This window comes from Streptomyces sp. A0642 (genome assembly GCF_004795105.1).
In the GTDB taxonomy this organism is placed as follows: domain Bacteria; phylum Actinomycetota; class Actinomycetes; order Streptomycetales; family Streptomycetaceae; genus Streptomyces.
Genome location: NZ_SSBL01000001.1, coordinates 575,078 through 631,583 on the forward strand (window position 1 = coordinate 575,078; position 56,506 = coordinate 631,583).

General features: G+C 73.1%; 51 protein-coding genes (2 of these 51 cut by a window edge). 32 read left to right on the plus strand and 19 right to left on the minus strand.

All coding sequences use genetic code 11. The features are described 5' to 3' along the window. Nucleotides 1–574, minus strand: the 5' portion of a protein-coding gene (locus E6R60_RS02395) for a MerR family transcriptional regulator (RefSeq protein WP_136324657.1). The gene continues 371 nt to the left of window position 1, outside the view; only the first 574 of its 945 coding nucleotides appear in the window; the start codon lies at nt 572–574; its stop codon lies off the left edge, out of view. Between the two features lie 96 nt (nt 575–670). Between E6R60_RS02395 and E6R60_RS02400 the strand changes: the two genes are divergently transcribed. The 13 genes from E6R60_RS02400 (at nt 671) to E6R60_RS02460 (ending at nt 9,485) form a co-directional block, all read left to right on the plus strand. Beyond that, nucleotides 671–2,197, plus strand: coding sequence for an alpha/beta fold hydrolase (locus tag E6R60_RS02400; protein WP_136324658.1), 1,527 nt, complete (start codon nt 671–673; stop codon nt 2,195–2,197). Between the two features lie 180 nt (nt 2,198–2,377). Then, the gene (locus E6R60_RS02405) at nt 2,378–2,677 is read left to right on the plus strand and encodes a gas vesicle protein (protein ID WP_136324659.1); all 300 of its coding nucleotides are present in this window, start codon (nt 2,378–2,380) and stop codon (nt 2,675–2,677) included. A gap of 59 nt (nt 2,678–2,736) precedes the next feature. After that, on the plus strand, nt 2,737–3,171 hold the full coding sequence (locus E6R60_RS02410) for a gas vesicle structural protein GvpA (RefSeq protein WP_136324660.1): 435 nt from the start codon (nt 2,737–2,739) through the stop codon (nt 3,169–3,171). 2 nt (nt 3,172–3,173) lie between these two features. Beyond that, entirely contained in the window at nt 3,174–3,884 is a 711-nt protein-coding gene (locus E6R60_RS02415; protein ID WP_136324661.1) for a GvpL/GvpF family gas vesicle protein, read from the plus strand. A gap of 48 nt (nt 3,885–3,932) precedes the next feature. Further along, nucleotides 3,933–4,190: a gas vesicle protein GvpG gene (locus tag E6R60_RS02420; protein WP_136324662.1), complete on the plus strand. Its 258-nt coding sequence runs from the start codon at nt 3,933–3,935 to the stop codon at nt 4,188–4,190. Nucleotides 4,191–4,240: 50 nt separating this feature from the next. After that, nucleotides 4,241–4,828 carry a hypothetical protein gene (locus E6R60_RS02425; protein WP_136324663.1) on the plus strand — a complete coding sequence of 196 codons (588 nt, stop codon included), beginning with the start codon at nt 4,241–4,243 and terminating at the stop codon, nt 4,826–4,828. Then, nucleotides 4,821–6,008 (plus strand): SRPBCC family protein, encoded by a 1,188-nt coding sequence (locus E6R60_RS02430; protein WP_136324664.1) that lies wholly within the window; start codon nt 4,821–4,823, stop codon nt 6,006–6,008. The genes E6R60_RS02425 and E6R60_RS02430 overlap by 8 nt, the downstream gene beginning before the upstream one ends. Nucleotides 6,009–6,061: 53 nt before the next feature. Further along, entirely contained in the window at nt 6,062–6,523 is a 462-nt protein-coding gene (locus tag E6R60_RS02435) for a gas vesicle protein (RefSeq protein ID WP_136324665.1), read from the plus strand. Next, nucleotides 6,520–7,368: a GvpL/GvpF family gas vesicle protein gene (locus E6R60_RS02440; RefSeq protein WP_136324666.1), complete on the plus strand. Its 849-nt coding sequence runs from the start codon at nt 6,520–6,522 to the stop codon at nt 7,366–7,368. The genes E6R60_RS02435 and E6R60_RS02440 overlap by 4 nt, the downstream gene beginning before the upstream one ends. Beyond that, nucleotides 7,365–7,577 carry a gas vesicle protein gene (locus E6R60_RS02445; protein WP_136324667.1) on the plus strand — a complete coding sequence of 71 codons (213 nt, stop codon included), beginning with the start codon at nt 7,365–7,367 and terminating at the stop codon, nt 7,575–7,577. Before E6R60_RS02440 ends, E6R60_RS02445 begins: the two co-directional genes overlap by 4 nt. 72 nt (nt 7,578–7,649) lie before the next feature. Beyond that, nucleotides 7,650–8,057: a gas vesicle protein K gene (locus tag E6R60_RS02450; protein WP_136324668.1), complete on the plus strand. Its 408-nt coding sequence runs from the start codon at nt 7,650–7,652 to the stop codon at nt 8,055–8,057. 50 nt (nt 8,058–8,107) lie between these two features. Continuing rightward, entirely contained in the window at nt 8,108–8,554 is a 447-nt protein-coding gene (locus E6R60_RS02455; RefSeq protein WP_136324669.1) for a hypothetical protein, read from the plus strand. Nucleotides 8,555–8,717: 163 nt separating this feature from the next. After that, a complete protein-coding gene (locus E6R60_RS02460; RefSeq protein WP_136324670.1) occupies nt 8,718–9,485 on the plus strand; it encodes a 2-phosphosulfolactate phosphatase in 768 nt (255 codons plus the stop codon). Here E6R60_RS02460 and E6R60_RS02465 read toward each other — a convergent pair. Together E6R60_RS02465 and E6R60_RS02470 are read right to left on the minus strand one after the other, a co-directional pair. Continuing rightward, nucleotides 9,475–10,842, minus strand: a complete 1,368-nt coding sequence (locus E6R60_RS02465) for a diaminopimelate decarboxylase (RefSeq protein WP_240802361.1) — start codon at nt 10,840–10,842, stop codon at nt 9,475–9,477. The two genes, E6R60_RS02460 and E6R60_RS02465, sit on opposite strands and share 11 nt — an antisense overlap. A gap of 199 nt (nt 10,843–11,041) precedes the next feature. Beyond that, entirely contained in the window at nt 11,042–12,688 is a 1,647-nt protein-coding gene (locus E6R60_RS02470; RefSeq protein WP_136324672.1) for a helix-turn-helix domain-containing protein, read from the minus strand. 159 nt (nt 12,689–12,847) lie between these two features. Between E6R60_RS02470 and E6R60_RS02475 the strand changes: the two genes are divergently transcribed. Continuing rightward, nucleotides 12,848–13,813, plus strand: coding sequence for an ROK family protein (locus tag E6R60_RS02475; RefSeq protein ID WP_136324673.1), 966 nt, complete (start codon nt 12,848–12,850; stop codon nt 13,811–13,813). Nucleotides 13,814–13,859: 46 nt separating this feature from the next. Continuing rightward, complete coding sequence (gene manA, locus E6R60_RS02480) at nt 13,860–15,044, plus strand: mannose-6-phosphate isomerase, class I (RefSeq protein ID WP_136324674.1); 1,185 nt, start codon at nt 13,860–13,862, stop codon at nt 15,042–15,044. Nucleotides 15,045–15,760: 716 nt separating this feature from the next. Here manA and E6R60_RS02485 read toward each other — a convergent pair. The 3 genes from E6R60_RS02485 to E6R60_RS02495 all read right to left on the minus strand — a co-directional run bounded on the left by E6R60_RS02485 (nt 15,761) and on the right by E6R60_RS02495 (nt 19,057). After that, nucleotides 15,761–16,678 (minus strand): carbohydrate ABC transporter permease, encoded by a 918-nt coding sequence (locus E6R60_RS02485; protein WP_240802362.1) that lies wholly within the window; start codon nt 16,676–16,678, stop codon nt 15,761–15,763. Beyond that, the gene (locus E6R60_RS02490; protein WP_136324675.1) at nt 16,675–17,646 is read right to left on the minus strand and encodes a sugar ABC transporter permease; all 972 of its coding nucleotides are present in this window, start codon (nt 17,644–17,646) and stop codon (nt 16,675–16,677) included. The genes E6R60_RS02485 and E6R60_RS02490 overlap by 4 nt, the downstream gene beginning before the upstream one ends. 91 nt (nt 17,647–17,737) lie before the next feature. Beyond that, nucleotides 17,738–19,057, minus strand: coding sequence for an ABC transporter substrate-binding protein (locus tag E6R60_RS02495; RefSeq protein WP_136324676.1), 1,320 nt, complete (start codon nt 19,055–19,057; stop codon nt 17,738–17,740). A 267-nt stretch (nt 19,058–19,324) separates the two neighbouring features. Between E6R60_RS02495 and E6R60_RS02500 the strand changes: the two genes are divergently transcribed. The 3 genes from E6R60_RS02500 to E6R60_RS02510 all read left to right on the plus strand — a co-directional run bounded on the left by E6R60_RS02500 (nt 19,325) and on the right by E6R60_RS02510 (nt 25,167). Further along, on the plus strand, nt 19,325–21,724 hold the full coding sequence (locus tag E6R60_RS02500; RefSeq protein WP_136324677.1) for a glycoside hydrolase family 2 protein: 2,400 nt from the start codon (nt 19,325–19,327) through the stop codon (nt 21,722–21,724). Next, the gene (locus E6R60_RS02505) at nt 21,721–22,749 is read left to right on the plus strand and encodes a LacI family DNA-binding transcriptional regulator (RefSeq protein ID WP_136324678.1); all 1,029 of its coding nucleotides are present in this window, start codon (nt 21,721–21,723) and stop codon (nt 22,747–22,749) included. The genes E6R60_RS02500 and E6R60_RS02505 overlap by 4 nt, the downstream gene beginning before the upstream one ends. Before the next feature lie 300 nt (nt 22,750–23,049). After that, the gene (locus E6R60_RS02510) at nt 23,050–25,167 is read left to right on the plus strand and encodes a phospholipase C, phosphocholine-specific (protein ID WP_136324679.1); all 2,118 of its coding nucleotides are present in this window, start codon (nt 23,050–23,052) and stop codon (nt 25,165–25,167) included. A gap of 251 nt (nt 25,168–25,418) precedes the next feature. On the opposite strand, the gene E6R60_RS02515 is transcribed toward E6R60_RS02510, so the two are convergent. Further along, the gene (locus E6R60_RS02515) at nt 25,419–25,775 is read right to left on the minus strand and encodes a DUF6204 family protein (protein WP_136324680.1); all 357 of its coding nucleotides are present in this window, start codon (nt 25,773–25,775) and stop codon (nt 25,419–25,421) included. A 71-nt stretch (nt 25,776–25,846) separates the two neighbouring features. Here E6R60_RS02515 and E6R60_RS02520 point away from each other — a divergent pair, with 71 nt between their 5' ends. Further along, nucleotides 25,847–26,737, plus strand: coding sequence for an arginase family protein (locus tag E6R60_RS02520; protein WP_136324681.1), 891 nt, complete (start codon nt 25,847–25,849; stop codon nt 26,735–26,737). Nucleotides 26,738–26,885: 148 nt separating this feature from the next. Further along, the gene (locus tag E6R60_RS02525) at nt 26,886–28,862 is read left to right on the plus strand and encodes a DUF5107 domain-containing protein (RefSeq protein ID WP_136324682.1); all 1,977 of its coding nucleotides are present in this window, start codon (nt 26,886–26,888) and stop codon (nt 28,860–28,862) included. 154 nt (nt 28,863–29,016) lie between these two features. Here E6R60_RS02525 and E6R60_RS02530 read toward each other — a convergent pair whose 3' ends face one another. The 3 genes from E6R60_RS02530 to E6R60_RS02540 form a co-directional block, all read right to left on the minus strand. After that, complete coding sequence (locus E6R60_RS02530; protein WP_136324683.1) at nt 29,017–29,370, minus strand: VOC family protein; 354 nt, start codon at nt 29,368–29,370, stop codon at nt 29,017–29,019. Between the two features lie 147 nt (nt 29,371–29,517). Then, entirely contained in the window at nt 29,518–30,327 is an 810-nt protein-coding gene (locus E6R60_RS02535) for a methyltransferase domain-containing protein (protein WP_136324684.1), read from the minus strand. 197 nt (nt 30,328–30,524) lie between these two features. After that, entirely contained in the window at nt 30,525–32,030 is a 1,506-nt protein-coding gene (locus tag E6R60_RS02540; RefSeq protein WP_136324685.1) for a bifunctional phosphatase PAP2/diacylglycerol kinase family protein, read from the minus strand. Between the two features lie 269 nt (nt 32,031–32,299). On the opposite strand from E6R60_RS02540, the gene E6R60_RS02545 reads away from it, so the two are divergent. Both E6R60_RS02545 and E6R60_RS02550 read left to right on the plus strand, forming a co-directional pair. Beyond that, a complete protein-coding gene (locus E6R60_RS02545; protein ID WP_136324686.1) occupies nt 32,300–33,073 on the plus strand; it encodes an IclR family transcriptional regulator in 774 nt (257 codons plus the stop codon). Further along, on the plus strand, nt 33,070–33,921 hold the full coding sequence (locus E6R60_RS02550) for an SMP-30/gluconolactonase/LRE family protein (RefSeq protein WP_136324687.1): 852 nt from the start codon (nt 33,070–33,072) through the stop codon (nt 33,919–33,921). Before E6R60_RS02545 ends, E6R60_RS02550 begins: the two co-directional genes overlap by 4 nt. Nucleotides 33,922–34,086: 165 nt before the next feature. Here the strand turns inward: E6R60_RS02550 and E6R60_RS02555 are convergent, their stop codons facing one another. From E6R60_RS02555 to E6R60_RS02565, 3 genes are all read right to left on the minus strand, one after another. Then, nucleotides 34,087–35,070, minus strand: a complete 984-nt coding sequence (locus E6R60_RS02555) for a hypothetical protein (RefSeq protein ID WP_136324688.1) — start codon at nt 35,068–35,070, stop codon at nt 34,087–34,089. Nucleotides 35,071–35,244: 174 nt separating this feature from the next. Further along, nucleotides 35,245–36,273, minus strand: coding sequence for an alcohol dehydrogenase catalytic domain-containing protein (locus E6R60_RS02560; RefSeq protein WP_136324689.1), 1,029 nt, complete (start codon nt 36,271–36,273; stop codon nt 35,245–35,247). After that, a complete protein-coding gene (locus tag E6R60_RS02565; protein ID WP_136324690.1) occupies nt 36,270–37,424 on the minus strand; it encodes a mandelate racemase/muconate lactonizing enzyme family protein in 1,155 nt (384 codons plus the stop codon). Before E6R60_RS02565 ends, E6R60_RS02560 begins: the two co-directional genes overlap by 4 nt. A gap of 280 nt (nt 37,425–37,704) precedes the next feature. Between E6R60_RS02565 and E6R60_RS02570 the strand changes: the two genes are divergently transcribed. Both E6R60_RS02570 and E6R60_RS02575 read left to right on the plus strand, forming a co-directional pair. Beyond that, nucleotides 37,705–38,955 carry an aminotransferase class I/II-fold pyridoxal phosphate-dependent enzyme gene (locus E6R60_RS02570; protein WP_136324691.1) on the plus strand — a complete coding sequence of 417 codons (1,251 nt, stop codon included), beginning with the start codon at nt 37,705–37,707 and terminating at the stop codon, nt 38,953–38,955. A gap of 38 nt (nt 38,956–38,993) precedes the next feature. Then, nucleotides 38,994–40,058 carry an MBL fold metallo-hydrolase gene (locus E6R60_RS02575; protein WP_136324692.1) on the plus strand — a complete coding sequence of 355 codons (1,065 nt, stop codon included), beginning with the start codon at nt 38,994–38,996 and terminating at the stop codon, nt 40,056–40,058. Nucleotides 40,059–40,073: 15 nt separating this feature from the next. Here the strand turns inward: E6R60_RS02575 and E6R60_RS02580 are convergent, their stop codons facing one another. After that, a complete protein-coding gene (locus E6R60_RS02580; protein ID WP_136324907.1) occupies nt 40,074–40,700 on the minus strand; it encodes a VTT domain-containing protein in 627 nt (208 codons plus the stop codon). After that, nucleotides 40,700–41,482, minus strand: a complete 783-nt coding sequence (locus E6R60_RS02585; RefSeq protein WP_206309292.1) for an MBL fold metallo-hydrolase — start codon at nt 41,480–41,482, stop codon at nt 40,700–40,702. Before E6R60_RS02585 ends, E6R60_RS02580 begins: the two co-directional genes overlap by 1 nt. 203 nt (nt 41,483–41,685) lie before the next feature. Between E6R60_RS02585 and E6R60_RS02590 the strand changes: the two genes are divergently transcribed. The 5 genes from E6R60_RS02590 to secD all read left to right on the plus strand — a co-directional run bounded on the left by E6R60_RS02590 (nt 41,686) and on the right by secD (nt 50,892). After that, nucleotides 41,686–42,090, plus strand: a complete 405-nt coding sequence (locus E6R60_RS02590) for a hypothetical protein (RefSeq protein ID WP_136324693.1) — start codon at nt 41,686–41,688, stop codon at nt 42,088–42,090. A 145-nt stretch (nt 42,091–42,235) separates the two neighbouring features. Then, on the plus strand, nt 42,236–44,425 hold the full coding sequence (locus E6R60_RS02595; protein WP_136324908.1) for a phage holin family protein: 2,190 nt from the start codon (nt 42,236–42,238) through the stop codon (nt 44,423–44,425). A 68-nt stretch (nt 44,426–44,493) separates the two neighbouring features. After that, complete coding sequence (gene ligA / locus E6R60_RS02600; RefSeq protein WP_136324694.1) at nt 44,494–46,587, plus strand: NAD-dependent DNA ligase LigA; 2,094 nt, start codon at nt 44,494–44,496, stop codon at nt 46,585–46,587. 391 nt (nt 46,588–46,978) lie between these two features. After that, nucleotides 46,979–47,815 carry a rod shape-determining protein gene (locus E6R60_RS02605; protein ID WP_136324695.1) on the plus strand — a complete coding sequence of 279 codons (837 nt, stop codon included), beginning with the start codon at nt 46,979–46,981 and terminating at the stop codon, nt 47,813–47,815. 803 nt (nt 47,816–48,618) lie between these two features. After that, nucleotides 48,619–50,892, plus strand: coding sequence for a protein translocase subunit SecD (gene secD / locus E6R60_RS02610; RefSeq protein ID WP_136324696.1), 2,274 nt, complete (start codon nt 48,619–48,621; stop codon nt 50,890–50,892). A gap of 107 nt (nt 50,893–50,999) precedes the next feature. Here secD and E6R60_RS02615 read toward each other — a convergent pair whose 3' ends face one another. Further along, a complete protein-coding gene (locus tag E6R60_RS02615) occupies nt 51,000–51,809 on the minus strand; it encodes a helix-turn-helix transcriptional regulator (RefSeq protein ID WP_136324697.1) in 810 nt (269 codons plus the stop codon). A gap of 61 nt (nt 51,810–51,870) precedes the next feature. Between E6R60_RS02615 and E6R60_RS02620 the strand changes: the two genes are divergently transcribed. Next, on the plus strand, nt 51,871–52,176 hold the full coding sequence (locus E6R60_RS02620; protein ID WP_136324698.1) for a 4a-hydroxytetrahydrobiopterin dehydratase: 306 nt from the start codon (nt 51,871–51,873) through the stop codon (nt 52,174–52,176). A 108-nt stretch (nt 52,177–52,284) separates the two neighbouring features. Here E6R60_RS02620 and E6R60_RS02625 read toward each other — a convergent pair whose 3' ends face one another. Beyond that, complete coding sequence (locus E6R60_RS02625) at nt 52,285–53,247, minus strand: LysR family transcriptional regulator (protein ID WP_136324699.1); 963 nt, start codon at nt 53,245–53,247, stop codon at nt 52,285–52,287. A gap of 88 nt (nt 53,248–53,335) precedes the next feature. On the opposite strand from E6R60_RS02625, the gene E6R60_RS02630 reads away from it, so the two are divergent. Next, entirely contained in the window at nt 53,336–54,076 is a 741-nt protein-coding gene (locus tag E6R60_RS02630) for a class I SAM-dependent methyltransferase (protein ID WP_136324700.1), read from the plus strand. 201 nt (nt 54,077–54,277) lie between these two features. Here the strand turns inward: E6R60_RS02630 and E6R60_RS02635 are convergent, their stop codons facing one another. Next, complete coding sequence (locus tag E6R60_RS02635; protein ID WP_136324701.1) at nt 54,278–55,144, minus strand: NmrA family transcriptional regulator; 867 nt, start codon at nt 55,142–55,144, stop codon at nt 54,278–54,280. An 80-nt stretch (nt 55,145–55,224) separates the two neighbouring features. On the opposite strand from E6R60_RS02635, the gene E6R60_RS02640 reads away from it, so the two are divergent. After that, nucleotides 55,225–56,211: an AraC family transcriptional regulator gene (locus E6R60_RS02640; protein WP_136324702.1), complete on the plus strand. Its 987-nt coding sequence runs from the start codon at nt 55,225–55,227 to the stop codon at nt 56,209–56,211. A gap of 57 nt (nt 56,212–56,268) precedes the next feature. Here E6R60_RS02640 and E6R60_RS02645 read toward each other — a convergent pair whose 3' ends face one another. After that, nucleotides 56,269–56,506: the final stretch of an RICIN domain-containing protein gene (locus E6R60_RS02645; RefSeq protein ID WP_136324703.1), read on the minus strand. The gene runs 269 nt beyond the window's last position; only the last 238 of its 507 coding nucleotides appear in the window; its start codon lies off the right edge, out of view; its stop codon occupies nt 56,269–56,271.

The window sequence follows — 56,506 nt, forward strand, 5'->3', positions numbered from 1 at the left end:
ACGGACGGGTGACGAGTGCGTTCAGCCGGGCGAAGGCCAGCACCTGGGCCGGGTCCGGGTCGTCGGGGGGCCGGGCCACCGCCACCTCCAGGAACGCGGTCCTCGCCCGGGCCGGCATCCGCGGCGGCAGCCAGGCCCGCCAGAAGCGGGCCATCGGGGCCGTGCTCGGCGGGGCGGCCACCGCCCCGATCAGGCGCAACCGGTCGGCCCGCTCCCCGGGCGGGCACTCCAGCACCAGCCGCATCCCCGCCTCGCGCCAGCGCAGGGCTGTCAGCTGCGAGCCGAGATCCCGCAATTGCCCGGCGACGGCGTCCTCCAGTGCCCCCTGTGCCCCGTCCGCCTCCTCGTCGAGCACGCGCCGCACCTCGCGCACCGGCAGCCCGAGGGTGCGAAGGGAGCGGAGGAGACGCAGCCGGTCGAGGGCGTCCGGGCCGTAACGGCGGTGCCCGCCCGCGCTGCGGGAGGCCTCCGGCAGCAGGCCGTTGTCGGAGTAGAAGCGGACGGCCTTGACGGTGACGCCCGCGCGCTCGGCGAGCTCGCCGATGCTGCACAGGCCGTCGGGCGGCGTGAACACTTGAACCTCCCTCTGAGGGAGCTTCTACGGTACCGGCGACGGCGGCCGGGATGATCGGGACCGGTCCGCCGACGACGGATCGCAGAGGAGAGGCTCATGACCGAATTCATCCTGGTGTCAGGCATGTTCACCGGCCCCCACGTGTGGGAGGAAACCGCTGCCCGCCTGGCCTCCGCGGGCGCCGGTGTGCGCACGGCGGCCCTCACCGGTCTCGGCGGGCGGCGGGGCGAGGGGACGGCGGGCATCGACCTGGAGACGCACATCGGAGATGTGCTCGCGCTGATCGACGCGGTGGGCGCCGAGTCCGGCCCGGACCGGGAGATCGTGCTCGTGGGGCACGGCTACGGGGTCCACGCGGTGCTGGGCGCCGCCGACCGTCGCCCGGAGCGCATCGGCCGGATCGTCTGCGTGGACACGGGGCCGGGCCAGGACGGAGCGCCCGCGCTGGCCGCCGTTCCCGACCGGTCCGTGCGCGAGGAGGTGGCCGGGCGGGCCGGTGCGGAGAGGGACGGCGGGGGTCTGGCCGCCCCGGCCCGCGAGGAGTGGCAGCGCTGGGGGAGCACCGCGGGCATCCCCGAAGCGGCGCTGGACCGCCTGACCGCCCTCGCCTCGCCGCAGCCCCTCGGCACCCTGCTCCAGCCGCTGCGGCTGACCGGCAGGGCGGCGTCGCTGCCCGTGACCGGGGTGCTGTGCACGGCCAACGGCTCGACGATCGAGATGGTCCAGCGGCGGGTGGACCTCGGCGACCCCGCCTTCCAGCCGCTGGCCGCACCTCAGGTGTCCTTCTTCGAACTGCCCACCGGCCACTGGCCGATGCTGTCCCTGCCGGCCGAGCTGGCCGAGGACCTGCTGCGGGCGGCGGCGGGCGAAGGACACCGGCTGGTCCCACCCGGCTCCTCCGAACCGCCCGCGCACCTGCGGCCGTTCCTGCTGGACCTCCCCCAACTGCCGTGCGAGCGGACCGGGAACGTCGACCTGTACGTGCCCGACGCCGACGGTCCCCGGCCTGCCGTGGTGTTCGTCCACGGCGGCCCGGTGCCTGCCGGGGCCCTGCCGACGCCACGGGACTGGCCGGTCCTCCAGGGCTACGCGCGATACGCCGCGAGGGAGGGCGCGGTCGGGGTGACGCTCGATCACCGTCTGCACGACATGACCGACTACCCGCGCGCCGCCGCGGACGTGGCCGCCGCGGTCGAGCGTGTCCGGGCCGATCCGCGGGTGGACGCGGACCGGATCGCGCTGTGGTTCTTCTCGGGCGGCGGCCTCATCGCGGCGGACTGGCTGAGGCGGCCGCCGGCCTGGCTGCGCGCGCTGGCGGCCTCCTACCCGGTGCTCGCCCCGCAGGCGGGCTGGGGCCTGGTCGACAGCCGGTTCCGCCCGGTGGACGCGGTGGCGGGCGCGGGCACCCTGCCCCTTCTCATCACGCGGGCAGGGCGTGAAGCGCCCGAGATCGCCGTCACCGTCGAGGAGTTCCTGACCGCGGCCGGCCGGTGCGGGGCCCACGTCGAGGTGGTCGACGTACCTCACGGCCGCCACGCGTTCGAGACCCTCGACCCGACGGAGGAGTCGCGCGAGGCCGTGCACCGCGCGATGCGCTGGGTGAGGGGCCGTCTGTCCGTCTGAGCGGCCCGCGGGGCGCGCCGGAACGGGCGTACTCATGGCGGGGGCGGAGCGCTTCCCGCGAGGACTTCACGGTCCATCTGTTCTTTTCGTGCATACGTCCGGACGGCTCGGGCAGGCGACCGGAAGCCACGAAAGACGGAGGCCGGTCAGTGAGCGGGCTTCCCCGGCGACAGGTGAGGGATGAGTACGGAGAAGGACAGCGAAAAGGAGCACGACGAAAAGCGCATCGACGTTCCCACCGCCATGCGAAATGCCTCGGCGCAGCTCACGGAACTGCTGCGGTGCGAGCCGGGGTCGGTCTCCTCGGTGAAGGCGACCGACGACGGCTGGACGGCGGATGTGGAAGTGGTCGAGGTGGAGAGAGTGCCGGACACCATGAGCGTGATGGCCTCCTACCGGGTGCAACTCGACCCCCAGGGAAGGCTGATGTCCTACGAAAGGCTGCGGCGTTATGCCAGAGGTCAGATAGACCGGCGCTGAATTCCGGCGTCAGAAGGAACGAAGATCACCGAACGGAAGATCACCGAAAGGAGTTCCCCATGACACTCGTGCAGCAGAGCAATGCCACGTCCGGCGGGAGCGGCTCGGGAAATCTCTACGACGTACTCGAGCTCATACTCGACCGCGGTCTGGTCATCGACGCATTCGTCCGCGTGTCCCTGGTCGGCATCGAAATCCTGAAAATCGATGTCCGGGTGGTGGTCGCCAGTGTCGACACCTACCTGCGGTTCGCCGAGGCGTGCAACCGGCTCGACCTCGAGTCCGGCCGCAAGGCGCCGAGCCAGCTCACCGACCTGGTCGGCGACATGACGGAGAGCGGCGCCAAGGGCAAGTCCAAGGGTGCGCTGAGCGGTGCCGTCGAGGCGTTCAGCGAGTCGTTGCAGGGCAAGCGCGACGAGCCCGAGGAGGAGCCCCGCAAGCGCCCGGCCCGCAAGTCCACGTCCAGCCGTCAGACCCAGCGACGCGAGGAGTAACGGTGTCCACCTACATCTACGCCATCACCGCCGCCGACCACCCGCTGCCGCTGAACGGCCTGCACGGCGTGGGCGAACCGCCCTCGGCGCTGCGCACCGTGCGCACCGGCCGGCTGGCCGCCGTGGTCAGTGACGCGCCCCCCGGGCTCCGCGCCAAGCGACGCGACGTCATGGCCCATCAGAGCGTGCTGGAGACGCTGATGGCCGGCGGCGCGACCCTGCCCATGCGCTTCGGCCTGGTGGGCCCCGGTGACGAGGAGGTCACCGCGGTCCTGGACCGGGAAGCCGACACGTACGCCGAGCGGCTGGCGGAACTGGACGGCCGGGTGGAGTACAACCTCAAGGCCGGCCGGGACGAGGACGACCTCCTGCGGGAGATCATGGCCGAGTGCGACGGGATACGGCAGCTCAACGAGCGGGCGCGCGCCGAGGGCCGTCATGACGACCGGGTCGCCCTGGGAGAGGCCGTGGCCCAGGAGGTGGCCGCCCGCCACCGGAAGGAGGCCGAGGAGGTGGCGGGCCGGCTGGCGCCCGTCGTCACCGGGTGCTCCCAGGCGGATCCGGCTCCCCAGCACTTCCTCAACCTGTCCTTCCTCGTCCCCCGTGCGGAGACCGAGACCTTCGTGGCAGCCGTCCGGCGCGAGGCCGACCAGCGGGGCGACGCGTACGAGTTCACGCTGACCGGTCCGCTGCCCCCGTACAGCTTCGTCTGACGGCGGCCCGTACGGCTCCCCGGAGCCGGAGGGAGGTGATCAGCCTTCATGGGCTTCATCACCGGCATCCTGACCCTGCCGCTGGCTCCCGTCCGGGGCACGGCCTGGGTCCTCGACCAGGTCGTCCACGCCGCCGAGGAGGAGTTCTACAACCCCGAGCCGGTGCGCGCCCAGCTCGCGCAACTGGAACGGGACCTGAACAACGGCCTCATCGACGACGAGGAGTTCGACCGGCGCGAGGACGAACTCCTCGACCGGCTCGATGAGATCGAGGAGTACCGACGCAGTACACGGCAGACACCGTGACCCACACCCACACCTACACGTGACCGGGGGAGATTCGAGGTGCATCGACGATGACACAGCATGCCAAGATCGGCGCCGCTCTGGTAGGGGGATACCTGCTGGGGCGTACCAAGAAGGCCAAACTCGCCCTGGGATTCGGGATGTTCCTCATAGGCAAGAAGATCGATCTCGACCCGCGGCAGATCGGCAGAATGCTGGCCGACTCACCGGTTCTGGGTTCTCTCAACGACCAGGTCCGCAAGGAGCTGGTGGACGCCACCAGAACGGCGGCCACCAAGGCCGTCACCCAGCGGGCCGGCAGCCTCGCCGACTCGCTGCAGAAGCGCACCCGGGCCCTGGGGACCGGTCCGGAGAACGACGACGAGGACGCGTACGAGCCCGAGGACGAGGCGGAGTACGAGGACGAGGCGGACCAGGACGAGGGCGAGGAGCGAGAGCCCGCCCCGCGCAAGGCCGCCGCGAAGTCCGGGTCCAAGGCCGCCGCCTCGAAGAGCCGGTCCTCGTCCGGTACCGGCAGGTCCGGGAGCAGGTCCGGGAGTACGGGCAAGTCCTCCGCCCCGGCGCGCAAGCGCACGGGAGCCGCCCGTAAGACCGCGGCCTCCGGCGCCCGCAAGGCCCGGGGAGGCGACGATGCCTGAATCCGCACGTGGCGGCATCAAGGACGCCGTGCTCGCGAACCCGGCCACCGACCGCCTCAAGGACGAGCTGCAGAACTACCTGCGGACCCGGGCGGAACACACCGTGACCCAGCTGGGCCATCGCCTGGGCGAGTCGGTGTCCAAGCTCGCGGAGCCGGGCAGCGGGGGCGGCGCACTCAAGGGCCTCGCCAAGGGCGGCAAGGCCCTCGGTGAAGGCAAGTCCCCCGCTCAGGCCGCCCTGACCGCCGGCGCCTCCCACCTCAAGGACACCGTCAAGGACAAGGTGAAGGGCTGGTTCGGCAAGGGGCGCAAGTCCGGCGGCGGCAAGTCCAAGAGCGTCACCGTCGTCGAGGACATCGACGTCGGCGTGCCGGTCCGCGAGGCGTACGACCAGTGGACGCAGTTCCAGGAGTTCAGCACGTTCGCCAAGGGCGTGGTGAGCGTGGAGAAGGCGGACGACACCACCAGCAACTGGAAGGTGAAGGTCGCCAAGTCCACCCGCAGTTGGAAGGCGAACGTCACCGAGCAGGTCCCCGACGAGCGCATCACCTGGACCACCGAAGGCGCCAAGGGCACGGTCAAGGGCGTGGTCACCTTCCACGCCATCACCGAGGATCTCACCCGCGTCCTGCTGGTCCTCGAGTACTTCCCCAAGGGCCTGTTCGAGAAGACCGGCAACATATGGCGCGCCCAGGGCCGCCGCGCCCGGCTCGACCTCAAGCTCTACCGCAAGTTCCTCATGATGCGCGGCGAGGCGACCGACGGCTGGCGCGGCGAGATCCGTGACGGAGAAGTCGTCCTCACCCACGACGAAGCGGTCGAAGAGGAAGAGGCGCGGAACGACGAGGGCGCCGGGCCCGACGACGAGCACCCTCGGGACGACGCGGACGAGCGGGCCGAGGACGAGCCGGCCGAGGACGAGCGGCCGGAGGACGAAGCCGACGGCGCGTACGACGACGAGGAGCCCCCGGCGGACGAGTGGGAGGAGCCGGAGGACGCCGAGGACGAGGAGGAGCCCGCGTACGAGGACGCCGCCGACACGGAACAGGACGAGGAAGCGGCGGACGAGGAAGCGGCGGACGAGGACGCCCCCGAGGCCGAGGAACAGGACGACGAGGCGGAGGAGGAGCCCCGCCCGGCTCGCCGCTCCCGACGCCGTGCGGCACACGCCGACCGGTGACTCGAAGACCGCGCAGGCACCCGCACCGAAACCACGGAAAGGCGTGAGACATCGTGTCCGACTCACTCGCCGGCCGGCTGCCAGCCGCCCCCCGGGCCGGCGCCCCGGCGTACGGGCAGCAGGGCGGGTCGGCCAACCTCGCCGACATCCTGGAACGGGTGCTGGACAAGGGCATCGTCATCGCCGGCGACATCCAGATCAACTTGCTCGACATCGAGCTGCTCACCATCAAGCTCCGCCTGCTCGTCGCTTCCGTCGACAAGGCGAAGGAGATGGGCATCGACTGGTGGGAGAACGATCCCTCGCTCTCCTCACGGGCCCGCCCCCCTCGCGAGACGGAGGGACGCGCCCCGCGCGAGGCCGACGCCCTGGACGGGTCGGGGAGCGAAGCCCTCGCGGCGGAGAACGAGCAGTTGCGTGCCGAGCTGGCCCGTCTGCGATCGGCCGCGGGGCTCCCGGGGCCCGCTGAGGCCGAGGGGCAGGCCGCTGCGGCCCACCAGGAGGAGGAACGATGAGCTCCCTGCCCAACCCACCCGCCGGCTTCACGGACCCGGACGTCGAGGACGTGACGTACGTCTACGCCGTCGGCCGTGACACCCCCGCCCTCCACGGGCTGGCCGCCCGGCTGCCGGGCGTGGACGGCCGGCCCCTGCGCCCGGTCGGCGGGGGAGGGCTGTGCGCGCTGGTCTCCGCCGTACCGGCGGACACGTTCAGCGAGGGGGGCCTCACCGCGCAGATGGAGGACCTGGACAGGCTCGAAGCGGTCGCCCGTGCCCACCACGCCGTGGTGGACGCCGCGTTCGCCGAGACGTCGGTCCTGCCGATGCGGCTGGCCACGGTCTACCTGGACGACGCCCGGGTGGCCGACATGCTGGTCCGGCAACGCAGCGAGTTCCAGGAGCTGTTGGGGCGTTTGGAAGGCCAGGTCGAGCTGGGGGTGAAGGTGTACGCCGACCCCCGCGCGGTCGCCGCGCCGGAGCCGTCCGCCGGGGCATCCGCGGGCGCCGGGGCGGGCCGCGCCTATCTGCGGCAGCGCCGGGCGCAGCAGCACAGCAGCCAGGACGCCTACCGGACCGCGTCCGCCCTGGCCGCCCGCGCCGCGCAGGTGGCGGAGAGCCACGCCACCGCGCGGGCGGTCCACCGTCCGCAACAGGGGCAGCTCGCCTCCCGTCCCGGCGTGAACGTGGCCAACGAGGCCTATCTCGTGCCCCGGGAACACACCGAGCGGCTCCGCCAGGAGCTGTCCACGCTGGCCGACGGCGCCCCCGGTGTGTCGGTCGAGGTGACCGGGCCGTGGGCGCCGTACTCGTTCGCCACCGCCCTGGCGGCGCACGACACGGACGGCGGTGGGGCGCGATGACCACGGACCTCGTCGGCGGCGTCCTCGGCGAGGCCGGCCCCCGAAGCGGCCCGCCCGTCGCGCTGATCGACCTGCTGGACCGCTTGCTGAACGGTGGGGCGGTGCTCACCGGCGATCTCGTGCTGTCCATCGCCGACGTGGACCTCGTCCACATCAGTCTTCGCGCGGTGATCCGGTCGGTCACCGGTGAGGAGCCGGCCCCGTGGTGACGTCACGGTCCGGGGGCGCACGGGACGCGAGCAACCTGCCAACCGCCCGCACACCAGGGGGAGGAGGACACGATGACCCTCATCGATGACGCACGCGGCGCCACGGGCGCCTCCGCCGCACCGGAAGCGGTGGCGCACGCGGCGGCCCGGGCGTTCGGGCTCAGCCCCGTACCGTCGGACGAGCACGGCCCCTCCGCGGCGGCCCAGCGGCTGCAGACCGACCCGGAGTCCGTGGAGCGGGACCTCATGAAGCTGGTGCTCACCATCGTCGAACTGCTTCGCCAGCTCATGGAACGCACCGCGATCCACCGGGTCGACCAGGGCGACCTGAGCGAACCGCAGGAGGAGCGGATCGGCATGACGCTGATGATCCTGCACGAACGCATGACAGAGCTGTGCGACCGCTACGACCTGACGATGGACGACCTCAACCTCGACCTGGGGCCGCTCGGCTCCCTGCTTCCGCAGAACGGCGCCTGAGCGGTTCCGGTCCAGGTTTCATCGCATCACTCAAGGCAAGGAGGAAGGCCATGACTGCAGAAAGCAAGGACACCAAGAATTCCACGCCGAGCAAGGGCAGGACCACCACGGCCCGCAAGGCGGCCACCTCGACCCGGAAGTCGGCCGGCGCCGCGACCGCGGCGGTCGACGAGCAGGCCGGCAAGGCGCAGTCGGCGGCCAGGGGCGCCAAGAACGCGGCCTCGGACGGCATCCAGGCGGCCGGGGAGTCCACCCGGCGCATCGGGCGTGCCGCGGCCACCGGTCTCGAGCACGGCCGGAAGGCGGTGACGGCCAACGCCGCCAAGGCGGCGGGCGCCGCCACCACGGCCTGGACCGTCATCAAGCACAGAAGGGCAGTGGCGGCCGGAGCCGCGGCGGGTGTCGCCGGCGTCGCCGGAGCGGCCTTCGCGATCGGGCGGTCGACCGCCAAGCCGCCGACGGGCCCTCTGACCCGGCTGGCGCGCGGCAGGATCTGACCACAGGTCAGGTGACCCGAAGGCGCTCCCTGTGCGCCGAGGGAAGCTGCTCCCGGTATGACCGCTCGCCCCTGCCGCCCGCGCCGGAACAACCGGCGCGGGCGGCAGGGGCGTGCTGCGGACATCCGTGCGACGCGGGCGGCCATGCGTGATCATGTCCGGAATGAACCCTCGTTTCCTTGGAATACCTGATCTGGCCGACGTGCCTTCGGTGGCGGTCGTGGTCGACGTCATGCGGGCGTACACCGTCGCCGCCTGGGCCTTCGCCCGAGGCGCGGAGAAGATCGTCCTCGCCGCGTCGCTGGACGAAGCCCTGGCTCTCAAGGCTCTCCACCCGGACTGGGTGGCACTCAAGGACGGCCCGCCCGCGCCCGGGTTCGACGCGGTCAACTCGCCGGGCCTGCTGCGGTCGGCGGATCTCGGCGGCCGGACCGTGGTGCAGAAGACCACGGCGGGGACCGTCGGGGCCCTCGCCGTCAAGGAGGCCCCCCTGGTGCTGTGCGCCGCCTTCGTGGTCGCGGAGGCGACGGCCCGGCTCCTGCGGGAGCGCGGGAGCGACGGCGTCACGTTCGTCGTCACCGGCGAGGACGGAAAGGCCGAGGAGGACCTGGCTTGTGCCCGGTACATCGCCGGGAGGGCCACGGGGGCGGTGCCGGACGCCGCCGATTCCCTCCGCCGCGCTGCCGCGTCGCGCGCGGCCACCGAGCTGGCGCAGGGCGTACGGCAGGGAGTCCACCCCGACGACGTCGCACTCTGCCTCGAACTCGACCGGTTCCCCTTCGCGATGGTGGCGGCCTCGGAAGGCACGCTCATGGTCCTGCGCCCGCACCCGATGGATCCGCCGGCCGGCGAGGACCCGCCCGGACGACGGGCGGGGCCCGCCTCCCCGGCCGTGCCGGGCGGCCCGTCGGCCGGCGGGGTCAGCGGCTAGGGCCTTGTCCGGGCCCGTCCGCGCACAGCGCGACGAGTGCGTCCGCGTGGGAGAGGCCGCTCTCCTCGACGACTTCGCGGACCGTCTGGGCCTCCCGGATCAGGGCGAGGCGGACCCGCCCGGAAGCATCCGTGCGGTAGCCGTACACGGCAGGCCGGGGGAGGGAGTTGTACGAGAAGTGCGAGGAGAAGTAGTACGCACCGGTGTCGTACAGCGCCACGACGTCCCCCGGACCGATCGCCGGGAGTTCGCGGGCCGTCGCCGTCAGGTCCCCGGCGAAGCAGCACGGCCCCGCGATGTCCACGACCTGGTGCGGCCCCTCCTTGGGACGGCCCGCGGGGTCGAACACGCCGACGCGCAGCGGCCAGGCGTCCGGCATGAACACGGTACGGGTGGCCACCTGGGCTCCGGCGTGCGTGACGGCGATCCGCCGGCCGCCGGCCGACTTGGTGTACTCGACGACCGATCCGATGGTGCCGCTCTTCGCCAGCAGCGAGCGGCCGAACTCGGTGACCAGGGTGTAGCGGCCGTCGAAGAGTCCGGGGGTGGCGCGGCGCAGTTCGGCGACGTAGTCGGCGTACGTGGGGCGGTCGTCCTCGCCGCCGAAGTTGACGGGCAGGCCGCCGCCGATGTCCAGGCCGGTGATCCGGGCGTGCCCCAGCTGATGGTTGATCCGCTCAGCGAGCGCGTAGGCGGCGCCGATCCCCTGGGCGATGAGGGGCAGCGGGCAGCCCTGGGAGCCGACGTGTGCGTGCAGGCGGTTGAGCCAGGGGCGCCGGGCGAAGGCGTCGATCACCGCGTCGACGGCTCCGGGGTCGCGTAGCGGGACCCCGAATTTGGAGGTCGCCGTCGCGGTGCTCATCGCCCCGATGGCGCCGGCGCCGACCTGGGGGTTCACCCGTAGGCCGACCGGGCCGGCCGGCTCACGGCCGGCCAGCAGGCGGTCGACGCGCTCCAGCTCCTGGAAGTTGTCCACGTTCACCGCGACGCCGTGGTCGAGCGCGAACTCCAGTTCACCCACCGTCTTCGCCGGGCTGTCGAAGACCAGCCGGCCGGGGCTGAAGCCCGCCGCGAGGGCCTGTTCCAGCTCGCCGGGCGAGGCCACTTCGCACCCCATGCCGGCCTCGGCGAGCAGCCGCAGTACGGGCACGAGTCCGCAGGCCTTGGCCGCGAACGTGTGGTGGACCGTGGCCGGGCCTTCGAACGCTTCCTTGAGCGCGTTCACCGCCGCCAGCACGCCATCGACGTCGAGGAGGCCGACCAAGGGCGAACCGGGCCCGAGCAGCCCCTCGTCGACGGCATGGGCGAGGGCCGCCTCGCGGGCGCGCTCGCGCGGAAGGGCCGAACTGGAAGCCACCTGGGACCACACTCCTCCGTGAGGGACCGCCCGGCCTGCGGGCCGTTGTGCCCAGCTTCGGTGCGCGGGGCCCGGCATGTCTTCATCGTCCGCCACCAGGAAGAGCCGGTCGCCCTGTCCGGCCGGACAGGTGAACGATCACGCCGACGGCCCCCCGCACCCCGAAGCTCCTCCCCGGAGCCGGCTCCTCACCGGCGGGTCAGGGCCGGGCGGCGCGCAGGCGAAGCCCGATGTCCGCGAGGAGCCGCACGGCGGGGTCGGCCAGGTCCACGCCGAACAGTTCCCGGGCCCGGCGCAGCCGGTACCGAAGGGTGTTGGGGTGCACATGGAGGCGCTCCGCGGCGGCGGCCGTGTCACCGAAGGCGTCGAGGTGCGCGGCGACCGACGCGCCGTACCGCGACCCGTGAGCCCGGTCGTGCTCCAGCATCGCGTGCACCGGCCCCGACAGCGCCCCCCACAAGGGATCCATCCGGTCGAGCAGCCGCAGGACCGCCGCCTCGGACGCCACCTCCGCGTACGACGCCACCGCCGACCCGGCCCCGGAGGCGGGCAGGCGCGCGGCCCGGTCCCGCAGCACCCGTACCACCAGCTTCGCGGCGTCGCGGGAGGCCGGCAGCTCCGCCAGGTCCGCCACCACGGGCCCCGCACCGGCGAAGACCACGCCGCGCGGCACCGAACGGGCCGCGGTCAGCAGCGTGCGCGCGGGGTCCGTCTCATCGTCCGCGGCCGGTACCAAGACGTACAGCCGCTGCCCCGACCGCGCTGTCACGCACCCGGGGCGGTAGGCGGCGGCCTGCAGCGCGAGGACGTCGAGTACCCGGTCCCCGAGGTCACCCGGTGCGGGCTCCCGGCCGTCGTGCGCCTCCGCCACCATCACGGCGTAGGGCCGGCCCCGCACGATTCCGACGTCGTGCGCGGCCTGGACACTGCCCGCCAGAAGCGCGTGCACCGCCCCCTCACGCGCCCGGGCCGCGACCCGGCCCCAGGTCCGGTGGTGCGACAGGTGCGGGACGGCCGCGCGGCCCGCAGTCCGCAGCGCCGCCACCGCGTCCTCGGCCAGCGGCCGCCCGTCGGCGGCGGCCCATATCGAGCCGAGCACCTCCGACCCGTGGCGCACCGCGACCGCCAGCCGCTCGGCGTACCGGTCGTCGGCAGGACGCCGCACCACGTCGTCGGTGCTCCACAACGCCTGGAAGAAGCCGCTCTCCCGCAGTTCGGCGACCCGCCAGCGGGGCACCTCCTGCCCGAGGATCGTGAGCCTGCGCAGCGGATCGGGCTCGTGCGCCATACGCGAGTACGCCAGCACGCGTGACTGCGGGTCCTCGATGGTGATGGCGCCGCCGACGAGGTCCGCCACGGTGTTGGCCAGGCCCGGCAGATCGCCCAGGCGCAGCCCGTCCACCCCGGCGGCGCCCCCGGCCCCGTCCGGAAGGCTGTGCGCCAGCGCCGTCCGCAGCCGGCCGAGCACCTCCGTCCAGCCCTGGCCGGGTGGCCGGGTCAGCAGCGCCGTACGCCCCTGCTCCGCCGCTTCCAGCAGGGCCGCCTGCGGCCCCCGGGCACCGCGCCGCATCACCACGGCCGCGGCCCCGGCGCGGTCCGCCGCGCACAGCACGCCGGCCGCGTCGGGCGAGGAGACCTCCACGCCGACCGCGAGCAGGACCAGCCCGGTGGCCGCCCACGCGTCTTCGTCCCTCTCCTCGCCGGCGTCGTGCAGCACCACGTCGGACACGGGCACCCCGGTGCCGCACGGAGCCGCGACGACGTCGAGCGTGCCGGTGGCGATCAGTGCGAGGAGGTGCTCCAGCGTGGGGCCGGCGCCGGGCCGTTCCGGTTCAGGGAGGGGCATGCGCCCATAGTCGCCGCTCGGGCTGCGGGACGTCAGGGTACCGTTCCTTTGCTAAACCATTACTTTAATAAACACGGCGAGCTAGACAACGTTGTCAGAACGGGGCACAGTATCGCCTCGGGGCGATCGGGCGCCCCTTCAGGAAAGGGCAGAACCTTGATGGTGTACGGAGCACTCGACATCGGCGGTACCAAGATCGCGGGCGCGCTCGTCGACGAGGAAGGCCGCCTCGTCGCGCGGGCCCAGTGCCCGACGCCGGCCACCCGGCCCGCCGCCGAACTGGCGGGGGCGGTGATGGCGGTGCTGGACGAACTGGCGGCCCATCCCGCCTGGGAACAGCTGACCTGCCTGGGCGTCGCCAGCGCCGGCCCCGTCGACACCGTCGCCGGCACGGTCAGCCCGGTGAACATTCCCGGCTGGCGGAGCTTCCCGCTCACCGAACTCGTACGGACGCATCCGAAACTGCCGCTCGGAATCCTTCCGGTACTGGTCGGGGACGCCGTCGCCATGACGGCCGCCGAGCACTGGCTCGGCGCCGCACGCGGGATCGACAACGCGCTCTGCATGGTGGTTTCCACGGGGGTCGGGGGCGGACTCATCCTCGACGGAAGGGTGCACGCGGGGCGGACGGGCAACGCCGGGCACATCGGGCACATCACCGTCGACCTGGCCGGTTCCCGCTGCGCCTGCGGGGCACCGGGCTGCGTCGAGAGCCTCGCCAGCGGAACGGCGATCGCCGCCCACGCCCGCGCGCTCGGATGGACCGCCCCGGCCGGCGTCGCGCCGAACGCGGCCGCGGTCGCCGAAGCGGCCAGGTCCGGCGACGACCGGGCGCTCGCGGCCTACGGCAGGGCCGCGCGGGCCCTGGCCGCGGGCATCGCGGCGACCGCCGCCCTCGTCGAGCTGGAGCGCGTCGTCATCGGGGGCGGCGTCGCTCAGGCCGGTGACGTCCTGTTCGCGCCCCTGCGGCGGTGCATGGACGACTACGCCGTACTCGACTTCACGCGCGGCATCTCCATCGTGCCCACCGGCCTCGCCCAGGACGCCGGACTCATCGGAGCCGCGGCCACCGCGGCCGCCCGGCTCGGCGCCCGTCCCCGGCCCGAACCGGCCCTGCACTCCTGACCCGTCGCCAGCCGCCCCGTCCGGCGGCTCCTGGAAGGAACCACCCGTGGACCAGCTCGTCAACACGATTCGCCCCTACGCCTGGGGCTCGACCACCGCACTGCCCGAGCTGACGGGGACGGAGCCCGACGGCACGCCCCAGGCGGAGCTGTGGATGGGCGCGCACCCGTCGGCCCCCTCGCGGGTCCACCGCGCCTCCGGGACCGCACGGCTCGACGCGCTCATCGAGGCGGGACCGGCTGCCGAACTGGGGGAGGCGACGCTGCGCAGGTTCGGGCCCCGCCTCCCGTTCCTCCTCAAGCTCCTCGCCGCCGACTCCCCGCTGTCGCTCCAGGTCCACCCCGACCTGGCGCAGGCCGCCGTCGGCTTCAAGATCGAGGAAGCCCAGGGCGTCCCCCTCGACGCCCCGCACCGCAACTACCGGGACGACAACCACAAGCCCGAGATGATCGTGGCCCTCAGCCCCTTCGACGGGCTCTGCGGCTTCAGGCCGCCCGCGCAATGCGCCGGCCTGCTCGACGCCCTCGGCCTGCCCGAACTCGCACCCCACGCCGCGGCCCTGCGCGGGGAACCCGAGGAGTCCGCCCTGCGCGCGGTGTTCTCCGCCTTCCTCGCCGCCTCCCAGGACCTGATCGACGCGGTCGCCGCGGCGGTGGCTCGCGCCGCACGGACCGCGGGGCCGCACCGGTCCGCCTTCGAGGCGTACGAGGCCGTCTCCCAGGCCCATCCCGGCGACGGCGGACTGTTGGCGGCCCTCATGCTGAACCATGTGCGGCTCGCCCCGGGCGAAGGGCTGTTCCTCGGCGCCGGCGTCCCGCACGCCTACCTGCGCGGACTGGGCGTCGAACTCATGGCGGCCTCGGACAACGTCCTCAGGTGCGGCCTCACCCCCAAGCACGTGGACCCCGACGAACTGCTCCGCGTGGTGAGGTTCACCGCTGCTCCCGTACGCGTCCTGCTGCCCGCCGCGCGCGGGGGAGAGGAGGTCTACCCCGCCCCCGTGGACGACTTCCGCCTCTCTCGTATCCGCCCTGCCGCGGACGTGCCCACGGTCCTGGACGCGACCGCTCCGCAGATCCTCGTCTGCACGCGCGGGCACATCCGCCTGACCAGCCCGTTCGGGTCGCTCACGCTGCGGCCGGGCGGCTCGGCGTACGCCCCGGCGGGGGAACGGCTGACGGTCGAGGGAGAGGGCGAGGTCTTCCGCGCGACGGTGGACGCGGGGGCGTGACGCGCGCCTGACATTAACCGGTTCAGCCGCCCCCCTGCGGGGGGGCGGTGCCTTGTTTTGGCTGCCTTTTCCGGGGCGCGGTGCCCCTGCGGGGTGCGGTGCCTTGTCGTGGTTGCCCCTTGCCGGGGCGCGGGTCCCCTGCGGGGGGCGGCGCCTTGTCGTGGTTGCCCTTTTCCGGGGCGCGGGGTTCCGTCCTCAAGCGCCGGACGGGCTTGGGGTGTGCAGGTGCACCGTGGTGCGGAGGCGCGGTACCCGGGTGGGTGGGGGTTCGGGGTCCCTCCGGGGCGTCTCCTCGAACGACGAACGTTCCGCCGGTACGCAGTCGCACCCGGGTATCTGTTCGTCGTCCTGCGGGGACTCCCCTGCACGCCCCCGAACCCGCCCGTCTTGCGTCTGCGGCCGTCGTCTCGCCGGTGTGCAGACGCAGACGAGGCCGGGTGGGGGCGTGCAGGGGAGTCCCCGTAGGAAATGGCGTACGACCCCAGTCGTTTTCCCACCAAGTCGCACATGCCATTTCTGAGGAGTCTCCCCGGAGGGCCCCCACCCCCACCCACCGGACAGAGGCGAACACCCGCACAACACCGCGCACCCGCACCACCACAGCCCGTCCGGCGCTTGAGGACGGAACCGGCCCGCCGGAGCACCGCCGCCCCGCGGAGCACCCGCACCCCCCAGACCGCGAAGCCCCCGCCCCGCGAGGCCCCCGGGGTGCGGGACTACTTCGTCGCTCCCTGCGCGAACCCGTTGTAGATGTAGCGCTGCAGGAACAGGAAGATGACCAGCGTCGGAACGATGACCAGCACCGCCCCCGCCGAGATGTTCTCCCAGTGCGCTCCGAACGGTCCCTTGAACCGGAACAGGGCCGTGGAGACCGTGCCGAGTTCCTGGGACGGCATGTAGAGGAAGGGGATGTAGAAGTCGTTGTAGACGGTGATCCCCTTGATGATGACCACGGTCGCGATCGCCGGCTTGAGCAGCGGGAAGATGATCTTGCGGTAGATCGTGAAGGAGTTCGCCCCGTCAAGCCGCGCGGCCTCGTCCAGGGACACGGGGATGCCGCGGATGAACTGCAGGAAGATGTAGATCGACACGATGTCCGTGCCCATGTAGAGCAGGATCGGGGCCCACCGGGTGTCGAACAGCCCGAAGCTGTTGACGACCTGGAAGGTGGCGACCTGTGTGGTGACGCCGGGCACGAGGGTGGCGATCAGGAAGAGGGCCATGATGAGCTTCTTGGCCCGGAAGTGGAAGCGGTCGATGGCGTAGGCGGTCATCGACCCGATGATCACGGTGCCGGTGATCGAGAACAGCAGGATGAACGCGGTGTTGCCGAAGGCCGTGAGCATGTGGCCGTCGGAGAACGCGGTGGCGTAGTTGTCGAAGTTCAGCCAGTCGCCCGGCAGGGACAGCGCACCGCCGTCGGTGGCTTCCTCGGACGTCTTCAGGGAGGTGAGGAAGACGACGGCGAGGGGGAGGAGTACCACCAGCGAGGCGATGACGAGCGACAGGTAGACGAAGGTCCGGCCGACGCGGCCGCGGACTCGGACCTGTCGCGGTCCGGGCACGGAGCGGCCGGGCGCCGGGCGGGTGGGCGCCGGGCGGGTGGGCGCGGCGGTCTGCGGGGCCGTGGTCATACGAGGTCCACCTTTTCGTCGGGCACGAGCCGGCGCTGGATCCAGGTGATCAGCAGAATGATCAGCAGCAGCACCACAGCGGCCGCCGACGCCAGACCGGTCTTGTTGAACTGGAACGCGAGCTTCACCGTCTGGATGACGAACGTCGAGGTGCCGGTCGCACCGCTGGTCATGATCCAGGGGATCTCGAAGACGGCGAGCGACCCGGAGATCGCCAGGATGATGCTCAGGCTCAGGACGGGCCTGATGCTCGGGGCGATGATGTGCCGGAACTGCTGCCACCGTGTCGCCCCGTCCAGCTGGGCCGCCTCGTAGAGCTCGCCGGGGATCGACTGGATGGCGCCGAGGAACAGGACGAAGTTCAGTCCCGTGAAGCGCCAGACCGAGACGCCGGCGAGCGAGGTGTTGGCCGATGCCGGGTCGCCCAGCCAGGCGTGGTCGGTCCCCGACCCGAACCAGGACAGCACCGAGTCCAGCGTGCCGCCGTCCTGGAAGAAGTACAGGAAGACGAATCCGATGGCCACGCCGTTGATGAGGTAGGGGAAGAAGAGCAGGCCCTTGAACAGGTTGCGGAACCGCAGATCGAAGCTGAGCACCGTGGCGAAGTACAGCGCGATGACGATCTGCACCCCGGAAGCGGCCAGGTAGTAGAAGCTCACGAAGAACACCCGGAAGAGCTCGGGCCGGGTGAAGATCTGGACGTAGTTGTCCACTCCGGTGAAGTTCCGGTCCGGGCTGATCCCGTCCCAGTCCGTGAAGCTGTAATAGATCATGTTCCCCACGGGTACGTAGGTGAACGTGATCAGCAGGACCAGGGGTGCCGCCAGGAACAGCCATGGGGTCGCGCGGCGGAGCAGTTGGCCCCATGTCCTGCGCCCTCGGGGGCTGTAACCGCTCTGCGTGGTCTTGCGACGTGAGGGCGCTGCACGGTGCGTCTTCACGCTCGCCACCTCGGTCGTCTGGGTCATGTCGGGCCTTTCGTCGTCCGCGTCGTCATCCCGTGTGCGCGGGAGGGCGGGGCCCCGGCCGGTGTCGTACGGCCGGGGCCCCCTCACCGGGTCAGGAGCCGGCGGTCTTCGCTGCCTCGTCCCACTTCTTGTTGAGCTCGGTGAAGTAGTCCTCGAGGCTGCCCTTCTGGGCTCCGCGGGCGATGTCGATCAGCTTCTGGCGGTAGTCGGGCTTGTTGAGCCCGATCTCTGCGGCGTTGTCGATGTCGTTCACCGCGCCGGTCTTGCTCTCCGAACGCTCCACGAAGGTGACATCGTTGTCAACGAATTCCTTCAGGGTGGCGGGCATCGGAGCCGCCTTCAGGGTGGGGACGGCTCCCTCCTTGGCGGAGTAGCCGGACTTCTCGGTGAACCAGTCGATCCAGGCCCGGGCCGCTTCCTTGTGGTCGGAGTGCGCGTTGATGGCCTGCTGGTAGTCGGAGACCAGGGTGGCGCACTGTCCGTTCTCCCGCTGCACGGGGACGGGCATGAAGGCGATGTCGTCGGGGTTCTTCCCCGCCTTCTTGGCGGCGTCCTTCATCTGGGTGATCGACCACGAGCCGAGCATCATGGTGCCGATCTCGCCCTTGGCGAGCTTGCTCTTCGAGGCTTCCCAGTTGGTGGTGCTGGGGTCCTTCTCGGAGAGTCCGTCCTTGACGATGTCGTACAGAAGGGAGTCGATCACCTGGAGCTCGCCGCCCGACTTCCACGGCGAGACCGGGCCGGCGAGCTTGTTGGTGGCCTCCTCGCTGCAGGTGACCGAGCCGACGTTGCTCGTCCACTGGACCAGCGGCCAGCCGTCCTTGAAGTTGGTGTAGTAGGGGGTGGCGCCGGTCTTCGACTTGATCGCCTTGAGGCCCGCGAGGAACTCCTCCGGCGAGTTCGGCCAGGCGGTGATGCCGGCCTTCTTCCAGAGGGCCTTGTTGTAGACGAAGCCGTTGGCGGTGCCGAACTGGGCGATGCCGTACGCCTTGCTGCCGACCGTCGTCTTGTCGGTGAAGCGGTACTTGTCCGCCATCTCGATCGACGCACCCAGCGGGGCGAAGAACTTGGGGTAGTCGTTCTTGGAGACCGCGGCCGGGATCATGAGGACGTCGCCGTAGTCCTCCGTGTTCATCCGGATCTTGACTTCGCCCTCGTAGTCGGTCAGGCCCTCGAACTTCACCTTGACCTTGGGGTAGATCTTGTTGAACTCCGCCGCGTAGGCGGCCATGGCCCCGTTCTGGACCAGGTCCGTCCGCTGGGTCAGGACCGTGATGGTGCCGGTTGCCTTGCTCGGGTCGGTGGGGGCCGCGGCCGTTTCGGTCGACGGCGCCCCTCCGCCGCTGCAGCCGGTGACGGTCAGTGTCGCGAGGGCCAGAAATGCACCTGCGAGCGTCTTGGTCTTCCCCATGTGCCCAACTCCTTCAGATGGCGGCTCAGGTCTGCGGTGGGATGTTGGCACTATGACAGGACGTGTGTGAACCGGTAAAGCTCTGATTTCTATGACGATGCCTAATCGTTACCAGGTGACGTATTGGTGCAGGTTGAGGGCTCGTGGCATGTTCGCTGCGTTACGGCTCCGTGACTAGACCGGTTTATAGACAGTGATCGATTGACGGGCTAAGTTGTGCGGCGTCATACAACTGCCAGCGCGCGTACCGGGCGATTGGAGCCGCACATGAAGGACGTCACCCCCCTCACCGAAGGCTGGAGCCTGCGTCACGGGCAGGACCGGCTGCCGGCCCAGGTCCCCGGCTGCGTCCACACCGATCTGGTCGCCGCCGGAGTCATCCCGGATCCGTTCCTCGAACTCAACGAGACCGAGGTCGCCTGGGTCGGCCGGCGCGCGTGGACCTATCTCACCGACGTCTCCCACGACAGCGGGCACGAGCGCACCGACCTCGTCTTCGAGGGCCTGGACACCGCCGCCCGGATCACCTTCGCCGGCCGGGAGATCGGGACGACCCGGAACATGCACCGCACCTATCGGTTCGACGTCACGGGGCTGACCGGCCCGCTGGAGGTGCATTTCTCCTCCGCCTACGACGAGGCCGAGGCGGTGCGCGCGGTCACAGGTGACCGGCCCAATGTGTATCCCGAGCCCTTCCAGTACATCCGCAAGATGGCCAGCAGCTTCGGCTGGGACTGGGGGCCGACCCTCGTCACCGCCGGAATCTGGCGGCCCGCACGGCTCGAACACTGGTCCACGGCGCGCCTCGCGTCCGTCCGCCCGCTGGTCACCGTCGACGAGGGCACGGGGAACGTCGAGGTCAGACTGCAGGTGGAGCGCACGGCCGGGGGAGCGGACGCCGCCCTGCTGGCGCGGGCGACGGTGGCCGGCCAAGCGGCGGAGACCCGCTTCGAGGGCGACGAGGCCGTGCTGCGCCTGACGGTCGACCGGCCCGAGCTCTGGTGGCCGCGCGGCTACGGTGACCAGCCCCTCTACGACCTCGACGTCACCCTCCTCGAGGAGGAGGGCGAGCTGGACACCTGGCACCGGCGCATCGGGTTCCGCACCGTCGAACTGGACCGCGGCGCCGACGCGCAGGGCTCCGGATTCACCCTCGTCGTCAATGGCGAGCGCGTGTTCGCCCGCGGCGTCAACTGGATCCCCGACGACGTGTTCCCCTCGCGCGTCACCCCGGAGCGCTACCGCACCCGGCTCGGCCAGGCGGTGGACGCCAACGTCGATCTCGTACGCATCTGGGGCGGCGGCATCTACGAGGACGAAGCGTTCTACGACGCCTGCGACGAGCTCGGGCTGATGGTCTGGCAGGACTTCCTCTTCGCCTGCGCGGCCTACCCGGAGGAGCAGCCCTTGCGGGGAGAGGTGGAAGCCGAGGCCAGGGACAACGTTGTCCGGCTCATGCCGCACGCCAGCCTGGTCCTCTGGAACGGCAACAACGAGAACCTCTGGGGATTCCGCGACTGGGACTGGGAGCCCGGCCTCGCCGGCGACTCCTGGGGCGAGGGCTACTACCTCGGCCTGCTGCCCCGCGTGGTCGCCGAACTCGACCCCACGCGTCACTACGCGGCGGGCAGCCCGTGGTCCGGATCATGGGACCACCACCCCAACGACCCCGACCACGGCACCTACCACTCCTGGGAGGTGTGGAACCGCCAGGACTACGCCGAGTACCGAGCGAACGTCCCCCGGTTCGTCGCCGAGTTCGGCTGGCAGGCCCCTCCCGCGATGGCCACACTCCGACGCGCCCTCCCGGGCGAGGACCTGGCCCCCGACTCCCCGGGCATGCTGCACCACCAGAAGGCCGAGGACGGCAACGGAAAGCTGAACCGCGGAGTCGCGCGCCACTTCACCCTGCCCGAAGGCGACTTCGACCGCTGGCACTACCTGACGCAGGTCGTCCAGGCCCGTGCCGTCGCCGCCGGCATCGAGCACTGGCGCTCCCACTGGCCGGTGTGCGCCGGCACCGTCGTCTGGCAGCTCAACGACTGCTGGCCGGTCACCTCCTGGGCCGCCGTCGACGGGGACGGCCGGCTCAAGCCGCTCCACCACGAGCTGCGCCGGGTCTACGCGGACCGGCTGCTGACCCTGCAACCCGGCGACGAGGGACCGGTTCTCGCCGTCGTCAACCAGTCCGCGACCCCCTGGCGGACCGAGGTGACGCTGCGCCGCGTCGAGGCCGGCGGGGCGACGGCCGGCCGGAGCACGCACGAGGTGACCGTCGCCGCGCGCTCCGTCACGCGGATCCCCGTCCCGTCCGGGCTGGCGCCGGCCGGACTCACCACGAAGGAGTTCCTCGTCGCCGACGCCGACGGCCTGCGGGCCACGTACTTCCCCGTCCCGGACAAGGAGTTCGCCTATGTACGCCCGGCGTTCGACGTCGCGGTGGAACCGGTCGCGGGCAACGGCGGTAAGGTCGACGTCGTGGTCAACGCGCACACCCTCGTCAGGGACCTTCTGCTCCAGGCCGACCGGCTCGGTCCCCAGGCCACGGCCGACCGCGGCCTCACCACACTGCTGGCCGGCGAGCAGGTCCGGATCCGGGTCGAAGGGTGCGGCCAGGTCACCGCGGACGACGTACGGGCCGCCCTGTTCTGCGCGGATACCGAGTGAACAGTCCGGCACGCATCACCATCAAGGACGTCGCGGCCCGGGCGGGCGTGTCCAAGGGAGCCGTCTCCCTCGCGTTCAATCACAAGCGGGGCGTCTCCGACACCACGCGTGAACGCATCTTCGAAGCCGCCCGGGACCTGGGCTGGGCGCCCAACCAGACGGCGCGCAGCCTCTCCAGCCAGCGCGTCGACATCATCGGCCTCGCCCTGTGCCGCCCGGCCCGCCTGCTGGGCCTGGAACCGTTCTACATGGACTTCATCTCCGGCATCGAAAGCGTGCTGGCCGAACGGTCCTGCTCGCTGCTCCTGCGTCTGGTGCGCGATGTCGACGAAGAGATCGACCTCTACAAGACGTGGTGGCGGAGCCAGACGATCGCCGGCGCGGTCCTGGTCGACTTCCAGGAGAACGACCCGCGGGTCCCGGCGCTGCAGGCCGTCGGACTGCCGGCGGTGGCCGTCGGGCATCCGTCGCTCACGGGTTCCTTCCCCGCGGTGTGGACGGACGACGCCACGGCGACGGCCGAGGCCGTCCGCTATCTGGCCGCCCTCGGGCACCGGCGGCTGGCGCGGGTCGGCGGTCCGGCCGGATTCGGTCACAGCGCGATCAGGACCGCGGCCTTCGCGGCGACCGTGCGCGAACTCGGGCTGGAGGAGGGGCGCCAGATAGCGACCGGCTTCGACGAGAGGGAAGGCGCGCGGGCCACCCGTTCCCTGCTCCTGTCGGCGGAACGGCCCACCGCCATCATCTACGACAACGACATCATGGCGGTCGCGGGCGCCGGAGTCGCCGCGGAGATGGGTTTCGTCGTACCGGACGACCTCTCCCTGCTCGCCTGGGACGACTCGCAGCTGTGCCGGATCACCCATCCCACGCTGTCGGCCATGAGCCACGACGTCCACCACTTCGGCGCGGAGGTCGCCCGGGCCCTGTTCTCGCTGATCGAGGGCACGCACACCGGGGCCCTCCAGGTCCCGACCCCGTCGCTCACGCCGAGAGGCTCCACCGCACCCGCGCCGCAGCAGTAGCCCGTTCGCCGGCCGGCCGAGGCCGTGCTCCCGCCCAGGGGGCACGGCCTCGCTCGTTGCGGACAAGGCGAGGGTGAACCGCGCGTGCGGCCGGGTTGCGGGAAGCGGCCGCCGCCCTTCTCTCCGCCCACCCGGCCGGCCGGGAGCCGGGACCCGCGGGTCTGCCGGGGTGCGGGCGGGGCGGTTGGACTTTCCCGCACGACTTGTTGGAGGTTCACCGCGAAGCCCCGCGAAGTCCTTCCCCCCGCCACCCGGCCAGATTAGTTTCCCGGCTGTACGACCGGACTCGGGAGGCTCAACTTGACCACGGACATTTCACGGCGACGGCTCTTCGCGCTCGGTGGCGGCGCGCTCGGCGTCGCGGCGGCGGGGTCGCTGCTGCCGCCTTCGCTGCAGGCCGCGATAGCCGCGCAGCCGGCCCATGCGGGGTCGGGAGGCCGTGACGGGCTCGGAGCCATCAAGCACGTGGTGATCCTGATGCAGGAGAACCGTTCCTTCGACCACTACTTCGGGATGCTCCGGGGCGTACGCGGCTTCAGCGACCGCAATGCCGTCGAGCTGCCCTCGGGCAAGCCGGTCTTCGAGCAGCCCGCACCGCTGGGCACCTCCGTGCTGCCGTTCCCGGTGCGCGGCGCCGCCGAGACGCAGAAGAAGGACCTCCAGTACATCGGTGCGCTCGACCACTCCTGGAACGGCGGCGCCAAGGCGTGGGCCGGAGGGTGGATGAACGGCTGGGTATCCGCGAAGACGGCCGCCACCATGGCGTACTACGACCGCCGTGACATCCCGCTGCACTACGAGCTGGCCGACACCTTCACGGTCTGCGACGCCTACCACTCCTCCATCCACTCCTCGACCAGCCCCAACCGCAACCACCTGTGGAGCGGGAAGACGGGTGACGAGCCGAACGGCAGGCGGGCCGTCGGCAACGACGCGTACGACGAGGGCACCCATCCGGGATACGACTGGGGCACCTACGCGGAGCGGCTGGAGAAGGCCGGGCGCAGCTGGCGTACGTACACCGAGTGGGAGAACTTCACCGACAACCAGATCGAGTTCTTCGCCACCTTCAAGGCCATCGCCCGCAAGGCGCTGGCGAAGACCGGCGGGCACACGTACATGGAGTCGTTCTACTCCGCCGTGCGGGACGCGGACGCGGTCGAGCGGGAGCGGCTGTCCGGTCTGCTGGAGGAAGGCGTCGCCACCCTGGACAGGGCCGAACGCCGGCTCTTCGAGCGGGCGTTGCGCCGGGTGGAGACCGGAACGCTGGCCGAGGAGTTCGCCAAGGACGTGGCGGCGGGCACCCTGCCGGAGGTCTCCTACCTGGTGCCCTCCGCCGTCGACTCGGAGCACCCCAGCGTCTCCTCGCCGATCCACAGCGCGACGATCGTCTACAAGGTCCTGGACGCGCTGGGCAAGCACCCCGACGTGTGGCGGCACACCGCCGTCCTCATCAACTACGACGAGAACGACGGCTTCTTCGACCACGTGCCGCCGCCGGTCGCCCCGCCCGAGGTGACCGAGGAGCAGTGGGAGGGCAAGCCCACCGGTCTCGGCATGAGGGTGCCGATGCTCATCGTGTCGCCGTGGACCATCGGAGGCTACGTCTGCTCCGAGGTATTCGACCACACCTCCGTGATCCGCTTCCTGGAGCGCTGGACCGGCGTGGAGGAACCGAACATCGGCGACTGGCGGCGCACCGTCACCGGCGACCTGACCTCGGCCTTCGACTTCTCGCGAGGGCGGCGCCGGCCCGAGGTGGAGCAGCCGGGGGCCATTCCGCCGTTCAGCGGCCGCTGGTCGCCGAGGCCGCCGCTCGTGCAGCACATGCCCGTACAGGAGCCGGGCGTGCGTCCGGCCCGTGCGCTGCCGTACCAGCCGGACGCCCAGGCGAAGGTGGTGGACGGCGCGGTGCAGGTGGTTCTCAGCAACACGGGCCGCTCATCGGCGCACTTCGCGCTGTATCCGTACGCGGGCGAGTTCCCCGGACCGCAGCACCGGGACGTGAAGGGCACGGCCCAGTGGACGGTGCCCGTCACCGGCCCGGCGTACCGGTTCACGGTCACGGGGCCGAACGGCTTCCGCCGCGAGTTCGCCGGGTCCGCGCAGGGCGGTGCGCCGGCCGAGGTGGCGACCCGGGTCGACGCCCGTGAGCGCGACCTGCATCTCACGCTGCGCAACACGGGGCGGACGACGCTCACCTTCACGGTGCGGCCGCGGGGATACGTCGACGAGGCGGACCTGCGCGACTGGGCCAGGACCGTCAAGGTCAAGCCGGGGCGCAGCCGCACGGTGGTGCACTCGGCGGCCGACGCGCACGGCTGGTACGACCTGGACATCACCGTCGACGGGGACGTCGCCTTCCGGCGCCGGCTGATGGGCCACATCGAGAACGGCCGGCCGAGCATCTCGGGCTGAACGACCCGGGCGATGGCGCGGCCTCCCCGCACGGGGCAGCCCTCGAAGCGGCGAGCCCCGGGGACTGCCCTGCCTGCGTCGTGACCGTGCGGGGGCTCCGGCACCCGAGGTTCGCGGCACCCGGAACCGGGCCGATCCAGGGACTCTCAGCCCCGTCGGAGGGACTTCCGGCGTGCAGACCGGGAAGCCCTCGGCGGAGCCGAAGCAGAAAAGTCCCGGTCAGAGGTGCCGTGGCCGGGGGCGGCATGCTGTCACGCCGCCCCCGGCCCTCCTCGCCGCCCCTTGTAATTGATCTTCATGGTGTCCATGTCCGTCGCCGTCGACCGCAGCTCGCCGTGGCCGTAACCGGCCTTCCTCAGCGCCGTCTCCGCGCGCTCCTCGGCGAGCGCGGCCGCCATCTCCTCGCCGTCCGCGGCGTCCGACACGACCACGTAACGGAAGCTGAAGTGCTTGAGCACACGGTCGTACGTCAGGGACCCCTCCTCGCTGAACTGCATCGCGCCCAGACCGTGTTGCTCCACCTCCGCGAGCAGCCGCCCGCGGGCCTCGTCCGTCAGCCCCTCCCAGGTGCCGCGCACGATCACTCGGTACGTGTGCTGCGTGCTCATCCCGACCCGCCGTTCCTGTCGCTTTCGTAAACCGTTCGACCGGCCACCCTACGGCGCGGAGGATGGAGCGTATGCGGAATATCGTGGTGCTCGACGCCCCCTCCAACCTGGGCCTCCGGCCGCCCGCACCCGGCACCGTACCCGGCTGCTACAAGCTCGCCGGCGCCCTGCGGGAACAGCGGATCGTGCAGAGGCTCGGCGCGTCCGAGGGCGGGGTCGTCGTGCCGCCCCGGTACGACCTCGGGGCCTGGCAGGAGGGCGACGGCGTCTTCAACGCCGCCGCGATCGCCCGGTACACCCGCACCCTCGCCGACCGCGTCGAGCGCCACGTACGCGCCGGCGACTTCCCGCTCGTCCTGGGCGGCGACTGCTCCATCCAGCTCGGCGCCTCACTCGCCCTGCGCCGGATCGGCCGGTACGGACTGGTGTCGGTCGACGGGTCCGCCGACTTCCGCCACGAGGGCAACAGCGACCGGATCGGCGCCGCGGCCGGCGAGGAACTGGCCATCGCCACCGGCCGGGGGCAGGACGACCTCGCCGGTCTGGAGGGACTGCGGCCCTACCTCAGGGACGAGGACGTGCGGGTCCTCGGCATCCGCGACTACGACGAGGACCGCGCGGAGCTCGCCGAGTTGAAGATTCCGGTGGCGACCGTCGGGGAGATCCGCGAGCAGGGCCCCGAAGAAGTGGCGGACGGGATCGTGCGGAGCCTGCGGAGCCCGGAGCTCGACGGCTACTGGGTCCACCTGGACGCCGATGTGCTCGACCCCTCCGTCATGCCCGCCGTCGACAGCCCCGACGACGGGGGGCTGCTTCCCGCCGAACTCGGCCCCCTGCTGCGGCCCCTGGTCCGCTCGCCCCGCTGTGCCGGCCTCAACGTCACGGTCTACGACCCCGATCTCGACCCGGACGGCACGGCGGCCGCGCTGCTCACCGGCCTGGTCGTCGCCGCCTTCGTCTGAGGCAGGCCGTCGGAACCGGACCGCCCCCGTGTGCCGGCCGGTCCAAGTCCGACGGCCGGTGCCCTGGTCCGGGCGGCGTCCAGCGTGTTCCATGGTCATCGGGGGGCGCCCGGACCTGCGGCGGCCCGCGCGAGGGAGTGAGGTTGCCTTGGCTACCACCGTACGACGTACCGTACTGACCCTGCCCGCGGCGGCGACGGGACCGGAGAATCCGCTGCCCGCCCTGCGGCCCCTCGACGAGATGCACGTCGTCGACGTCCGGGACCGGGCCGGACTGCCCCGCGACATGGCCCGCCAGATCAACCACGAACCGCTCGCCACCGTCCTTCCCGTCCGCATCCTCGACGGCTATGGACGCGAGCGCACCCCCACGGACCTCGACGCGATCGTCATCGAGAACGACCGGCTGAGGGCCACCGTGCTTCCCGGGCTCGGCGGGCGCGTCCACTCCCTGTTCCACAAGCCCACGGGCCGCGACCTCGTCTACACCAACCCCGTCCTCCAGCCGGCCGACTTCGCGCTCAACGGTGCCTGGTTCTCCGGAGGCATCGAGTGGAACATCGGCGCGACCGGGCACACCACCCTGTCCTGCGCCCCGGTGCATGCCGCCCGCGTCCCGGCCCCCGACGGCGGAGAGATGGTCCGGCTGTGGGAATGGGAGCGGCTGCGCGACCTGCCCTTCCAGGTCGATCTGTGGCTGCCCGAGGACTCCGACTTCCTGCATGTCGGCATACGGATACGCAACCCGCACGACCACCCCGCCCCCGTCTACTGGTGGTCCAACATCGCCGTCCCGGAAGGCGCACGCACCCGGGTGCTGGCGCCCGCCGACGAGGCCTGGCACTTCGGTTACGACCGGACGCTGACCCGGGTCCCGGTCCCCGAGAGCGGCGGAGTCGACCGGACGTATCCGCTGCGCGGCGACTTCCCCGCCGACTACTTCTACGAGGTGCCCGACGGAGCCCGCCGCTGGATCGCCTCCCTCGACGAGGACGGCCGGGGACTCGTCCAGACCTCCACCGACCTGCTGCGCGGCCGCAAGCTCTTCCTCTGGGGCAGCGGTCCGGGCGGCCGCCGCTGGCAGGAATGGCTCACCGAGCCGGGCACGCCCGGCTACGCCGAGATCCAGGCCGGCCTCGCCCGCACCCAGCTGGAACACGTACCGCTGGAGCCCGGCGGTGAATTCAGCTGGCTGGAGTCGTACGGGCCGCTGGCCGCGGACCCCGCGCTCGTGCACGGGGGCGACTGGGCTGCGGCCCGTGCCGAGACCGAGCAGCGGCTCGCCCGGGCGCTGCCGCGCGCCGGTGTGGACGCCGCCTACGAGGCGTGGAGGCGCTGCGCCGACACGGAGCCGGGCGAGATCCTCGCCACCGGCTCGGGCTGGGGCGCCCTCGAAGTACGGCGTGGCGGGTACGAACTGCCCGGCACCCCGTTCGCGGACTCCACGCTCGGTGAACAGCAGGCTCCCTGGCTCGCACTGCTGGAGCAGGGCTCCTTCCCCGAACCGCCCCACGCCGCTCCGCCCGGCCCCAGTCTCGTCTCGCCGCACTGGCGCGACATGCTGGAGACGGCCCCCGCCGAACCGATCACCGAGTACCACCTCGGTGTCGCCCAGTGGCATGCCGGCGACCGTGCGCAGGCGGTCCGCAGCTGGGAACGCGGGCTGGCTCTCGCCCCGTCCCGCTGGCCGCTGCTGCGCTGTCTCGCCGTCGCCGCACAGGAGAGCGGCCAGCGGGACCGGGCGGCCGGCCATTACGAGGAGGCGTTCGACGAGCTGTGCGCGGAGCGCCGCGACGACCCGCCCTGGACGGCGGCCATGGCGGCCCTCGGCCGGGAGGCGATCGAGGCCCTGCTCGCTGCGGGCCGCACCGCCGCCGCCCGCACGGTCTGGACCGGTCTGCTCCCGGACATCCGCCTCCGTGGCCGCTTCCGGCTGCTGGAGGCGCGCCTCCTGCTCGCGGAGGGCGACCGGGCGGCCGCCCGAGCCCTGTTCGACGAGGGCTTCGAGGTCGCCGATCTGCGCGAGGGCGCGGAGATCCTGGACGAGGTGTGGGCCGAACTCACCGCCATCACCGCGGAACCGCTGCCGGACGCGTACAACTACCGGATGCGGCCGGGGGGATGAAAACGGCGCGGGGCGTCACGCATCGGAAGCGGAGCGCACCGTGTGCCGGGGGGCGAGCGGGGCTCGGAGGCGGTCGGCCTCACCCTGGTCGTCTCGCCCCTGATCGTCTCGCCCCCGTCGTCTCGCCCCCGAGGGCCACGAACGCCGCGTGGGATCAGACGGGCCGGTTGCGGTCGACGTACTCGAAGACCGAGCCGTCCGGGTGCACGGCGATCAGGTTGCGGCCGGCCGGGGTGGGCACCGGACCCGCGATGACGCGTGCGCCCACCCGGGTCAGGGAGGCGTGGGCCTCGTCGACGTCCTTCACCGCGATCGTCGCCGTCACCCGCCGCAGGATCTCCAGCTCCGACTCGGGGCCGCTCATCAGCAGAAAGCAGCCGATGGCGGCGACGGACACCCCGCCGCGCTCGAAACGCAGCGCCGGACTCGCCGTGAGGCCCTCGTAGAAGGCCACCGCGGCCTCCAGGTCGTCGACGCAGATACGCAGCGTGGTTCCCAGGATTTCCATGCCGAACAGGGTAGTTGGCCGGTCAGTGGCGTGTGATCGATTCGGGGGAGGGGGGACGGCGCGGGGCCGGCGGTTGTGGCCGGCCCCCGGGTCCGCGGGTTCGTCGGCCCCCGGGCCCGCGGGTCCCCGGGTCCGCGGGTCCGCGGGTCAGGCCCGGCAGAGGATCTCGCCGTGCGGGACCATGAACCAGCCGTCGCCCTGTCCGCCCCAGGCGTGCCAGGCCTCGGCGATCGCGCCGAGCTCCTGCGGTGTCGCGTGGCCGCCGTCGACGGCCAGCTTCGCGTAGACCGAGCCGACGGTGCGGTCCGCCCACAGGCTGCTCCACCACTCCCGGCTCTCCGGGGTGGCGAAGCACCAGGAGGCGGCCGTCGGCGTGATGTCGGTGAAGCCCGCCTCGCGCGCCCAGGAGAGCAGCCGGCGGCCCGCGTCGGGCTCGCCGCCGTTGGCCCGCGCCACCCGGCCGTAGAGCTCCTGCCAGGCGTCCATGACCGGTGACTCGGGGAACCAGACCATCGCCGCGTAGTCGCTGTCGCGGGCCGCGACGATGCCACCGGGACGGCAGACCCGCCGCATCTCGCGCAGCGCCTGCACCGGGTCACCGACGTGCTGGAGGACCTGGTGGGCGTGGACCACGTCGAACGAGTCGTCGGGGAATTCCAGGGCGTGCACGTCGGCGAGGGCGAACTCGATGTTGTCCAGGCCCCGTTCGGACGCGGTGGCGGCCGCCTGGCCGAGGATCTCCTGAGTGGTGTCGACGGCCGTCACCCGGCCCGGGGCGACCAGCGCCGCCAGGTCGGCCGTGATGGTGCCGGGCCCGCATCCGACGTCCAGCACGCGCAGTCCCGGGCGGAGTTCGCCGATGAGGTAGGCCGCCGAATTGGCGGCGGTGCGCCAGCGGTGCGAGCGCAGCACCGACTCGTGGTGGCCGTGCGTGTAGACGGCGGTCTCCTTCGGCATGACCGTACATCCTCTCTCGGGCGCGTCCCGCGAAACGCGGGCCGCCAGTGGTGATCGGTGCCTCCACCGTAGGCCCTCACGCCGAATAATGAGATGGCCATCTTGCGATGTGGACAACATCTCCTTCGCTGCCGGGACATGCGAAAGGGCGGCCGAACTCGGCTTCGGCCGCCCCTGGTTCGCGCGTTCCGGCGGTCTCAGACCGGCCTCGGGCAGTAGACCGTCAATGCCTCCGGCAGCTTGTCGATCATCAAGTCACCCTGGCTGTGCGCCACTTCACCGTCGTACGCGTACGGGGTGCCGGGCTTCAGACCGGAGATGCGGATGCGGCGGCGCCGTTCCGCCGCGTGGATGGGGGAGCGGGTCAGGGGCCCTGCGACGGCGGCCGCCAGCAGCCTCAGGCCAGGGGTCCTCCCTCCGTGGATCACGCGCACGTCCAGCAGCCCGTCCGCGAGGTTGTGCCGTCGGCCGGGCGCCGGGCCGACCCGCTGGAAGAGTCCGTTGCCGACGAACAGCAGCCACAGGGGCCTTCTCCGGCCCTGCAGTTCCGCCTCCAGTGGACGCCGGCCGCGCAGCGCCTCGCAGGCCGCGAGGACACCGGCCGGCCAGCCGCCGATCCGTGGGGCCCAGCGCTCGCGCGTGCGCACCAGTTCCGGGTAGACGCCCAGGCTGAACGCGTTGAGGAAGTACCCGTGCGCGCCCCTGGGCCCCTCCGGCCCGGGCCGGAAGCGGCCGAGGTCGGCCCGGACCGCGCTTCCGTTGCCGAGGGCGGCGCAGACGTCCGCCACGGACTCGATGCCGAGGTCGTACGCGAAGTGGTTCAGCGTCCCGCCGGGGAACACGGCGAGCGGCATACCGTGCAGGGCGGCCACCGCCGCCGCCCGGTTGACGGTGCCGTCACCTCCGCACACCCCCAGCGCCCGGCCCCGGCCGGCCGCCTTCTCCAGCTCTGCCGGGAGCTCGGCCGGCGGGCACTCCACCACCTCCGCCTGCGGCAGGGCGTCCCGGACCAGCGTCGCCGTGGCCGTCGCCGTGCCCGACTCCTGGTTGACGACGACGACCAGACCCTCGCCGTCCGGCAGGGCGGGCGCGTCGGCCGGCGGCCTGCCCGGCGCGGGCAGCTGTCCCCGGGTCGGCACGACGCCGCGCAGGGCGAACGCCGCCCCTATGCCGAGGGCGGCGCCGGCCAGCACGTCGCTCGGGTAATGCACGCCGGTGTAGACCCGCGAGGCGGCCACCGAGAGGGCCAGGGGGGCGACGACGGCCCCCCAGCCCTTCGACTCGAGCGCCACGCCGGTGGCGAACGCGGCAGCCGAAGCGGCGTGCCCCGAAGGGAAGGACGTGGTGACCGGCTGCCGCTTCAGCCGCCGTATCACCGGCACGGCGTCCAGTACCGGCCGCTCCCGGCGGACCGCGCCCTTGCCGACCGTGTTGATCGCCGCAGAGGCGACCGCCAGCGACGCGATGCCGCGCAGCGCGGCCCGCCGGGCCCGGGCGCTGCCGCCGAAGGCGGCGATGCCCGCCGCGGCGCCGAACCACAGCAGCCCGTGGTTGGCGCTGCGGCTGAGGCGGGGCAGCACGGGACCGGCGGCGGGCCAGTGCCGCTCTGCCAGGTTCTGGAAGACGGCCACATCGCCCCGGTGCAGCAGGCTCCGCAGCCCGGCGGGTCTCGGCAGATGGGAAGGGATGCTCGGTGAGGACATGGAACTGCGCATACCCTGCCCGAACCCGCCGAACCGCACCGACACGCCGCGGGCGGCGCGTGGGTGCCGGAGCAGAGGGTTCGGTGGCCGTGACCCGCCCGTCCTCCTGTCTTTCATTCCGGCATACATCGGCACAAAAGCTCCGCCCGTGCCCCTGGGCCGGGTGCCGCACGTCACCCCGTCATTGCCCCCCGCGTAAGCCCCGCTTAGCCTGTTCGTGATGCCGGTCACTGGCCGGAATGTCGAACACGAGAGGGTGGTGCACGACCATGGGGCGACTCGTCCCTGCGGTGACCCGGGCGCTGGACGTACTCGAACTCTTCCTCGACGGCGACGGAACGCTTTCCGCGCCCGAGGTGACCCGCAAGCTCCAGCTCCCGCGCACCACCGTCCATGAGCTGCTGACCACGCTCGCCGCCCGCTCGTACCTCGTCACCGTCCCCGGCCAGCCCGGCCGCTACCGCCTCGGCGTCCGCACCTACCAGCTCGGCAGCCGCTACGCCGAGCAGCTCGACCTCGCGGCCGAGGGGCAGCAGGTGGCCCGGCAGGTCGCGGAGACCTGCGGGGAAACCGTCCACGTGGCGATCCTGGAGGGGACCGACGTCATCTACATCGCCAAGGTGGACTCCACCCACGCGGTACGGATGGTGTCGGCGGCCGGCCGCAGGCTGCCCGCGCACTGCACGTCGGTCGGCAAGATGCTGCTCGCAGCCCTTCCCGAACGGGAACTCGACGCACGCCTCGACGGGCTCGAACTGACCGGGATGACGCCCAACAGCATCACCGACGAAGGGGAGTTGCGGGCGGCCCTCGCCACCGTACGGGAACGGGGCATCGCGGTGGAGCACCGGGAGTCCAACCCCGATGTGAGCTGCGTCGCCGCGCCCGTACGGGACCGGTCGGGCCAGGTCGTCGCCGCGCTCTCCGTCTCCGTCCCCATGATCCGCTGGACCCGGGAGCGCGAGGCGGAACTGGCCGGCCTCGCGGCCGAAGGCGCCGAGGCGCTCTCCGGCCGTCTCGGACACCACCGGAGGCAGCGGTGACCCGCCCCCGCCTCGACGTCGCCGTCAGGGAACACGCCGCACTGGGGGAGGGCCCGACCTGGGACGCGGCCGCCGAGCGGCTGATCTGGGTCGACATCCTGTCCGCCCGGATCCACACGTACGACCCCGCCGACGGCCGGCGGACCGTCATGGCCACCGAACAGCACGTCGGTGCGGCCAAGCCCCGGGCCGGCGGCGGCCTCGTCGTCAATCTGCGTGACGGCATCGGGCTCTACGACGCGGACGGCGCGTTCCGCTGGCTCGTCCACGACGCCGAGCCGGGACGGCGCGGGAACGACGCCGCGGTGGCGCCGGACGGGGCCCTGTGGGCCGGCACCATGCGGTACGACGAGTCGGAGACCGGCGGCAGCCTCACCCGGGTCGCCCCCGACGGCGCCGCCACCCGGGTCCTGCCCCTGGTGACCTGCAGCAACGGCACCGGATGGAGCCCCGACGGCCGGCTGATGTACTACATCGACACCCCGACCCGCCGGATCGACGTCTTCGACGTGGAGGGCGAACAGATCACTGGACGCCGCCCGTTCGCGACCGTGGAGGAGGGTGCGGGCTACCCCGACGGGCTGACGGTCGACGCGGAGGGAGCCGTCTGGACCGCTCTGTGGGACGGCGCCGCGCTGCGCCGCTACACGCCCGACGGCAGGCTGGACCGCGTCGTCGAGCTGCCCGTGCGACGGCCCACGGCCTGTGCCTTCGGCGGACGGGAGCTGCGTGACCTGTACATCTCCACCGCCCGCACGGGTCTCGACGCTCCGCACCCGCTCGCGGGATCGCTGCTGGTCCTGCCGGACGCCGGCCGCGGCATGCCGGGGACCGCCTTCGCGGGCTGAGCCGCTGCCGTCGGCCCGGCCGGCGGGTGCGGTTCACGGCAGGGTCCGGCCCGGCGGGCGTGCGGTGTGCGGCCCGGTGCGGTGGGCGGCGCCGGGTGCGGTTGACGGCCGGGCCCGGTCGGCGGCGCGTGTGCGGTTCACGGCCAGGTCCGGCCCGGTGGCCCCTCACCCCACCGGGAAGCGCCGCAGGGCGCCCGGCAGCCGGGAGCCCAGCGGTGACATGTTCCCGTCCGCCCCGTGCCGGGCCAGCAGATCAAGGACCAGCCGCCCGCGCCGTACCCGCTCGCGGGCCGTCTCCAGGGCGACCTCGCGCAGATGGGCGCCGTACGGGTAGATGCCGGGCGCCTTGGACAGGCCGAACTTCAGGTACACCGGTGCGCCGCGCCGGATCAGCTCGGCCGCCTCGTACATCCGCACATAGCCGCCGAGGTCGTCCGGCGCCTCGATGTACAGGTCCATCGGAGCGGCCGACGCCCGCCGGATCTCCGTGAAGTGAGCGAGCGTCAGGTCGGAGGGGATGTTGACGGAGTCCGCCCCGAGCTGTTCGTACACCGCGAACGAAGCGGGGTTGACGGGGCCGACCAGGGCGGACACCTTGAACGTGGTGTCGGCGGGCAGGGCGCCCCCCGCGCGCAGCCGGTGGAGGGTCCAGAGTACCCCTTCGTCCGCCACCAGCAGGCACTTCACGCCGAGCGAGGAGGCCCGCAGGGCGTCCTCGACGCACCCGGCCAGGGCGTCGTGGCCACGGGCCCGCAGCCCGGCCCCGCCCGAATCGGTGCGGAAGGAGGCCCCGGTGTCCCAGCTGCCGCGCGGGCCGGTGAACAGGCAGAGCTCGATGCCGCGTTCGGCGCAGCCTTCGGCCATGTCGGTGATCTCGGCATCGCTGAGCATCCAGACCCCGCTGCCCTGGCTGATCCGGTGGACGGGGACATCGAGCCGCGCGCTCTCCTTCAGTACGACGGACAGCGCTTCGGGGCTCTCCACGGACGGGATCTCGGTCCGCCAGGTGCCGCCGTCGGGAAACGTGTACGCGGACGCGTCGGCCGGCTCTGCGGCGGGTGCGCCGAGCCCGAGCGCGGTGAGCGCGGGCTCGCCCGGGCGCCGGACACCGGTACGCGGTCCGGACGGGGCGGGGGATGCGGGGATCATGGGCGGCGGCCTTTCGCGTTCGGTGGGTCGGACGGTGTTCGGGTTGATCGCCGATGCAGCAGGGCCGGCGGCGGCCCCGAAGGAGCCAGGGGGCGGGAGGCCACCCCCGGGACGAGCGCCGAGGGGCGGGAGGCCGCCCCGGGACGAGCCGCGGAGCGGGCACCGCCCCCGGAACTAGGGGCGCATCAGGACCTTGCCCGTATCCGCACCACCGCCCCCGACCAGCGCCACGGCCTCCGCGAACCGCTCCAGCGGGAACTCGTGCGTGATCAGCGCCGCCGGGTCGAGCAGCCCCCCGGTGAACGCCCGTACCGCGTACGACCAGGACGCGGAGGACGCCCCGAAGACGCCGCGCACCGTGATCCGGCTCAGCGACAGGTGCAGCGGGTCGATGCCGGCGGCCCCCGGCGCGAACATTCCCGTGAGCACGGCCCGGCCGCCGGGCCGTGCGAGCGAGCAGGCGTCGGCGGCGGTGGTCGGGGCCCCGGCCGTCTCCACCACCAGGTCGTATCGCCCGCGCACCGGTGCGGCCTCCTCGGGGGTCAGGGCCTCGGTCGCCCCGAAGCGCAGGGCCTGGCGGGCCCGCCCGTCCCGCGGGTCGATCACCGTCAGCGCGGCCGGAGACAGTGCGGCGAGCAGCTGGACCGCGAGCAGCCCGAGCGTTCCCGCGCCCAGGACGGCGATCCGCTCGCCCGGCTCCGGCGACCCGGCCCGTACCGTCGAGGCGGCGACGGCCGCCGGCTCCAGGAGCGCGGCGGCACGCAGGTCGGCGTCGTCGGCCAGCGGGTGCAACAGCCGTGCGGGCACCACGACGTGGTCGGCGAACGCGCCCGGCCGGGTGAATCCCGTCTCGTCGTACCCGGCGGTGCACAGCGAGGTGTCACCGCCGCGGCACCGCGCGCACTTCCCGCAGGAGCGGAATCCCTCGGCGACCGTGCGCCGGCCGGCCAGGGCGGGATCGACGCCCGCGCCCACCGCCTCGACGGTGCCGGACCACTCGTGACCGGGCACCACCGGATAGCGCACGTACTGCGGGTCGCGACGGCCGTCGTACAGCTCTCGGTCGCTCATGCAGATCCCGGCCGCGGCCACCCGGACCCGGACCTCGCCCGGGCCGGGCTCCACGACCGGCCCGGCGATCAGCCGGTGTTCACCCGGCCGGTCCACCCTGATGACCCGTGAGCGCGCGGCCCCCTCCCTCACTTGGGCTTCCTCTTCTCCCACCCGTCGGCCCACAGGTCGAACCGGGCCTGCTGCTGCGGGAACTCGGCGGCGGCGTCCACATCCAGCTCCACGCCGAGGCCCGGGGCGTCCGAGAGCTCGAAGCAGCCGGTCACGGGGTCGACCTGCGGGGCACCCCGCACGACCTTCTTGATGTCGGCGTCCGCGAAGTCGTTGAAGTGCTCAAGGATCTTGAAGTTGGGCGTGCAGCCGGCGACCTGGAGGCTGGCCGCGGTCAGCACCGGCCCCCCGACGTTGTGCGGGGCGATCAGCGTGTAGTGGGTCTCGGCCGTGGCGGCGAGCTTGCGCGTCTCCAGGATGCCGCCGATGTGGCCGACGTCCGGCTGGATGATGTCGGCGGCCTGCGACTCGAAGAGCTCGCGGAACTCGATCCGGTCGTGGATGCGCTCACCCGTCGCGATCGGCATGTCCACCTTGGCCGCCACCTTGGCGAGCGCCTTCAGGTTCTCCGGCGGCACCGGCTCCTCCAGCCAGGCCGGCCGGAACGGGGCCATCTCGTGGGCGATCCGCACCGCCGTCGAGGGGCTGAAGCGGCCGTGCATCTCCAGCATCAGCTCGGTGTCCGGGCCGATGGCGTCCCGGACGGCCTCGATGAGCGACACGGAGTACCGGGTCTCCTCCTGGCCCAGCTCCAAGTGGCCCGTCCCGAAGGGGTCGATCTTCAGTGCCCGGTAGCCGCGCGCCACGACGGCCGACGCGGCCTCGTGGTAGGCCTCCGGGGTCCGCTCGGTGGTGTACCAGCCGTTGGCGTACGCCTTCACGCGGTCGGTGACCTTCCCGCCCAGCAGCTGCCAGACCGGGACGCCCAGCGCCTTGCCCTTGATGTCCCAGCAGGCCATCTCGACGACCGCGATGCCGGACATCACGATCTCACCGGCCCGCCCGTAGTCTCCGTACTTCATCCGGCGTACCAGGTCCTCGACGGCGAACGGGTCGGAACCGGCGACGTGGTTGACCTCCGCCTCGCGCAGATAGCCGAGGAGCGCATCGGTGCGGCCGAGCATCCGGGTCTCGCCCACACCGGTGAGGCCCTCGTCGGTATGGACCTGCACATACGTGAGGTTGCGCCAGGGTGTTCCCACCACGTGTGTGCTGATTTCGGTGATACGCACGGGAGTTGCCCCTCGACATGTTCGATATTTCGGCCCTCGTTCGAAATCTTGACGAGACCGTAATAACGCGGCGGGGCGAGTGTCAATGGGGATGCCGCGGTGCGGTGCGGTCCGTGCGCCGGGCGCCCCCGCCGGAGCGGCGGTGCCGCCGCCGCCCGGACGGGTTCGCGGTAGCGCAGGCGCGCCGCTCCATTCCCTCGTATAAAGGGCCGGAGAGCCAAGGAAGGGCCGAGGGCCCGAGGACGGGCCGGCGGGTGAGACGGCGGCGAAGGAGGCCCGGATGGGCCGGGAGCGGACCGGACGTCAGGGGCGCGGCACCCCCGGGGACCGGGAGGACCACGGGCCCGTACGGTACGGACCGCCCGCGCCGGGCCCCGCGCTGCCGGTCCTGCCCGAGCTGGCCGGGGTCCTGGCAGCCGCGGCGGCCCGCGCCGTACCCGAACCGGCCGGCGGCTCGGCGGCCCTGCGCGAGGCGGCCCGCGCCTACTGGGACCGGCGCGGGCTGCACGGCGGCGCCGAGCACATCGCCGCCGCCCCCGGCACTTCCCCGCTGCTCCTCGCGCTGATCGCCGCGCACGGGGGCGACGTGCTGATGCCGCGCCCCTGCCCCGCCGCCTGGATCCCGCAGGCCCGGCTGCTGGGCAGACCCGCCTACCACGTGCCCACCCCCGCCGAGTGCGGCGGCGTGCCCGATCCCTACGCGCTGCTGGAGACCGTGCGCCGGGTCCGTGCCGAGGGAGGCAGACCGCGGCTGCTGCTGCTCTCGGTGGCGGACGACCCGACCGCCACGGTCGCCCCGCCGGAACTGGTCCGCGAGGCATGCGAGGCGGCCGTCGCCGAGGGGCTCCACATCGTGAGCGACGAGACGTGGCGCGACACCCTGCACCGGCCGCATGACACGGTGCTGCTCAGCCCGGCCGAGATGTGCCCCGACGACGTGACGGTCGTCTCCGACCTGGCGGGCGCGCTGACCCCGTCGGCCTGGCCGGTCGCCGTGGCCCGGTTCCCGGACACCGAGCGCGCGGCGGCCCGCCACGCCCGTACGCTCGACGTCCTCACCGCACTCGGCGCCCTGGTCGCGGGACCGGTCGCGGCGGCCGCCGCTCACGCGCTGGGCGAACCGGACGCCGTCGCCGAACGCGTCCGCCGGGCCGCGTTCCTCCAGGCCCGGGTCGCCGCGGAGGCCCACCGGGCGGTCCTCGCCGCAGGTGCGCTGGCCCGGCCACCGCAGGCGGGCCGGCACCTGTACGCGGACCTCGGACCACTGCGCGCCCGGCTCGCCGCGCACGGGGTCACGGACTCCCCGGAACTGGAGGAATACCTGACGGAGCGCCTGGGCGCCCCCGCCCCGGGCGGCCACCGCTTCGGCGACGAACTGGGCGCGCTCCGGGTGCGGCTGGGCACCGGATCGCTGCTCGGGTCGACACCGCGGCAGCAGGAGGAGTCCCTCACCGCAGCGGAACCCCTCGAATTGCCGCATGTCGCGGCAGCGCTGAGCATGTTCCGAGCAGCCCTCGACGAACTGCGCTGACACGCTGCGCCGACGCTCTCCGAGACGGGAGGCCCTCGATGACGGACCGGACCGAGCAGTCACTGGCCCGCGAGCCGAGCCGTGTGTCCTGCGGCGAGGTGGTCGCCCCGCGCCCCCTCGGAGAGGTGCGGTCCTGGCCCGGGAGCTTCGCCGACCGGCTCACCGCGCCCCTGCCCGGAGTCATGGGCATGTCCCGGCTCGCCCGCGAGCACGCCATCCGGCCCAACGCCGAGGGACTGCGCGGTATCCACCGGCTGCCCTACGCCCCCGAGCCGCTCCCCGCCGCCCCGGCCGGGACCAGCTGCGTCACCTGGGCCGGGCACGCCAGCTGGATCATCCGCACCGGCGGACTGACCGTGCTCGCCGACCCCGTCTGGTCCCGCCGGATCCTCGGCATCCCGCCCCGGATCACCCCGGTCGGCGTCCGCTGGGAGGACCTGCCGAGGGTCGACGCTGTCGTCATCAGCCACAACCACTACGACCACCTCGACGCACCCACCCTGCGCCGGCTGCCCCGGCACACCCCGCTGTTCGTCCCCGCCGGACTCGGCCGCTGGTGCCGCCGTCGCGGCTTCGCCTGCGTCACCGAACTCGACTGGTGGGAATCGGCGGAACTGGACGGCGTGCGCTTCGACTTCGTGCCCTCGCACCACTGGTCCAAGCGCACCCTCACCGACACCTGCCGCTCGCTGTGGGGCGGCTGGGTCATCGAGGACACCACGGGGCCCGTCCGGGGGCCGCGCATCTACTTCGCGGGGGACACCGGATACGGCCACTGGTTCAGGGAGATCGGCCGCCGCCACCCCGGCATCGACCTGGCCCTGCTGCCGATCGGGGCCTACGAGCCGCGCTGGTGGCTCGCCGACGTGCACACCGACCCGGAGGAGGCCGTGCAGGCTTACGAGGATCTGGGCGCCCACGCCATGGCGCCCATGCACTGGGCGACCTTCCTGCTGTCCGCGGAGCCCGTGCTCGAACCGCTCACCCGGCTGCGCACCGCCTGGAGGCGGGCCGGCCACCCGCGCGAGCGGCTCTGGGACCTGCCGATCGGCGGCTCGCGCCTCCTCGGCACCGCCGGCCAACCGCGTACGGTCGGCGGCTGACCCGGACCGCCGCGGTCAGCGGCCGGACCGGCCACGCACCCGGTGCCACACCGCCGGCGTCCCGCTGACCAGCAGCGTCAGGCCCACCGCCGCCACGACGCCCTGCCACGGCTCGGGGAACAGCGAGCCGCCGAGAATCCCGATCAGCTGATACGTCGCCGCCCAGGCCAGACAGGCCGGCACATCCCCCCGGGCGAAGCGCCGGAGCGGCATCCGCCCCAGCAGACACGCCAGCATCACCGGGATGCGCCCCGCCGGCACCAGCCGGGACAGCACCAGCACCGTCGCGCCGTGTTCGTCCAGCTTCCGCTGCGCCTGCGCCAGCCGCTCCGGCGCGGCCCGGTCGCTGATCGCCCGCAGCCAACGGGAACCGTTCTTCGACCGCACCCCGCGCTGCCCCAGCCAGTACAGGCACACGTCCCCGAGGAACGCCGCGGCCGACGCCACCGCGAACACGATCAGCAGCGAGAACGGCGACGACTGATGGAAGGCCACCACGGCCGCCGAGCTCACCAGCGCGCCCGTCGGCACCACCGGCACCAGGGCTCCCACGGCCACCAGCAGGAACAACGAGGGATAGCCGACCGCCTGCTGCGTCGACTCCGTGGGCAGCCGCGCCGTCTCCCGGAGGAACTCGAGTATCACTCCGCGGCCCCCGGCCGCAGGCGCGCGCCGTGCTCCAGCCGGTGCACCGCGACCTGGGGCGCCCGCAGCGCCGCCTGACGGACGAACTCGTCGCCCGGCGAGTGGAACTCGTGGGGCCGGACCCCGTCCATCCCGATCGGCCAGTACGTGCCGTAGTGCACCGGCACAGCCGCGCGCGGCGCGAGCCGGACCAGTGCCTCGGCCGCACGCCTCGCATCGAGATGGCCGTGCCCCAGATACGGCCCCCACCCGCCGACCGGCAGCAGCGCCACGTCCACCGGACCGACCGCGCGCGCCATGTCGTCGAAGAGCCCGGTGTCCCCGGCGAAGTACGTGCGCGCCTCGCCCTCCACGACGTACCCGAGCGCGGGGGAGCGGTGCGGTCCGACCGGCAGGCGCCGCCCGTCGTGCAGCGCCGGAACGGCCCTGACGCGCACTCCGCCGACACGCACCTCGTCGCCCGCCGCCACCTCGGTGATCCGCAGCCCGCGCATCCTGCGGAGCACCCTCAGTCCGGGCACGGCCCGCACCGCCCCCAGCGGGACGATCACCCGGGCGCCCGGAGCGACGCGGGCCAGGGACGGCAGATGCAGATGATCGGAGTGCAGATGCGAGATCAGCACGGCATCGGCGACCGTGGCCGCCGGACCGGGCAGCTCACCGCGGCGCCGCCGCAGATGCGCGAAGCGCCGTACGAGAAGGGGGTCCGTCAGGATCCGCACCCCGGAATCCTCGATCGTGCAGGTGGCATGACCCCACCAGGTGATCTCCACCGGCACGTGCCGCCTCCTGTTCTCCGGACCTTTCGGCTTCCGCTGTCCCACGGACCTGCCGTCGAGCCTACGGGGCGGACGGCACCCCCAGGAGCTCCCCGGCGCGCCCGCCCGGCCCCGCGCGCCCCTTCCCGCCCTGACGTGCGCCTTCTTGTACGCGAGTCGGGCCGATAGGGTCGGAGAACGCCTAGCACGGGGGACGGACGGTCATGGGTGATGTACGGGTGGCGGCCATCGCCAGCCTCACACCGCTGGAGGAGCTCGACAGCGATCCGTTCCTCGTGGACACCCGCAGCCAGCACGCCATGTGCGCCCGCTGGGCCGCCGACCAGGGGTACGTCGTCACCCGGCAGCTGCGTTTCTACGGACTGCGCCCCGACCACCACGCGCTCTGGGCCGACGTCGAGGGAGGCGAGGTCGAACTCTTCGTCGCCCCCACCGACCGGGTGCTCGCCCGGGCCGTCGCCTCCGTGCCGCAGTTCGCCGCGGAGTGCGAGCGCCGGGGCGTGCGCCTGGAGATCGCTGGGCTCGACGAACCGCGGTACAGCGCCCGTACGAAAGCCAGCGTGCACCGCAGACTCTCCATGCCGACCGCGGGCTACGACGGCTGCTGAGCCCCCTGCGCCCGCCACCCCGAGGGCCCGGCGGCGTACCGGCCCCGCTGTGAAAGGCTGGGGCGGGGCCCGGAACGGCGGGGCCCGGACGTGAGGTGGCACAGGCGTGGGTGACGGGCGATGGCGGACAGCCGGAAGCGCCCTGATGCGAGTGATCGTGGTGTGGGCGGTCTCGACGCTCACGATGCTGGCGCTCGCGGGGATTCTGCCGGACTTCCAGCTCCAGTCGGACGACGGCGACAGCGTGACCAGGACCGCGTTCACGGCGGTGTGGGGCGCGGGCGCGTTCGGTCTGCTCTCGGCGCTGGTCTGGCCGGTGCTCGTACGGGCCCTGCTCATCGTGCCGGCCCTCGTCCTCGGCACGCTGGTCTTCTTCCTCAACGGCTCGCTGCTCCTGATCGCGCTGCGGCTCATCCCGGACGGGAGGGGCGCCGCCGCCCCGGAGACGGCCGTCGTCGTCGCCGCCGTCATGTCCGCCGTCGCCTCCGCGACCTCCACGGCACTCGCCGTCCGTGACGACAACGCCTACCGCCGCAGGCTCTCGCGCCTGGCGGAACGGCGCCGCCGCCGCAGCGGCACGGCCGGCGCGGACGGCGAGGGGCCGCCCGGCACCGTCTTCATCCAGCTCGACGGCGTCGGCCACGACGTCCTCGCGCAGGCCGCCGCCGACGGTGTCATGCCGACCGTCGCCCACTGGCTGGCCGACACCGAGGGCCACCGGCTCACCCCGTGGCGCACGGACTGGTCCAGCCAGACCGGCGCCAGCCAGCTCGGCATCCTGCACGGCAGCAACCACGACGTGCCCGCCTTCCGCTGGTACGAGAAGGAGACCGGCGACATCATGGTCTCCAGCAGACCGGCGAGCGCCCTCGAACTCCAGCGCCGTGCCATCGAGCGCACCCGCGACGGCGGACTCCTCACCCTCGACGGCGCCAGCCGCGGAAACCTCTTCAGCGGCGGTGCCGCCCAGCTCGCCCTCGTCCTGTCGATGGCCGCCCGGCGGGGCAAGGGCCGGCGCTCCAGGGCCGGATACTTCGCGTACTTCTCCGACCCCGCCAACGCCGTCCGCACCGCCCTCTCCTTCGTGGCCGAGGTCGGACGCGAGATAGGGCAGTCGACCCGGGCCCGGGTCCGCAAGGAGTCGCCCCGCATCAAGCGCGGCGGTCTCTATCCCTTCATCCGGGCCTTCGCGACCGTCGTCGAACGGGACGTGGTGGTCGCCGCCGTCATAGGGGACATGTTCGCCGGCCGGACCGCCGTCTACGCGGACCTCGTCGCGTACGACGAGGTGGCCCACCACTCGGGGCCGCGCAGCCGGGACGCCGAGAAGGTCCTCGCCCGGCTGGACCGCTCCCTCGCCCTGATCGTCAAGGTCGCCGAACACACCCCTCGCTCCTACCGCGTCGTGCTCCTGTCCGATCACGGGCAGAGCCCGGGGGAGACCTTCGCCGGGGCGTACGGGCTGACGCTCAAGGACCTGGTGCGGGCGGGATGCGGCCTGCCGGTGCCCCGCAGGGCACAGCGCACCAGGAGCGGCTCCGAGGCGCGCGACGCGGTCCGGATCGCGCTGCACCGCCCGGTCGCCGGGAGCGGGGAGAGGCAGGTCGAGCAAGCCTCCGACCCGGTGGTCCTCGCCTCCGGCAACCTCGGCCTCGTCTCCTTCCCCGACATCGAGGGCCGCGCCTCGCAGGAGCAGCTCGACCGCCGCCACCCCACGCTGCTCGGCACGCTCGCCAACCACCCCGGCATCGGCTTTCTGCTCGTCCGCAGCGAACGCGACGGATCGGTGGTGCTGGGGCGCGACGGAGCGCGCGTCCCGGTGGCGGAACTGAAGGACGGGCAGGGCCCGCTGGCCCCCTTCGGCCCGGGCGCGGCCGACGCGGTCCGGCGCACCGACACGTTCCCGCACGTCGCCGACGTGATGGTCAACTCCATGTACGACCCCGCGACCGGCCGGGTGCACGCCTTCGAGGAACAGATCGGCTCGCACGGCGGCCTGGGCGGCGAGCAGTCCCGGCCGTTCCTGCTGTCGCCGCGCGCCATGACGGACCCGTTCGAGGCGGCCGCCGCCGAGGGAGGGGCGGCGGCGGAAGACGGGGAGCGGGTGGCCGAACTGGTCGGCGCCGAGGCCGTGCACCGGGTCCTGAGGTGCTGGCTGCGCGAGGTCTCGGGGCCTCAGGTGCCGGTGCGGACCGGAGCCGAACCGATCCGTGGGGTCCGGCCGGCCGCGGAGCGCGAGGAGACCAGGGAGGCGGCGCGCGAGCCCGGCCGGCGGCCGGATGCGACGGACGACGTCGCCGGAGTGAACGACGGGTGGTCCGGCGGCGGTTCCTGACCCGTCCTGGAGAGGCGTCAGCGGCTGCCGACCAGGGCGTTGTCAGTGGTGGACGGCAGGATAGGGGCATGACGAACTCAGCTGTTGTGCTCGCCGATACCGCCGCCTACGCAGCCGCGGTCGAAGAAGCGTCGCAGGCCGCCGCCGCGTACTACGCCACGGGCGAGAGCGCGCTCGACGACGATGCGTACGACCGGCTGGCGCGCGGTATCGCCGCATATGAGCAGGACCACCCTCAGGAGGTGCTGGCCGAGTCGCCGACCGGCAAGGTGGCCGGGGGCGCGGCCGTCGGGGACATACCCCACACCGTTCCGATGCTCTCCCTGGACAACGTCTTCTCGGCCGAGCAGTTCGCCACCTGGACCGCCTCCCTGGAGCGCCGGATCGGGCGGCCGGTCACCGCCTGGAGTGTCGAACCGAAGCTCGACGGCCTCGCGGTCGCCGCCCGTTACCGCGCCGGCCGGCTGGAGCAGCTGATCACCCGCGGCGACGGCACCGCCGGCGAGGACGTGTCGCACGCGATCGGCACCGTCGTCGGACTGCCCCCGCAGCTCGCCGAGCCGGTCACGATCGAGATGCGCGGCGAGATCCTGATGACGGCCGAGCAGTTCGAGCAGGCCAACACCCTCCGCACCGAACACGGCGGCGCGCCCTTCGCCAACGCGCGCAACGGCGCGGCGGGCACCCTGCGCGCCAAGGACCGTGCCTACACGGTGGAGATGACGTTCTTCGCGTACGGCGCACTGGCGCTGCCCGGCTCGGGGCAGCTCACCGCGACGCTGGCCGAGCTGCCCCACAGCGAAACCCTCGGATACGTGGCGGGCCTCGGCGTGCACACCGCGGCGGACACGGCGGTGGCGCCCCGCACGGTCACCACCGTCGAGGACGTCCAGGCGCGGATCGAGGAAGTCGCTTCACTGCGTGCCTCGTTGCCCTTCGGGATCGACGGCATCGTCATCAAGGCGGATCTCGCCGCCGACCAGCGCGACGCGGGCAACGGGACCCGGGCGCCGCGCTGGGCCATCGCGTACAAGCTGCCCGCCGTCGAGAAGGTCACCCGTCTGCTCGGCGTCGAGTGGAACGTGGGCCGTACCGGCATCATCGCGCCGCGGGCCGTGCTGGAGCCGGTCGAGATCGACGGATCGACCGTCGGTTACGCCACCCTGCACAACCCGGCCGACATCACCCGCCGCGATCTGCGGATCGGTGACCACGTGATGGTCTACAAGGCCGGCGACATCATTCCGCGCATCGAGGCCCCCGTCGCCCATCTGCGGACCGGCGAGGAACAGCCGGTCGTCTTCCCCGAGGCGTGCCCGCAGTGCGGATCCGAGATCGACACCAGCGAGCAGCGCTGGCGCTGTGTCCGGGGCCGCGACTGCCGCCTGGTGGCGTCCATCTCCTACGCGGCGGGGCGCGACCAGCTCGACATCGAGGGCCTCGGTGCGACCCGGGTGGTCCAGCTCGTCGACGCCGGCCTGGTCGCGGACTTCGCCGACCTGTTCACGCTGGAGCGCGGGCAGCTGCTCGCCCTCGACCGGATGGGTGAGACCAGCACGGACAATCTGCTGGCCGCGATCGACGCGGCGCGCGCGCAGCCGCTCTCCCGGGTCTTCTGCGCCCTCGGTGTGCGCGGCACCGGGCGCTCCATGTCCCGGCGCATCGCCCGCTACTTCGCGGACATGGACCGGATCAGAGCCGCCGACGTCGAGACGCTTCAGCGGGTCGACGGCATCGGCAAGGAGAAGGCCGCCGGCGTCGTCGCGGAGCTCGTCGAGCTGGCCCCCCTGATCGAGAAGCTGGTCGCCGCCGGGGTCAACATGACCGAGCCGGGCGCGACCCCTCCGCCGGAGCCGGGCGAGGAGGGCGGCGCGGCGGCGGAGGGTGAGGGCTCGGACGGGCGGCCGCTGGACGGGATGACGGTGGTGGTGACCGGAGCGATGACGGGGGCGCTGGAGAAGCTCTCGCGCAACCAGATGAACGAGCTGATCGAGCGCGCCGGCGGGAAGTCCTCCTCCAGCGTCTCCAAGCGCACCACACTCCTGGTGGCCGGCGAGAAGGCGGGCTCGAAGCGCGCGAAGGCGGAGGAGCTCGGCGTGCGGATCGCCGCCCCGGAGGAGTTCGCGCGGCTGATCGAGGAGCACCTGCCGTCCGAGGGGTGACGGCACGGGGCCGGACGCGTGGGGAGAGCCGGGCGGGCGGGGCGCGCCGGGTCGGGTGACCCGGGCCTGCGGGGTGGCGGGTGACCTGGGCCTGCCGGGCGGCTCCGTGCCCGGCGCCCGGGGTGGGGTGACCGGAGGGGGCCGTGCGGCCTGTTCTGCCGGGCGGGAGACGCCCGACCTGAGCCGGCCCGCCCCCGGTCGGCACCCGCTGATGCGCGCGGGGCCGGCGCTCTCGCCGCCGGCCGCGTTCCTCGTGCGGAGCAGCCTTCGATTGGGTGGGGGAGTGGCTTTCTTTGCCTCCCTATTGCATAGTGAGGGTTCGGCCATGCCTCGCTATCAGCGGGTCCATGGGTGGGTGAACGGCCGCGTTGCGGGCCGGGGGTGAGGGGCGATGCGTTCTTTGCGCGACGGGCGGCGACAGGGGCGCTCCGTTCACCGGCAGTCCCGACGGCATCCGCAGTACGCGGGGCTCACCCGGGGACTCGCGCTCGACCTCGGCAGTTCGCGCACCCGCGCCTGGGTTCCCGGGCAGGGCGTCGTCGCGGACACCGGATCCGACCCGGCGGGCGACTACGGGCACGGCGGCCCCGTCCGGCGCGGACGCATCGTCGATACGGAGTCCTGCGGCCGGATGCTCGGCCGGATCGCCGACACCGCCCTGGGTGCCGACCGCAGCGACACGGTGATCGTCCTCAGCCTCCCCGTCCTCGCCGGATCCGGGCACCGCGCCGCCGCCCGGGACCTCCTCACCACGCTCGGCGCCTCCCGTGTCATCGTCCTGGACAGCGCCAGGGCGGCCGCAGCCTGTGCCGGACCGCAGGACGGCGGCCCGCTCCTCGTCCTCGACATCGGGGCCGAACTGACCGAGGCGACCCTCCTCGTCGACGGACGAGTCCGCGACGCGCGTCTCGCCGAGACGGGGACCAGCGATCTGGAACCCGGCGAGCCGCCCACCGCCGTCATCCGCGCCGTCCTGGACATGGTCATGGAGATGTGGCGTCAGGACCGGCACGGCGCGCTGCTCGGAGCCCTGCGCAAGGGCCCGTTGCTCGCCGGAGGCGGTGCGCTGCGACCGGACGTCACCCACCGGATCGCGCTCCGCCTCGGCGCCGCCGTCCGGCTCCCGGACGATCCGGCGACCACGGTCGTGCGCGGTGCCGGGCTGATCCTCGGCTCCGTGCTCCACCACGCCTCGGCCGCACCCGCCCTGCCCGGCCGATCCGGGTGACCCCCCTCCCGGGGCCGCCCCGGGAAGACGTGGCTCCCGGGAGCCGGCCGGACGCCCCGGTGCGGCGCGGACGCACGGCGGCGGCACGGCAGTTCCTCGCGGCCCTGCTCCTGGCCGTCCTCGCCGTCGCGGGCGGCGCGTCCTCGGCCGCCGGGGTCGGGCTTCCCAGCCGCTCGCCGGCGGGCCCGGCGCCCGCCGCGTCCGGCCCGTCCGGAGTCCGGCCGCCCACCCCCTGCGCCGACCGCGCCCTACGCACGGACCGGCCCCGCCCGCCGACCGTTCTCTGCACACGGACCGTTCCGATCGCTCCCTGCGCACCGACCGTTCTCTGCGCACGGACCGTTCCCTGAGCACGGACCGCGCCCTGCGGACGCGCCCCGCCGGCCGGGCACCGGGGGAGCGCGAGGGACGCGAAGTCCTCCGCCGCACCGCAGGGGTCACCGCCGCGGGCGTCCACCGTCCCGGCCCGGCGACGGGGCCCCGTCCCTCGGCCGTCGCCGAGCGCCCCCGTACCCCGCAGCACCTTCCGCCGCCCGGCCCGGGCTCCCCGCCACCGCTCACGACCGGCCTCCCGCTCCCGCACCGGGTCCCCGAGACCGCGCCCGACGCGCCCACCGCGGCAGCCGGCCGATTCCGCGCGGCGCTCCCCGGTGTGCGCGGGCCTCCGAGGGCCGCCGTTCACCGGCCCCGGGACCTCTCCTCGGCCCCGACCCCCACCCCTGCCGTGCCGTTCGCGCCGTCCTAGCGTCCTCCGGGGCGACCCGGGAGCGGCGGGTCCGGCCGTTCCCCGGAGGAAACAACGCATGACCCGCGCCACCACGGTGCGGGCGGTTCTGGCTGCGGCCGTACTGCTCGTCTCCGTACTCATCACGCTGACCATGTCCCCCCGACTCGGCCTCGATCTCCAGGGCGGCACCCGCATGGTGCTGCAGGCCAAGGACTCCGACACCGCCCATGCCGACCGCGAGAGCACCGACCGCACCCTGGAGGTGCTGCGCAAGCGCATCGACTCGCTCGGCGTCACGGAGCCGGCACTGACCCGTTCCGGCGAGGACAGGATCATCGTCGAACTCCCGGACGTCCAGGACCCGCGCAAGGCCGCCGACGTCATCGGCAGGACCGCCCAGCTGACCTTCCACGCCGTGCGGGACCCCGGCTCCCCGGCCGATGACGGTCTTGCGCTCCCCGACGAGGAGGGCCGCACCCTCGCGCTCGGCCCGGCCGAGATCTCGGGTGCCGGGGTCAAGCAGGCGTCCGCCGCTTTCGACGCCCAGCAGGGCGCGGGATGGACCGTCTCCCTCGACTTCCACAAGGACGCCGGCCGGGACTGGACCCGGCTGACCGGGGCTGCGGCCTGCCACCCCGTCCAGGACGAACGGCGCCGCGTCGCCATCGTGCTCGACAAGCAGGTGGTCTCCTCCCCGCAGGTCTCCCCGACCGTCGCCTGCGACACCGGTCTGCCCTCCGGGTCCACACAGATCACCGGCTCCTTCAGCGCCGACGAGGCCCGCGAACTCGCCCTGCTGATCCAGGGCGGAGCCCTGCCGGTGCCCGTCGAGATCGTCGAGCAGCGGACGGTCGGCCCGACGCTGGGCGCCGCCGCCATCGACGCCAGTGCGCGCGCCGCCCTCATCGGCGCCGCGGCCACGGCACTGTTCATCACCGTCGTCTACCGGCTGTTCGGCGCCCTTGCCGCCGTGGCGCTCGGCGCCTACGGGGTGATTTCGTACGCCGCTCTGGTCGCTCTCGGCGTCACCCTCACCCTGCCCGGACTCGCCGGGTTCGTCCTGGCCATCGGGATGGCGGTCGACGCCAACGTGCTGGTCTTCGAACGGGCGAGGGAGGAACACGCCCTGCGGCCGAGGAAGGCGCTGCGCACCTCGCTCGCCGCCGGATTCCGGCACGCCTGGAGCGCCGTCGCCGACTCCAACGTGACGACGCTCATCGCGGCCGGCCTGCTCTTCTTCCTGGGATCGGGACCGGTCAGGGGATTCGGCGTCACGCTCGGCATCGGCGTCCTCGCGTCGATGTTCTCCGCGCTCGTCGTCGCCCGCGCCCTCACCGAGACGGCGGCCCGCTCCCGGTTCGTCAGCGACTACCGGGGCGTCAACGGCATCGCGAGCCCCGGCCGCGTGCGGACCTGGATCACCCGCCGCGACCCGCAGCTGATGGGCTCCCCCCGGCGATGGCTGCTGATCTCCACCGTCCTGATCGCGGTCGCGGTGGCGGGCATCCTGGTGCGCGGCGTCAACCTGGGGGTCGAGTTCACCGGCGGACGGCTCGTCGAGTACACGACCAGCCGGCCCGTCGACGTGGAGCGGGCGCGCACCGCGCTGGCCGGTGCGGGCTTCGGCGACGCCGAGGTCACCACGGCCGGCGCCGGCGACCTCTCGGTGCGCACCGGCGACCTCGACAACGACGGCGAACACGCCCTGCGCACCGCCCTCGCCGCGGAGGGCGGCGAGACCACCAAGGTCCGCGACGAACTCATCGGGCCCACCCTGGGTGACGAACTCCGGCGCAACGCTCTGATCGCGCTTGCCATCGCCGTGCTCGTCCAGCTGGGCTATCTGGCGATCCGCTTCCGCTGGACGTTCGCCGTGGCCTCCGTAGGGGCGCTCGTCCACGACGTGATCATCCTGGTCGGAGCCTTCGCGTGGCTGGGACGCACCGTGGACGGTGTCTTCCTGGCGGCGCTCCTCACCGTCATCGGGTACTCCGTCAACGACTCGGTCGTGGTCTTCGACCGGGTCAGGGAGCTGTGGGCGAAGGCCCGCAGGCAACCCCTGGCGGACCTGGCGAACCGGGCCGTCCTGCAGACCGTCCCCCGGACCGTCAACACCGGCATGGGCGCGTTGTTCATCCTCGTCGCGCTGGCGGTGCTGGGCGGCGACTCGCTGGCGGACTTCGCGCTCGCCCTCCTGATCGGCATCGTCGTCGGGACGTACTCCTCGGTCATGACCGCCGTCCCGGCCGCCCTCCTCCTGGAGCGCACCAGCAAGGCCCCGCCACCCGCCCGCGCTCCGCGCAAGGGGGCCGGCCCCCGGGAGGCGCTGGACAACGGGGCGCGCGTGTAGACCGCGTCCTCGCGTCCTCCACCGGCACCGCAGGACGCCGGTCCGTCGCCCCCGCGCCGTTCGAGCGGCTCAGGGGCGACGCGTGCCGGACCGGGGCCCAACCGGCGTCAGCCCATGAGCGACCGCAGATACGCGGCGGTCGCCGCGTCGGCCGGCAGCAGCGTCTCGATGGCCAGCTCGGCGACCGTCACGTCCATCGGGGTGTTGAACGTCGCGATGGACGCGACGAAGGACAACAGCTGCCCGCCGTGCTCGATCACCAGGGGCAGGGCGAAGGGCACCGAGGACGAGGGAGCGGCCCGGTCCGCGTCACCCTGGGCCTCGGCCGGTACGGGATAGCCCGCCACCTCCTCGTACAGCGCACGCAGCTCCGCCGAACGGACCAGCGCGATCTGACGCTCCATCTGAGCCAGCAGATCGGCACGCCACTCCCGCAGATTCCGGATGCGCGGGGCCAGACCCTCCGGGTGCAGGGTGAGCCGCATGGCGTTCAGGGGCGGGGTGAGCAGATGCTCCGCCACTCCGTCCAGCATCCGGGTCATCCCCTGATTGGCCGCCACCACGGTGTAGAGACCGTCGACGACGAACGCGGGATACGGGTCGTACCCCTGGAGCAGCCGGTCCATGCCCTCACGCAGCGCGTCCATGGCCGGGTCGTCGAGCGCGGTCTCCGTGAAGCGCGGGGCGTAACCGGCGACCACCAGCAGGGCGTTGCGTTCCCGCACCGGTACGTCGAGATGGCCGGCCAGCCGCAGGACCATCTCCTCGCTGGGCCGGGAGCGGCCCGTCTCGATGAACGAGATGTGCCGGGCGGAGGAGTCGGCCCGCAGCGCCAGCTCCAGCTGGCTGATCCGGCGACGCTCCCGCCAGCTGCGCAGCAGCGGCCCTACCCCCGTGTCAAGCGCGACAGTTGTCATACGGAGACCGTAACGTCACCGGCATCGATGACCGGCAATGCCCGAATGAGGGAGCCACCGCATGCCCGCCGCACCGCTGCCCCAGGACGAGATCGAGGACCGGCTGCGCGACCTGCCCGGCTGGGCGCTGGAAGGGGACCGGCTCACCCGCACCTACCGGCTCCCGTCGCACTTCGCCGCCGCCGCCCTCACCGTGCACGTCGCCCGGATCCAGGACGAGCTGAACCACCACTCCGACCTGACGCTCGGCTACCACACCGTCGCCCTCTCCGTGAACTCCCACGACGCGGGCGGAAAGGTCACCGAGAAGGACCTGACCCTGGCCGCCGAGGTCGAGGCCGTCGCCGCCGGACACGGCGCGGAGTAGGACCCGTCCGGCGGTCGGGACACGGCAGCGGCGGGCGGCGCGCCGGCCCAGCACGGCGGCAGCGGGCGAGCGCGCGGTCAGGACAGGGCAGCGGCGGACGGCGCGCCGTCAGGACGCTGCGCCGAAGCGGGGATGCGCGGCGAGCCAGCGCGGGTAGCTGTCGCTGCGCTCCACCGCTTCGGCGTACGCCGCCCGGGTGTGTCCGATCACCGCTGCGGCAGCCGCCGAAGCGGCCGCCGAGCGCGGGTGCCAGCCCAGCAGATGGCGCCAGCTGAGCGGCGACCCGGTCACCGGACGGGTCACCACGCCCGGCGTGGGAGGGAACGTCGCCCGGCACAGACCGACGGCCCGCCCCACCTGCACCAGATGGACCACGGACACCGTGTCCGTCTCGTACACCGACGCCGGGCTGAAGCCGGCCCGGGCGCACGCGGCCACGAAGCAGTCGGCGAAACAGCCGTCCCCCGGCACGTCCGCCCAGCACTCGTCCGCCAGCGCGGAGAGTTCGAGCTCGGACTCCCCGGCCAGTGGGTGGCTCTCCGGCAGCATCACGAAGACCGGGTCGATCCCGATGACCTGCCATTCCAGCCGGTCGGCAACGGGCGGAGGGCTCTCGCCGCACACCCCGATGAGCGCGAAATCGAGTCTGCCGTCGATCAGTTGTCCCGCGAGCTCCGCCACCGACCATGAGGTGTACGTGGACACCGGTGCCGCCGGGTGGGCCGCTGCCAGCCGGTCGACGAGCCCGCCGAGCAGCGGACCGTGCGTGCCGCCCAGCCGGAACCGCTCCATCGCACCCCAGGCGTTGGCGAACCGCACCGCCTCCTCCTGGAGTTCGCTGACGGCCGGCAGCACCACCCGGGCCCGCTCCAGCACCAGTTCACCCAGGAGCGTCGGCCGTGCGCCCGTGTGGTCCCGGTCGAACAACGGGCCGCCCAGCGCCTTTTCGATCCTCCGCAGTTGCGCGCTCAGCGCGGGCTGGGCAAGCCCGAGAGCGGCGGCCGCCTTGGTGAGGCTTCCGGTGTCGGCGATGGCGCGTACGGTTCGCAGATGGCGCAACTCCAGCTCCATAACGGCACGTTATGACCACGCTGGCCCCCCGGCAATACGGGAGTCGTCCCCGCGCCGCCCGCCGGCTCCGTGTCGTACAGTCGGCCGGATGCTGAACTACGACGACGAGGCGGCCGTCTACGATGCCACACGCGGTGGGGTGCCCCGCGCGGAGGCCGCCGCTGTCGCCGTGCTCGGCCTGGTCCCGGCCGCCGCCGGCGCACTGCTGGACATCGGCTGCGGTACCGGACTGGTTACCGAGCGGATCGCCGAAGGCCGGCCCGGTCTGCGGGTGTTCGGCTCCGATGCCTCCCTCGGAATGGTCCGCGTCGCCCGGCAGCGTGTGGGCGCCGTGGTGCACGCCGACGCGCGCCGACTGCCCTTGCGGGACGCGGCGGTCGACGCGGTGACGGCCGTCTGGCTGCTGCACCTGCTCCGCGAGGAGGGCGCCGCAGGGGCGGTGGTGGCGCAGGCGGCGCGGGTGCTGCGGCCCGGCGGCGTGTTCGTGACCACGGTCGACAAGGACGCGGCGCACGATGTCGGCAGTGACATCGACGACGTGTTCGCTCCGTACCTGGCGCCGAACCCCTCCGACGGCACCGAGCGGATCACCGAGTACGGTGCCGCGCACGGTCTCGACGTGGTGGGCAGCACCGTGTTCCGCGGCCACGGGCAGGGGCGGACCCCGCTCGGCGCGGCCCATGGTGTGCGGCGCGGCTACTACGCCTCCCGCCTCGCCCTGCCCGGGCAGGCGGCCGAGCGGCTCGCCCAGGCCCTGACGGCGCTGCCCGATCCCGACCGCCGACGCGCCGAACCGGCTTACCGGCTCCTCGCGTTCCGCCGCCGGTAACTCACGCGCGATCCCCGCGGTCACGCGTGCCACGCGCCGGCCGGGCGTGCCACGGGCCGATGAGGCGTGCCGCGCGGCGGCCAGGCGTGCCAAGCCCGGCTACGCGTGCCAAGGCCCGGTCACGCGTGCCACGCCCCGGTCACGCGTGCCCCGACGGGCAGGCAGGCAGGCCCCGCGCGGGGCATGCAGGCCCCGCGCCGGCTACGCGTGCCACGCGCCGTCGCGCGCCGCCTCGGCTGCGAAGGCGGCGAACGGCTTCGGATCGCGGCCCAGAGCCCGCTTCACGCCGTCCGTCACCGTCGCGTTGTGCCCGTCCAGCAGGAACGTGAACAGCCCGGACAGGAAGCCCGCTTCGGCCGCCGGAACGCCGTACTCCTTCAGCATCGCCGCGTACTGCGGACCCGTCACCGCGACATAGCGCACCTCCCGCCCCGTCGCCCCGGCGAGTTCGGCGGCCGCCTCGGCGAAGGTCAGCGCCCGGGGACCGGTCAGCTCATGGATCGCGCCCGCGCCGCCCTCGCCGCACAGCGCGGCGACCACCACATCGGCCAGGTCGTCCACGTCCACGAACGGCTCCGCGCTCCCGCCCGCCGGGAACACCACCTCGCCGCCGAGCACCCCGTCGAGCAGCGCCCCCTCGCTGAAGTTCTGCGCGAAGAACGCGGAGCGCACCACCGTCAGTTCGGCATCCCCCGCAGCCGAGCGCAACGCCTTCTCCGCGAGCACGGCCTGCGGCTCGCCGCGCCCCGAGAGCAGCACCAGGCGCCGCACCCCGCACCGCCGCGCGATCCGCCCGAAGGCGGTCATCGCCTCCGGTGCGCCGGGCGCCGCCAGATCGGGGTAGTACGCGACGTACGCCGCGTCCGCCCCGCTCAGCGCGGCTTCCCACCCCGACGGGTCCGCCCAGTCGAACGGGACCTCGCCGCTCCGCGATCCGGCACGCACCGGCACCCCTCGCTCCGCCAGCCGTTCGGCCACCCGGCGACCCGTCTTGCCCGTCCCGCTCGTCACCAGCACGGGGCGTGCGGCGGGGAGTTCCTGCTTCTCGTTCTCCGTGTTCTTCGTCATGTCTCAAGACTCCCCGCCGCTCCCCGCGCGCTCCATCCCCCAGCCGCTCAGCTCCCTACGCGTGCGTCTACGCTGCCCGCATGGACGCACTCGCCGGACTGCTGGACGGGCCTCGGGCGCGGGGCGCCTTCCTGCTGCGGATGGTGATGGAACCGCCCTGGTCCGTACGGATCGAGGACCGGGCCCCGCTCTGCCTCATGTCCGTGACCGCCGGAGAGGCGTGGATCGTTCCCGCCGGAGCCGGAGCCGGAGCCGGAGCCGGAGCCGGAGCCGGAGCCGGAGCCACCGGGCCCGTGCTGCTGCGCCCGGGAGACCTGGCCGTCGCGCGCGGCCCGGAGCCGTACACGGTCGCGGATCTGCCGGATACCGATCCGCAGGCGCGCATCGGTCCGGGCGGCGTCTGCACCACCCTGCGCGGGGAACCGCTGGCGCAGTCCATGAATCTGGGTGTACGCACCTGGGGAAACGCCCCGGACGGAACGACCGCCGTGCTCGTCGGCACGTATCTGATGGACGGCGAGATCAGCGGACGGCTCCTCGACGCGCTGCCCCCGCTGATCGTCCTGCCCTCCGGCGGCCGGGCCCGCCCGTTGCCGGCGCTGCTCGACGACGAGATCGCGCGGGACGAGCCGGGCCAGAGCGTGGTGCTGGACCGGCTGCTGGACCTGCTGCTGATCGACGCCCTGCGCACCTGGTTCTCCCGGCCGGGCGCCGAGGCGCCCGCCTGGTACCGGGCCATGGGCGATCCCGTCGTCGGCCAGGCGCTGCGACTGCTCCAGAACGAGCCCGCCCATCCCTGGACGGTGGCCGCGCTGGCCGGCCGGACCGGGGTCTCCCGGGCCGGCCTCGCCCGGCGCTTCACCGAACTCGTGGGGGAGCCCCCGATGGCCTATCTGACCGGCTGGCGCCTCGCCGTCGCGGCCGATCTGCTCCGCGAGACGGACGCGACCGTCGAAGCGGTGGCCCGGCAGGTCGGATACAGCCAGGCCTTCGCCTTCAGTACCGCCTTCAAGCGGGTCCGCGGCGTCAGCCCGCAGGAGTACCGCAAGGGCGGCGGCCCGGCGTAACGGCATCCCCTGTCCGCCCCCTCGGCGCAGGCTTGCTGATGGCCCGTACGGTCGGCGTCAGCCGCCGCGTCCGAGCCGGAGGGCGTCCTGCCGTGTGCCGGACACCGGCTCCAGCCGCCACCACTGGCCGGGCGAGTCGGTGTCCTCCCACTGCTGGACGGACGCCCCCTTCGCCGTGCTGCCGTCGGCGACCTCCAGGACCAGTCCGCTGACGAAGCTCACCAGCGTCACCGTGCCGGGCGCCTCCAGGTGCCTTTCGATCAGCCACTCCTGCGCCCCGAAGTTGTTCGCCCTC

Excerpts from the sequence above, each read along its gene's own strand:
- E6R60_RS02400 (WP_136324658.1), top strand. The coding sequence starts at position 671 with ATGACCGAATTCATCCTGGTGTCAGGCATGTTCACCGGCCCCCACGTG.
- E6R60_RS02405 (WP_136324659.1), top strand. The coding sequence starts at position 2,378 with ATGAGTACGGAGAAGGACAGCGAAAAGGAGCACGACGAAAAGCGCATC.
- E6R60_RS02410 (WP_136324660.1), top strand. The coding sequence starts at position 2,737 with ATGACACTCGTGCAGCAGAGCAATGCCACGTCCGGCGGGAGCGGCTCG.
- E6R60_RS02420 (WP_136324662.1), top strand. The coding sequence starts at position 3,933 with ATGGGCTTCATCACCGGCATCCTGACCCTGCCGCTGGCTCCCGTCCGG.
- E6R60_RS02425 (WP_136324663.1), top strand. The coding sequence starts at position 4,241 with ATGACACAGCATGCCAAGATCGGCGCCGCTCTGGTAGGGGGATACCTG.
- E6R60_RS02430 (WP_136324664.1), top strand. The coding sequence starts at position 4,821 with ATGCCTGAATCCGCACGTGGCGGCATCAAGGACGCCGTGCTCGCGAAC.
- E6R60_RS02440 (WP_136324666.1), top strand. The coding sequence starts at position 6,520 with ATGAGCTCCCTGCCCAACCCACCCGCCGGCTTCACGGACCCGGACGTC.
- E6R60_RS02445 (WP_136324667.1), top strand. The coding sequence starts at position 7,365 with ATGACCACGGACCTCGTCGGCGGCGTCCTCGGCGAGGCCGGCCCCCGA.
- E6R60_RS02450 (WP_136324668.1), top strand. The coding sequence starts at position 7,650 with ATGACCCTCATCGATGACGCACGCGGCGCCACGGGCGCCTCCGCCGCA.
- E6R60_RS02455 (WP_136324669.1), top strand. The coding sequence starts at position 8,108 with ATGACTGCAGAAAGCAAGGACACCAAGAATTCCACGCCGAGCAAGGGC.
- E6R60_RS02460 (WP_136324670.1), top strand. The coding sequence starts at position 8,718 with ATGAACCCTCGTTTCCTTGGAATACCTGATCTGGCCGACGTGCCTTCG.
- E6R60_RS02470 (WP_136324672.1), bottom strand. The coding sequence starts at position 12,688 with ATGCCCCTCCCTGAACCGGAACGGCCCGGCGCCGGCCCCACGCTGGAG.
- E6R60_RS02475 (WP_136324673.1), top strand. The coding sequence starts at position 12,848 with ATGGTGTACGGAGCACTCGACATCGGCGGTACCAAGATCGCGGGCGCG.
- E6R60_RS02485 (WP_240802362.1), bottom strand. The coding sequence starts at position 16,678 with ATGACCACGGCCCCGCAGACCGCCGCGCCCACCCGCCCGGCGCCCACC.
- E6R60_RS02490 (WP_136324675.1), bottom strand. The coding sequence starts at position 17,646 with ATGACCCAGACGACCGAGGTGGCGAGCGTGAAGACGCACCGTGCAGCG.
- E6R60_RS02495 (WP_136324676.1), bottom strand. The coding sequence starts at position 19,057 with ATGGGGAAGACCAAGACGCTCGCAGGTGCATTTCTGGCCCTCGCGACA.
- E6R60_RS02500 (WP_136324677.1), top strand. The coding sequence starts at position 19,325 with ATGAAGGACGTCACCCCCCTCACCGAAGGCTGGAGCCTGCGTCACGGG.
- E6R60_RS02515 (WP_136324680.1), bottom strand. The coding sequence starts at position 25,775 with ATGAGCACGCAGCACACGTACCGAGTGATCGTGCGCGGCACCTGGGAG.
- E6R60_RS02520 (WP_136324681.1), top strand. The coding sequence starts at position 25,847 with ATGCGGAATATCGTGGTGCTCGACGCCCCCTCCAACCTGGGCCTCCGG.
- E6R60_RS02530 (WP_136324683.1), bottom strand. The coding sequence starts at position 29,370 with ATGGAAATCCTGGGAACCACGCTGCGTATCTGCGTCGACGACCTGGAG.
- E6R60_RS02535 (WP_136324684.1), bottom strand. The coding sequence starts at position 30,327 with ATGCCGAAGGAGACCGCCGTCTACACGCACGGCCACCACGAGTCGGTG.
- E6R60_RS02540 (WP_136324685.1), bottom strand. The coding sequence starts at position 32,030 with ATGTCCTCACCGAGCATCCCTTCCCATCTGCCGAGACCCGCCGGGCTG.
- E6R60_RS02545 (WP_136324686.1), top strand. The coding sequence starts at position 32,300 with ATGGGGCGACTCGTCCCTGCGGTGACCCGGGCGCTGGACGTACTCGAA.
- E6R60_RS02555 (WP_136324688.1), bottom strand. The coding sequence starts at position 35,070 with ATGATCCCCGCATCCCCCGCCCCGTCCGGACCGCGTACCGGTGTCCGG.
- E6R60_RS02570 (WP_136324691.1), top strand. The coding sequence starts at position 37,705 with ATGGGCCGGGAGCGGACCGGACGTCAGGGGCGCGGCACCCCCGGGGAC.
- E6R60_RS02575 (WP_136324692.1), top strand. The coding sequence starts at position 38,994 with ATGACGGACCGGACCGAGCAGTCACTGGCCCGCGAGCCGAGCCGTGTG.
- E6R60_RS02590 (WP_136324693.1), top strand. The coding sequence starts at position 41,686 with ATGGGTGATGTACGGGTGGCGGCCATCGCCAGCCTCACACCGCTGGAG.
- E6R60_RS02595 (WP_136324908.1), top strand. The coding sequence starts at position 42,236 with ATGCGAGTGATCGTGGTGTGGGCGGTCTCGACGCTCACGATGCTGGCG.
- ligA (WP_136324694.1), top strand. The coding sequence starts at position 44,494 with ATGACGAACTCAGCTGTTGTGCTCGCCGATACCGCCGCCTACGCAGCC.
- E6R60_RS02605 (WP_136324695.1), top strand. The coding sequence starts at position 46,979 with ATGCGTTCTTTGCGCGACGGGCGGCGACAGGGGCGCTCCGTTCACCGG.
- secD (WP_136324696.1), top strand. The coding sequence starts at position 48,619 with ATGACCCGCGCCACCACGGTGCGGGCGGTTCTGGCTGCGGCCGTACTG.
- E6R60_RS02615 (WP_136324697.1), bottom strand. The coding sequence starts at position 51,809 with ATGACAACTGTCGCGCTTGACACGGGGGTAGGGCCGCTGCTGCGCAGC.
- E6R60_RS02620 (WP_136324698.1), top strand. The coding sequence starts at position 51,871 with ATGCCCGCCGCACCGCTGCCCCAGGACGAGATCGAGGACCGGCTGCGC.
- E6R60_RS02625 (WP_136324699.1), bottom strand. The coding sequence starts at position 53,247 with ATGGAGCTGGAGTTGCGCCATCTGCGAACCGTACGCGCCATCGCCGAC.
- E6R60_RS02630 (WP_136324700.1), top strand. The coding sequence starts at position 53,336 with ATGCTGAACTACGACGACGAGGCGGCCGTCTACGATGCCACACGCGGT.
- E6R60_RS02635 (WP_136324701.1), bottom strand. The coding sequence starts at position 55,144 with ATGACGAAGAACACGGAGAACGAGAAGCAGGAACTCCCCGCCGCACGC.
- E6R60_RS02640 (WP_136324702.1), top strand. The coding sequence starts at position 55,225 with ATGGACGCACTCGCCGGACTGCTGGACGGGCCTCGGGCGCGGGGCGCC.